51 protein-coding genes (1 of these 51 running past the window's edge) are annotated in these 57671 nt (G+C 33.5%); 38 read left to right on the top strand and 13 right to left on the bottom strand.

Annotation, left to right across the window (positions count from 1 at the left end):
* Positions 1 to 566: the end of a metallophosphoesterase gene (locus LS81_RS05640; protein ID WP_034346124.1), read on the top strand. 568 nt of this gene lie to the left of the window's left edge; the window shows 566 of its 1134 coding nt (coding positions 569-1134); its start codon lies off the left edge, out of view; it ends in the stop codon at positions 564 to 566.
* A gap of 715 nt (positions 567 to 1281) precedes the next feature.
* On the opposite strand, the gene LS81_RS05635 is transcribed toward LS81_RS05640, so the two are convergent.
* Positions 1282 to 1845 carry an LPP20 family lipoprotein gene (locus tag LS81_RS05635; protein ID WP_233715878.1) on the bottom strand — a complete coding sequence of 188 codons (564 nt, stop codon included), beginning with the start codon at positions 1843 to 1845 and terminating at the stop codon, positions 1282 to 1284.
* Positions 1846 to 1946: 101 nt separating this feature from the next.
* Between LS81_RS05635 and purU the strand changes: the two genes are divergently transcribed.
* Both purU and LS81_RS11930 read left to right on the top strand, forming a co-directional pair.
* Positions 1947 to 2780, top strand: coding sequence for a formyltetrahydrofolate deformylase (gene purU / locus LS81_RS05630; RefSeq protein ID WP_034346122.1), 834 nt, complete (start codon positions 1947 to 1949; stop codon positions 2778 to 2780).
* Positions 2781 to 2928: 148 nt separating this feature from the next.
* On the top strand, positions 2929 to 4143 hold the full coding sequence (locus tag LS81_RS11930) for an ATP-grasp fold amidoligase family protein (RefSeq protein ID WP_233715877.1): 1215 nt from the start codon (positions 2929 to 2931) through the stop codon (positions 4141 to 4143).
* Between the two features lie 341 nt (positions 4144 to 4484).
* On the opposite strand, the gene LS81_RS05615 is transcribed toward LS81_RS11930, so the two are convergent.
* Positions 4485 to 4988, bottom strand: coding sequence for an HP1233 family protein (locus LS81_RS05615; RefSeq protein ID WP_034345209.1), 504 nt, complete (start codon positions 4986 to 4988; stop codon positions 4485 to 4487).
* A gap of 159 nt (positions 4989 to 5147) precedes the next feature.
* Here LS81_RS05615 and LS81_RS11630 point away from each other — a divergent pair, with 159 nt between their 5' ends.
* The 4 genes from LS81_RS11630 to flgG all read left to right on the top strand — a co-directional run bounded on the left by LS81_RS11630 (position 5148) and on the right by flgG (position 8187).
* On the top strand, positions 5148 to 5306 hold the full coding sequence (locus LS81_RS11630; protein ID WP_162846243.1) for a hypothetical protein: 159 nt from the start codon (positions 5148 to 5150) through the stop codon (positions 5304 to 5306).
* Positions 5307 to 5468: 162 nt separating this feature from the next.
* Positions 5469 to 6290, top strand: a complete 822-nt coding sequence (locus LS81_RS05610) for a carbon-nitrogen hydrolase (RefSeq protein WP_104696465.1) — start codon at positions 5469 to 5471, stop codon at positions 6288 to 6290.
* Between the two features lie 285 nt (positions 6291 to 6575).
* Entirely contained in the window at positions 6576 to 7100 is a 525-nt protein-coding gene (locus LS81_RS05605) for a gamma carbonic anhydrase family protein (RefSeq protein WP_034345207.1), read from the top strand.
* A gap of 298 nt (positions 7101 to 7398) precedes the next feature.
* Positions 7399 to 8187: a flagellar basal-body rod protein FlgG gene (gene flgG / locus LS81_RS05600; RefSeq protein ID WP_034345204.1), complete on the top strand. Its 789-nt coding sequence runs from the start codon at positions 7399 to 7401 to the stop codon at positions 8185 to 8187.
* A 241-nt stretch (positions 8188 to 8428) separates the two neighbouring features.
* Here flgG and LS81_RS05595 read toward each other — a convergent pair whose 3' ends face one another.
* Positions 8429 to 8980: a hypothetical protein gene (locus LS81_RS05595; protein ID WP_034345202.1), complete on the bottom strand. Its 552-nt coding sequence runs from the start codon at positions 8978 to 8980 to the stop codon at positions 8429 to 8431.
* A 123-nt stretch (positions 8981 to 9103) separates the two neighbouring features.
* Between LS81_RS05595 and LS81_RS05590 the strand changes: the two genes are divergently transcribed.
* Both LS81_RS05590 and dnaG read left to right on the top strand, forming a co-directional pair.
* Entirely contained in the window at positions 9104 to 10363 is a 1260-nt protein-coding gene (locus tag LS81_RS05590) for an ArsS family sensor histidine kinase (protein WP_104696463.1), read from the top strand.
* A gap of 122 nt (positions 10364 to 10485) precedes the next feature.
* Entirely contained in the window at positions 10486 to 12141 is a 1656-nt protein-coding gene (gene dnaG, locus LS81_RS05585) for a DNA primase (RefSeq protein ID WP_034345199.1), read from the top strand.
* A 373-nt stretch (positions 12142 to 12514) separates the two neighbouring features.
* Here the strand turns inward: dnaG and purD are convergent, their stop codons facing one another.
* Entirely contained in the window at positions 12515 to 13840 is a 1326-nt protein-coding gene (purD, locus tag LS81_RS05580) for a phosphoribosylamine--glycine ligase (protein WP_052096483.1), read from the bottom strand.
* A gap of 318 nt (positions 13841 to 14158) precedes the next feature.
* Between purD and LS81_RS05575 the strand changes: the two genes are divergently transcribed.
* The 11 genes from LS81_RS05575 (at position 14159) to LS81_RS05525 (ending at position 26691) form a co-directional block, all read left to right on the top strand.
* Positions 14159 to 15148, top strand: coding sequence for an RluA family pseudouridine synthase (locus LS81_RS05575; RefSeq protein WP_052096482.1), 990 nt, complete (start codon positions 14159 to 14161; stop codon positions 15146 to 15148).
* Between the two features lie 29 nt (positions 15149 to 15177).
* Complete coding sequence (locus tag LS81_RS05570) at positions 15178 to 16506, top strand: fibronectin type III domain-containing protein (protein WP_052089266.1); 1329 nt, start codon at positions 15178 to 15180, stop codon at positions 16504 to 16506.
* Between the two features lie 10 nt (positions 16507 to 16516).
* Positions 16517 to 17719, top strand: coding sequence for a tRNA (guanosine(46)-N7)-methyltransferase TrmB (gene trmB / locus LS81_RS05565; RefSeq protein ID WP_034347023.1), 1203 nt, complete (start codon positions 16517 to 16519; stop codon positions 17717 to 17719).
* 10 nt (positions 17720 to 17729) lie between these two features.
* A complete protein-coding gene (locus tag LS81_RS05560) occupies positions 17730 to 18401 on the top strand; it encodes a cell division ATP-binding protein FtsE (RefSeq protein WP_034322589.1) in 672 nt (223 codons plus the stop codon).
* Positions 18388 to 19197, top strand: a complete 810-nt coding sequence (locus tag LS81_RS05555; RefSeq protein WP_034345196.1) for an FtsX-like permease family protein — start codon at positions 18388 to 18390, stop codon at positions 19195 to 19197. Before LS81_RS05560 ends, LS81_RS05555 begins: the two co-directional genes overlap by 14 nt.
* Complete coding sequence (locus LS81_RS05550) at positions 19194 to 20654, top strand: murein hydrolase activator EnvC family protein (RefSeq protein ID WP_034345193.1); 1461 nt, start codon at positions 19194 to 19196, stop codon at positions 20652 to 20654. Before LS81_RS05555 ends, LS81_RS05550 begins: the two co-directional genes overlap by 4 nt.
* Before the next feature lie 77 nt (positions 20655 to 20731).
* Complete coding sequence (gene nth, locus LS81_RS05545; protein ID WP_034345190.1) at positions 20732 to 21370, top strand: endonuclease III; 639 nt, start codon at positions 20732 to 20734, stop codon at positions 21368 to 21370.
* Positions 21371 to 21632: 262 nt separating this feature from the next.
* The gene (locus LS81_RS05540; protein ID WP_034345189.1) at positions 21633 to 23264 is read left to right on the top strand and encodes a SurA N-terminal domain-containing protein; all 1632 of its coding nucleotides are present in this window, start codon (positions 21633 to 21635) and stop codon (positions 23262 to 23264) included.
* Positions 23261 to 24646, top strand: a complete 1386-nt coding sequence (gene ftsA / locus LS81_RS05535; protein WP_034345187.1) for a cell division protein FtsA — start codon at positions 23261 to 23263, stop codon at positions 24644 to 24646. Before LS81_RS05540 ends, ftsA begins: the two co-directional genes overlap by 4 nt.
* 18 nt (positions 24647 to 24664) lie before the next feature.
* On the top strand, positions 24665 to 25867 hold the full coding sequence (gene ftsZ, locus LS81_RS05530; RefSeq protein ID WP_034322607.1) for a cell division protein FtsZ: 1203 nt from the start codon (positions 24665 to 24667) through the stop codon (positions 25865 to 25867).
* A gap of 47 nt (positions 25868 to 25914) precedes the next feature.
* Positions 25915 to 26691, top strand: coding sequence for an amino acid ABC transporter ATP-binding protein (locus tag LS81_RS05525; RefSeq protein WP_034345386.1), 777 nt, complete (start codon positions 25915 to 25917; stop codon positions 26689 to 26691).
* A 453-nt stretch (positions 26692 to 27144) separates the two neighbouring features.
* Here LS81_RS05525 and LS81_RS05520 read toward each other — a convergent pair whose 3' ends face one another.
* A complete protein-coding gene (locus LS81_RS05520; RefSeq protein WP_034322612.1) occupies positions 27145 to 27405 on the bottom strand; it encodes a hypothetical protein in 261 nt (86 codons plus the stop codon).
* A 391-nt stretch (positions 27406 to 27796) separates the two neighbouring features.
* Between LS81_RS05520 and LS81_RS11925 the strand changes: the two genes are divergently transcribed.
* The 3 genes from LS81_RS11925 (at position 27797) to argB (ending at position 29877) form a co-directional block, all read left to right on the top strand.
* Positions 27797 to 28147 carry a hypothetical protein gene (locus tag LS81_RS11925; RefSeq protein ID WP_034344556.1) on the top strand — a complete coding sequence of 117 codons (351 nt, stop codon included), beginning with the start codon at positions 27797 to 27799 and terminating at the stop codon, positions 28145 to 28147.
* Positions 28148 to 28164: 17 nt separating this feature from the next.
* Positions 28165 to 28680 (top strand): FkbM family methyltransferase, encoded by a 516-nt coding sequence (locus LS81_RS11920; protein ID WP_034344553.1) that lies wholly within the window; start codon positions 28165 to 28167, stop codon positions 28678 to 28680.
* A 336-nt stretch (positions 28681 to 29016) separates the two neighbouring features.
* Complete coding sequence (argB, locus tag LS81_RS05510; protein WP_034346944.1) at positions 29017 to 29877, top strand: acetylglutamate kinase; 861 nt, start codon at positions 29017 to 29019, stop codon at positions 29875 to 29877.
* A gap of 237 nt (positions 29878 to 30114) precedes the next feature.
* Here argB and rsmH read toward each other — a convergent pair whose 3' ends face one another.
* The 3 genes from rsmH to LS81_RS05495 form a co-directional block, all read right to left on the bottom strand.
* A complete protein-coding gene (gene rsmH, locus LS81_RS12420) occupies positions 30115 to 31809 on the bottom strand; it encodes a 16S rRNA (cytosine(1402)-N(4))-methyltransferase RsmH (RefSeq protein ID WP_104696461.1) in 1695 nt (564 codons plus the stop codon).
* Between the two features lie 9 nt (positions 31810 to 31818).
* Positions 31819 to 33126, bottom strand: a complete 1308-nt coding sequence (locus LS81_RS05500) for a MiaB/RimO family radical SAM methylthiotransferase (RefSeq protein WP_034344551.1) — start codon at positions 33124 to 33126, stop codon at positions 31819 to 31821.
* Between the two features lie 228 nt (positions 33127 to 33354).
* Positions 33355 to 33780, bottom strand: a complete 426-nt coding sequence (locus tag LS81_RS05495) for a universal stress protein (protein ID WP_034322439.1) — start codon at positions 33778 to 33780, stop codon at positions 33355 to 33357.
* 231 nt (positions 33781 to 34011) lie between these two features.
* Between LS81_RS05495 and LS81_RS05490 the strand changes: the two genes are divergently transcribed.
* Positions 34012 to 34860: an SPASM domain-containing protein gene (locus LS81_RS05490; protein ID WP_034344548.1), complete on the top strand. Its 849-nt coding sequence runs from the start codon at positions 34012 to 34014 to the stop codon at positions 34858 to 34860.
* Positions 34861 to 34936: 76 nt separating this feature from the next.
* A complete protein-coding gene (locus LS81_RS05485; RefSeq protein WP_034344546.1) occupies positions 34937 to 35386 on the top strand; it encodes a GNAT family N-acetyltransferase in 450 nt (149 codons plus the stop codon).
* A 538-nt stretch (positions 35387 to 35924) separates the two neighbouring features.
* Here LS81_RS05485 and mnmL read toward each other — a convergent pair.
* Both mnmL and purF read right to left on the bottom strand, forming a co-directional pair.
* Entirely contained in the window at positions 35925 to 36962 is a 1038-nt protein-coding gene (mnmL, locus tag LS81_RS05480) for a tRNA modification radical SAM protein MnmL/YtqA (RefSeq protein ID WP_199769748.1), read from the bottom strand.
* Positions 36963 to 36981: 19 nt separating this feature from the next.
* The gene (gene purF / locus LS81_RS05475; protein WP_034344541.1) at positions 36982 to 38376 is read right to left on the bottom strand and encodes an amidophosphoribosyltransferase; all 1395 of its coding nucleotides are present in this window, start codon (positions 38374 to 38376) and stop codon (positions 36982 to 36984) included.
* Between the two features lie 84 nt (positions 38377 to 38460).
* Between purF and LS81_RS05470 the strand changes: the two genes are divergently transcribed.
* The 6 genes from LS81_RS05470 (at position 38461) to LS81_RS05445 (ending at position 44976) form a co-directional block, all read left to right on the top strand.
* Positions 38461 to 38976 carry a hypothetical protein gene (locus LS81_RS05470; RefSeq protein ID WP_052096427.1) on the top strand — a complete coding sequence of 172 codons (516 nt, stop codon included), beginning with the start codon at positions 38461 to 38463 and terminating at the stop codon, positions 38974 to 38976.
* A gap of 242 nt (positions 38977 to 39218) precedes the next feature.
* Positions 39219 to 41054 (top strand): tetratricopeptide repeat protein, encoded by a 1836-nt coding sequence (locus LS81_RS05465; protein WP_034344535.1) that lies wholly within the window; start codon positions 39219 to 39221, stop codon positions 41052 to 41054.
* Positions 41055 to 41070: 16 nt separating this feature from the next.
* Positions 41071 to 41859 carry a biotin--[acetyl-CoA-carboxylase] ligase gene (locus LS81_RS05460; protein ID WP_104696460.1) on the top strand — a complete coding sequence of 263 codons (789 nt, stop codon included), beginning with the start codon at positions 41071 to 41073 and terminating at the stop codon, positions 41857 to 41859.
* A gap of 26 nt (positions 41860 to 41885) precedes the next feature.
* Positions 41886 to 42701 (top strand): ParA family protein, encoded by an 816-nt coding sequence (locus tag LS81_RS05455; protein WP_104696459.1) that lies wholly within the window; start codon positions 41886 to 41888, stop codon positions 42699 to 42701.
* The gene (locus LS81_RS05450) at positions 42679 to 43536 is read left to right on the top strand and encodes a ParB/RepB/Spo0J family partition protein (protein WP_034346608.1); all 858 of its coding nucleotides are present in this window, start codon (positions 42679 to 42681) and stop codon (positions 43534 to 43536) included. The genes LS81_RS05455 and LS81_RS05450 overlap by 23 nt, the downstream gene beginning before the upstream one ends.
* 270 nt (positions 43537 to 43806) lie before the next feature.
* Positions 43807 to 44976, top strand: a complete 1170-nt coding sequence (locus LS81_RS05445; RefSeq protein ID WP_034346609.1) for a pyridoxal phosphate-dependent aminotransferase — start codon at positions 43807 to 43809, stop codon at positions 44974 to 44976.
* Positions 44977 to 46057: 1081 nt separating this feature from the next.
* Here the strand turns inward: LS81_RS05445 and corA are convergent.
* Positions 46058 to 47029: a magnesium/cobalt transporter CorA gene (corA, locus tag LS81_RS05440; RefSeq protein ID WP_034346610.1), complete on the bottom strand. Its 972-nt coding sequence runs from the start codon at positions 47027 to 47029 to the stop codon at positions 46058 to 46060.
* 169 nt (positions 47030 to 47198) lie between these two features.
* A complete protein-coding gene (locus LS81_RS05435; RefSeq protein WP_034346611.1) occupies positions 47199 to 47804 on the bottom strand; it encodes an outer membrane beta-barrel protein in 606 nt (201 codons plus the stop codon).
* Between the two features lie 395 nt (positions 47805 to 48199).
* Here LS81_RS05435 and tyrS point away from each other — a divergent pair, with 395 nt between their 5' ends.
* The 3 genes from tyrS to LS81_RS05420 are packed head-to-tail and all read left to right on the top strand — an operon-like array spanning position 48200 to position 51773.
* The gene (gene tyrS / locus LS81_RS05430; protein WP_052096560.1) at positions 48200 to 49447 is read left to right on the top strand and encodes a tyrosine--tRNA ligase; all 1248 of its coding nucleotides are present in this window, start codon (positions 48200 to 48202) and stop codon (positions 49445 to 49447) included.
* Between the two features lie 9 nt (positions 49448 to 49456).
* Positions 49457 to 50548, top strand: coding sequence for a nitronate monooxygenase (locus tag LS81_RS05425; protein WP_034346612.1), 1092 nt, complete (start codon positions 49457 to 49459; stop codon positions 50546 to 50548).
* Positions 50549 to 50558: 10 nt separating this feature from the next.
* Complete coding sequence (locus LS81_RS05420) at positions 50559 to 51773, top strand: N-acetylmuramoyl-L-alanine amidase family protein (RefSeq protein ID WP_052096561.1); 1215 nt, start codon at positions 50559 to 50561, stop codon at positions 51771 to 51773.
* Between the two features lie 184 nt (positions 51774 to 51957).
* Here the strand turns inward: LS81_RS05420 and uvrB are convergent, their stop codons facing one another.
* The gene (gene uvrB, locus LS81_RS05415) at positions 51958 to 53940 is read right to left on the bottom strand and encodes an excinuclease ABC subunit UvrB (protein WP_034346613.1); all 1983 of its coding nucleotides are present in this window, start codon (positions 53938 to 53940) and stop codon (positions 51958 to 51960) included.
* 58 nt (positions 53941 to 53998) lie between these two features.
* On the opposite strand from uvrB, the gene LS81_RS05410 reads away from it, so the two are divergent.
* The 4 genes from LS81_RS05410 to LS81_RS11905 all read left to right on the top strand — a co-directional run.
* The gene (locus tag LS81_RS05410) at positions 53999 to 54346 is read left to right on the top strand and encodes a hypothetical protein (RefSeq protein WP_034346614.1); all 348 of its coding nucleotides are present in this window, start codon (positions 53999 to 54001) and stop codon (positions 54344 to 54346) included.
* A gap of 22 nt (positions 54347 to 54368) precedes the next feature.
* Positions 54369 to 54872 carry a hypothetical protein gene (locus tag LS81_RS05405; RefSeq protein WP_233715876.1) on the top strand — a complete coding sequence of 168 codons (504 nt, stop codon included), beginning with the start codon at positions 54369 to 54371 and terminating at the stop codon, positions 54870 to 54872.
* Between the two features lie 18 nt (positions 54873 to 54890).
* The gene (gene priA, locus LS81_RS05400) at positions 54891 to 56810 is read left to right on the top strand and encodes a replication restart helicase PriA (protein ID WP_034346615.1); all 1920 of its coding nucleotides are present in this window, start codon (positions 54891 to 54893) and stop codon (positions 56808 to 56810) included.
* A 423-nt stretch (positions 56811 to 57233) separates the two neighbouring features.
* On the top strand, positions 57234 to 57671 hold a 438-nt coding region (locus LS81_RS11905), incomplete at its 3' end, for a lipase family protein (RefSeq protein WP_419664285.1).

Below are 57671 nucleotides of genomic sequence, written 5' to 3'. Positions count from 1 at the left end.
ATTATTATCATATTGTAGAAGATTCTGTAAGAGAACTTGCAAACCTTAAGGCAAAATATGGAATCTATTATGTGTTAGGTAATCATGAATATTACTATGACACATACACGATCATTAAGGCACTCAATGATATTGGGATAACAACACTTATAAATCAAGCCATGGTGCTACGAAATCTCGGCTTAAATATTGCTGGCATTGCAGATTTAATGGGTAAACATGCAAAGTTTAAAGATAGTGTATTAGTCCCTGATTTGGAAAAAACACTTGCCTATACCGATAAACAATATCCAACCATACTGCTCGCACATCAGCCAAAAGTCTTAAAACTACTACAAGGTGAAGAGATAGATCTTGTCGTAAGTGGACATACACACGGCGGTCAAATATTTCCTTTCCATTTGTTTGTATTGCTAGATCAGCCATTCTTATCTGGATTGCACTCATGGAGACATAAAGATAAGACAACACAAGTTTATGTGAGTAGTGGTATAGGTTGGTGGGGTATGCCTATGCGTTTGTTTGAAAGAAGAGAGATTAGTGTATTGCAAATCATACCAGGCTAATTATGCAGACTATTGCCCATAGATCTTAAATCTCTACCTTTATCTATATTTATGTTGAACTTACTCCTTTCACCCTATTTTCCTAAATTGAAAATAGTTTTTATGTGTTTTACAAAGATGTGATAAGCACATAACCACAATCTATTATTTTTTATATATTGCGTATGCAATTCTTGGTGGAAATGGACATAATTACTAAGTTTTGCTTCTTACTAGCTATCTTTATAAGCATAAACTATTTGAACTATTATTTTGATAAAAGATTTTTTTATGTTCTAAGCATGTGATTAGGGGAGGGTATCCTGTATCTCTTTTTTGCACTCCTTGTCATATATGTTTTTAGTCTAAAAAACTTTGTCTAGCATAGTGTTAATATATCATATAGCTATGTTTTAGACATGCTGTTAAAATAAGTTGCCAAAGAGTGTTTGAAATATGATTCTATTGCATTGTATTTGTATATTTTTCTAAGTCACTGGGCATTATACTAGAGTTACAATCAGTATATTTCCTCAATAAATCATGCTAAAGCACATGATAAGTCTTTATTTTCAGATAGTATTAGGTTTTAAACGTCTCTAAACTTATATCTAAACACTAGTAGGAAAACCAAAGCATATAAGGTCGTTTAAAGCAGGTTGAAAGAACCCGCGAGTATGCCAACCAACTATCTAATATGTTGGCTATTATGAAAGAGAAAACATTATTAGGAGAATTAACGCAGCATTTCTTCCACAGTTGCAGAAAGTCTCTGGGCCTGCTCTGCGTTAATGTTTAGCACTTGTGCGCCACCCTTTAATGCTTGATCATAGGCATCTTTATCCATGCTAACAAGGACATATAATGTTGGCGGTGTTGTTTGCTTATCTGTCCATCTTACAACCATCTCACTTTTTTGCAAAGTAGCCTCTACTTTTTGTTTTGCTGCTTGTAGGCTATTCTCTGATATTTTTAAACCATCACTTTGTGCCATTTCTTTAATCGCTTGTTCAACTCTTGCACTAATTGTTTGTGCAATTTGCACACGCGCTTGCATTGTTGCCTGATTGGTTGCATAGTTTAGATTCCCATCTAAAAGCTTTGCAGAGCCAACCGCTACAACAGGTGATTTTGCATAATCTTTTGCAGCTTGTATATTATTTACCCATGCAGGCTCATCGCTGTTGGTTGTTATTTTATTTTTTGCATCATCGCCGCAAGCAACTAAAAATGCAGTTAAAGTTAAAGCACACAAGCTCTTACCAGCAATTGACACTACAGACATTATATTTGTTTTCATATTACATCTCCTTAGAAAAATAGTCCTAATTCTACAACAAAAATGATAAAATGGCAAATTTTGTTTTATATAAAATCGATCTTAAGGATTCCAATAAAGTTATGAGACGACATACTTTGCTTATAAAATGTCAAGATACTAAAGGTTTGGTGTTTAAGATTAGCTCAATTCTTTTACTCCATCAGTTAAATATTGAGCAGAATAATGAGTTTGTGGATAAAATACACAATACATTCTTCATGCGAACAGAAATTAGTGGCGAGTTAGATTCCAATGTGCTTCTTGCTGAAGTACGTGCGACATTGCCAAATGATGCAGAAGTTAAGCTTTGCACACAGGAAAAGAAGTCAATAATCATTTTTGCAACAAAAGAAAACCATTGCTTAGGTGATCTGCTTATAAGGCATAATAGTGGCGATCTACATGCAAATATTTTGGCAGTTATTAGCAACCATGCAAGTTTAGGGAATCTAGTAGAAAAATTTGAAATTCCATATCATCATATAGAATCAGAGGGTATATCAAGGCACGATCATGAACTAAAAATCATTGATCTTTGTAAGGCTTTGCACCCAGATTTTTTAATACTAGCAAAATATATGCGTATTTTATCTCCCCATTTTGTGCAAAACTTTCCAAATCAAATTATTAATATACATCATTCATTTTTACCTGCTTTTATTGGTGCAAATCCATACAAGCAAGCCTATGAACGTGGGGTAAAAATCATAGGTGCAACGGCACATTTTGTCAATAATCAACTTGATGAGGGGCCAATAATCTCACAAGATACCATACAAATTGATCATAGTTATACATGGCAGGATATGCAAAAAGCGGGGCGAGATGTAGAAAAAGTAGTGTTAGCTCGTGCTTTAAAATTGGCTCTTGAAGATAGAATCTTTTTGCACAACAACCGCACGATTATTTTTTAATAATGGTGTAGAACTTTCTGTGTAAATTGATTTTTTCCATTTAGTTTATTGGGCAATTGATAATAGCATCGATTTTGCAATATAGTAATTATAGAAGTCATTTTTATGTTATAATATCTCTATAATTACACCATGTAAAGGATATATAATGGGATTGCGAAGCCTTATAAGAAAGACTTCTCTCTATAAAAAATATCAAGCAAAGAGGGAAGCACAAATGAATGATGAGGAATATTTTATCTATAGACATAAGAAAATCTTTGGTTATACACCAAATTTTAGAAATCCTCAAACCTTTAATGAGAAAATTATTCATAGAATCCTATTTGATAGAAATCCAATATATACAGCCCTAGCCGATAAACTAAAAGCTAGAATCTATATTGCAGAAAAACTAAAAGATTTTCATGTGAAAAATACATTAGATTCTAAGCATGTTGTTGTAAGATCTCATGTAACAACTTCTTTTCATTCCAATGCGACAAATCATAATAACGATAATTGCAACAGTATGAATGTAGGGGGGGGGGGGGAGCAACCTGGCAGTTTGGAACAAGACAATAGCAACTATAAAGACACTAAGGAATTACACTTAAAACAAAATGTAGGCTCCATAGAATCTAAATGGAATAACCAAATTCCACTTCTTAACCAAGACTCATCGCTTTTTCAACCTATAGATACACTCACGCAAGAGCTATTTAATACAAATTCTTGTCCCTATTTGCCAAAACTTTATGGTATTTATAAAAGCATAGATGAGATTGATTTTACCAAGCTGCCGCAAAGTTTTGTCCTAAAAACAAATCATGATTCTGGTGGTGTAGTTTTGGTAAAGGATAAGGAATTATTTTTAAGTGATTCTAAAAGCTTTAATGAGGCTATGACTAAACTCACAACACATTTAAACACAAACTTTTATACGATGTATAGAGAGTGGCATTACAAAGATATAGAACCTAGAATCTTTGCAGAAGAAATGTTGTTTACAACTGGTTTAAACGGAGAAAGTAAAGTACCAGAGGATTATAAAATCCATTGTTTTGGTAAATTCCAATATATACAAGTGGATACTGATAGATTTGTAGAACATACAAGAAGTCTTTTTGATGCAGATTGGAATCTTATGCCTTTTTCCATCTGCTATCCACAATCGGCAACGCCACCTAATAAGCCACATAATTTTAATGCAATGATTGCAATAGCTATAAAACTTTCCATGTCATTTAAAATGTTACGAGTTGATTTATACAATATTGAGGGAAAAATTATCGTTGGCGAGCTTACTTTTACTCATGGTGGAGGAACAGAGCATTTTACTCCAAGTGAATGGGATAAAAAACTTGGTGATTTATGGCAATAGAAATTTTATAAAGATTTACAATCACAAAAAAGCATAATCACCCCTTTTTCCACGCAGATATGAAAAAAGAGATTAAGTAATATATTACATAGTTAATTACATCAAATTATTAGCATGTTAGGATTCATGCTCGTTTAATATAAACTTTACAAAGAAGGCTTTATCTGTGTGGGTTTGCTCTGCCTAATTGTTAGTTAAAAGTTTGATGTGCGATGTATCCAACATTTGCTTAGCACTGTATTCATGAGGTATTTTAATCCGCTAGGATTATATATGTAGATTCTACGTCCAAACACTATAAGTCTTAAGATGTAGTATTTATAATCTATTTACTTAGAACATTAACCATTCATATCAACATTGAGATGTAAATTTTCAAAAGCATTTTTATATCGTTGTATGAAATCTGTATGCGCGTTAAATACACGCATGCCATTAAGGCGATTTGCATTAATAATAAAAGGTTCAGCACTGATATTACTGCTTCTATCCTGCATGGAATCATCAAGTATCGTTCTTTCTTGCGAATGTAAATTTTTTGAATTTTTAAGCTTTTCAAGGTCTGCTAGTGGATAAAGTTTTTGCACGGCGAGCATTTTTTCTGTCTCTGTCATACCTGCAGTGGCTCTTAACCATGCTTGATATTCTTGATCACTCATTAATTCCAAAATAGCTAATCCATAAGTTTGCCTTTTTGTTTCAGATCCATTAGAATCTAGCAGTTGTTCCTCATTTTGCTTTGCTGCGATATTGTTTTGTGTGCTAACCTCTCGTTTGATATAATGTGTGCTAGCATTATACAAACCAAGATTATTATTTAGCGATGTATTTTTAGTATCAATCATTTTCTCGTCCTCTTTAGAAAAATATTGCACAAAATATGCTATGCATCACAAGCAAAAATAATTCCTAAATTTTTGGAATTTTTTAGCTTAATAAGACTTTTTGTTAATGCTTTAGGGGGTATAATGCACCTTCAGATTAATACCCAGAAAGGAAAATATATGGCAATATATGATGATGAGCTAGATGACTTTGATACAGAATCTGAAATGGATGAAGATTCACTGGATTATGATGATGATTATGATGTGGATATGGATTACACACAATATGACGATGATGATTATGAAAACCCTGATTTAGACTATGATGAAGAGTAAGACATTGTTCATAAAGGATGTAACATGCTGCAAATGAAGCAAGATGGAGTAAGAGTTGCATTGGTGCAACAAAGCTATGTATTCGATACTAAGAATTCTAGTGAAATGGAAATGGAGTGTAATGAAAAGTTAGAAGCATGGCAGAGGGAGCTCTCAAACAAAATGAGAGAAAAAACAAAACATGCAATTATTGAGGCAAGTAAAAACGCAGAATTAATCTTATTGCAAGAGCTTCACACAACGCAGTATTTTTGCCAAAGCGAGAAAACTAAATACCTCACATTTGCACAAGATTTTGAAGAAAATATTGCATTTTTTAGTGCTGTTGCAAAAGAGTGTAATGTTGTGCTTGTTACCTCATTATTTGAGCAAAGGGCTAGGGGGCTTTATCATAATACCGCAGTTGTGTTTGAGAAAGATGGTAGTATAGCGGGAAAATACAGAAAAATGCACATTCCAGACGATCCGCAATTTTATGAAAAATTCTATTTTACGCCAGGAGATTTAGGATTTAACCCCATAAAAACAAGTGTCGGGAATCTTGGTGTGCTTATTTGCTGGGATCAATGGTTTCCTGAAGCAGCAAGAATCATGGCGTTGAATGGTGCTGATATATTAATTTATCCCACTGCAATTGGGTGGTTTGATGCAGATAATGAGGCTGAGAAAAAGCGTCAACTTGAAGCATGGCAAACAATCCAACGAGGACATGCTATTGCAAATGGATTGCCACTTGCAAGTATTAATCGTGTAGGTTTTGAACCCGATTTTACATCAAAAAATGAAGGTATTCGCTTTTTTGGTAATAGCTTTGTGTGTGGTCCACAGGGTGAGATTCTAGCACAAGCAAGTAATGATAAAGAAGAGATTTTATATGCCTTTATCGATTATAATCGTACTAAGGCGGTGCGAGATATTTGGCCCTTTTTCCGCGATAGACGCATAGAACACTATCACTCGCTTTTACATCTTTATGGTAAGTAGTTATTGCATTATTTTATAAAAGTGAAAACCGCTTTCTAAGATTCTATATGTCTCATTCTATGCTTTTAATGCAAATAGCATTAAATATGAATTATAACTTAGCCTCCTTAGTGCAGGCTGTATGCTAGAAAATAAGCAGAACTTGTAATGCTAAATATTCATTGATTTCATATTAATTAAACTTTTCGCATAAGTATATTATTGTTTATGCCTGTATCTTATTGCGTATTATAATATTTTTCTAAAATGATGTTATAATGCAAAAAACGTGCGAAAGGATAAGGTATGTTGATAAAATTTAATGGGATTATGCCTAGTATTGGTAGAGATGTATTGCTGTGTGAAGGAGCAAAAGTTATTGGCGAAGTAAGTATTGGTGATAATGCGTCAATTTGGTTTAATTGTGTATTGCGTGGCGATGTCAATTATATTAAAATAGGAAAAAATACGAATGTACAAGATTTGACAATGATACATGTATGGCACAGAGAAGAAGGCAAAGCTGAGAGTGGCTATCCTACAATTATTGGTGATAATGTGACTATAGGGCATAGTTGCGTTATTCATGCATGTCATATCGAGGATAATTGCTTGATTGGCATGGGTAGTATTATTATGGATGGTGCAAGGATTGGCAGAGATTCGATTGTTGGAGCGGGTGCAGTCGTCACTAAGGGTAAAAAATTTCCACCAAAATCACTCATTCTTGGGAATCCTGCAAAGTTTATAAGAGAACTTAATGATACGGAGATAGAGGAAATTGCAAATTCTGCTATTCGCTATGTGGAATTTAAAAATCAATATATGTAACTTAATAATATTTACTCAACTATTGGGCTACAAAGACTTTGTTTATATATAATCTTTTAGGTGTCTTTTGAAATTGCCTAGTACAATAAGATAAACATATAGTGTATTAATTTCATACTTGAAAACATATATGCAAAGTTATTTTGCGTGTTTCTTATATATGCGAGATTCTTTGCTTGATACGTTTCTTTTATTAGAGTTAAGAATTTATCATTTTAGTGAAAAATAATAGTAAAAAACTAAGATTGGCATATATTTTGCTTTTATTGCCTTAAATTTTAGACTAAGGATAGTTAGCATGATGAGATCACTCTATACTGCAACAACAGGAATGTTAGGGCAGCAGTTGCAAATCGACACTACTTCAAACAATATAGCAAACGTAAATACCGTAGGGTTTAAACGACAGAGAGCAGAGTTTAATGACCTTTTTTATCAGACACTTCAATTTGCAGGTACGCAAACAAGCGAAACAACATTAACACCAACAGGCGTTGAAGTAGGTGTTGGTGTGAGAACTGGGGCAATTAATAGAATCTATTCTCAAGGGAGTCCAAAAGAGACAGAAAATCCTCTTGATGTGGCGATCATGGGTAAAGGATTTTTCCCAATACAGCTTCCAGATGGCAATATTGCTTATACACGTAGTGGAAATTTCAAACTCGATGATCAAGGAAATATTGTTACATCAGAAGGCTATTTGGTGCAACCCCAAATCACAGTGCCGCCAGAAGCACAGAGTATTAATATAGGTACGGATGGCACTGTAAGCGTGACATTGGGCAACAATGGACAAGCAGAAGTTTTAGGACAGATTCAGCTTGTAAATTTTGTAAATCCAGCAGGTTTGCATGGCTTAGGGGATAATCTCTATATGAATACAAATGCAAGTGGTGAGCCAATAGAAGGTATAGCTGGACAAGATGGTCTAGGACAAATTCGTGCGGGATTTTTAGAGTTGAGCAATGTGCGTTTGGTATCTGAAATGACAGATTTGATTACAGGTCAAAGAGCGTATGAGGCGAATTCAAAAAGTATTCAGACAGCAGATTCTATGCTGCAAACTGTTAATGGCTTAAAACGATAGTCTATTTCATCCTTCTTGCATGATTTTGATTTTTTTCCATATGTTATAAAAAAAGCTAAAGATGCAAGAAGTTGCTTTTGTGTGCTTTTTAATTGATGTGATAGTATCTAGACAATTCTTAGGTGTTTTTACATATAGTAAAATAAACTTAATGGCTATAAAGAGTTCTTAATACTTTCTAGATTAATATGTGCTAATAGTGTAGGGTGGATAAAAGTTTTATAAAGAAGATCCATCACAATCAAATTTTTTCTGCAATCTTTCGTCCAATGTATTCACCTAGATATGCACCCACAATGCCTCCAGCTAATACGCCAACACCAGGCATCACTGCACCACAAGCAAGAGAGAATCCACGTGCCACCACAAATCCACCTATAACACTTCCAGCATTCTTCTTTATAGATTGCAGACATTCTTTATTGTCTATTTCACCTTTATACCATTTGCGGATATCGTTTGCAGAATTGAATGCAATTTTTGCACTAAGCTTCAAAGTTGTCATACTAAAGCTTTTTAGAAAATGCAAAGCATTATTACCGCTATATTGTACCACCATGTTAATTTGAGCTTTATTTTTTGGCGTGGTGAAAATATATGTTGCCCCTTCCTTAAGAGCATTTAATGTGCCTTGCAAGACTGCGTGTTGCATAGCCTTATCTCTCCCTTTTGCCTTTTTGTCATCATAGTAAGTTAAAGCTGCAGTTACACTACCAGCTGCACATGCTATAATACTTGCATTTTTGTAAATACCTGTTTGTGTTATTTGTGTGGTTTTTGAAGGTTTTATCATCGTTGTGTTCCTTTTTTAGGGTTTTTAACATTATAATCATAAATTGTATTATCATGCACCATTTTATCATTTTATAGCATATTTATAAACGATATTACTCATTTTAGATTCTAAGGGTTAGATATGTGGAGAAGCACATCTATATTTATTCAAATTAGTATTTTATTTGCCATTGCGTTTGCAAGCTTTTTAGCAGTTGCACTTTTTTATGTGAAAGTACAACCACGTATCGAGAGCATAAAGCAATATAATATTATTGTTGCAGCCATTGGTAAAATCCGCCAATACAACGCAAGTATGGAAAGCATAAAAAATTTTCTTGAAGAAGAGAATTTTTATGAAGTGCCTATAACAGATTATATACAAGAACAAATAAAGCAAGAGCCAGCACCCCACCCAGGTAGCTTTAGTGTTAGTGTTATACAAGATGGTAATGATATATTTATCGTATTGCGAACTATGGATAATTTTGTAGTGTATCAAGATCCAATTGCCTTTAATTGGTCAAAATACCATATGTTAACTTTTATAGGGGCACTCATTTTAATCATTATTTATATTACACTTATGAAACGATTAATGCCACTTAGTCATATTAAAAATGAACTTGCAGTTATGGCAAATGAAAATGAAATTCAGCCTATTACTTGGGGAGCTAAAAATCACGATGAGATAGGAGAGCTAGTGCGTGAATTTAATCGTTCTGTTGAGAAACTAAATGCAGTGAGTGAAGCAAGAACTCTTTTTTTACGATCTATTATGCATGAGCTTAAGACACCCATTACAAAAGGGAGAATTGTGGCTGAAATGGTGGTAGATTCCAAGCAAAAACAAAGATTATGTGATGTGTTTGAGAGGCTTAACTCATTGATTGATGAATTTGCTAAAATCGAGCAATTGGCAAGTAAAAAATACATGATGAAGAAAACAGAGATTCCACTACAAGAGATTGTAAAAGAGGCTATGCAAATGCTACTTATTGATCCCAACAATAATGATAGTATTATATTTTTGCATAGTAATGACTTGGTAAAGGCAGATTTTCATCTATTTACATTATGCATTAAAAATTTGCTTGATAATGGCATAAAATATAGCATAGATTCTAAAGTGATTATAGAATCTAGTGGTAAAGATTTGATCGTAAAAAACAGGGGAGAAAAATTAAAACTTGATATAAATGAGTATTTTAAGCCATATTTTAAAGATATGAAAAATCCGCTCTCACAAGGTTTTGGTTTAGGTATGTATATCATAAAAACAACGCTAGATACCCAAAACTTTGAATTAGAGTATCTCTATGAAGATGGGTATAATCAATTTATAATAAAAAAATGTATTGTGGAGAATTTTTGTCGCTTAGACAATATGACAAAAGGTTAAACTACTTTAATCATCAATCAACACAAGATATGTTTTGCAATATATGCACATTCTTTCATTAAAAACTAGTTACAATATCATCTTATAAAAGCACTTGATAATACTAAGGCTAAGAGGATAAAATGGCAAGATTCACAGAAGCAAGTTTAGCACACTTATATGAAGCAATTGATATTGTGGATGTTGTTACACAATATATTGATGTGCGAAAAGTTGGTGCAAACTTTATGGCGTTGTGTCCTTTTCATGATGATAAAACTCCAAGTATGTCAATCAGTGCCATCAAAGGTTTGTATCATTGTCATGCGTGTGGTGCTAGTGGTAACGCGATACGCTTTGTTATGGAGTATGAGCGTTTATCCTTTCATGATGCGGTGCAAAAGATTGCTGCACTATTCAATGTAACATTGGCATACGAGAAAGGCTATACTGAAACCAAAAAAAGTCATTTATTGCCCTCTCTTGCTCTATTTTATCACAATAAACTTTTTAAACATGAAGAGATATTACAATACCTCTTTTCACGTGCTATTAGCGAAGATTCTATAAATGAGTTTGAAATAGGGTATAGTGGTAATAGTTATGATACCTTGCGTTTTCTTGATGAACAAAGGTTTAGTCGCAAAGAAGCTCTTGAGTGTGGTATTTTAACACAAGGTAACGACAAGGATTATGCACGTTTTGCAAACCGCATTATTTTTCCTATATATTCAAGCACTGGTGTTGTTGTGGGTTTTGGTGGAAGGACACTGAGTGCAGATAAGAATGTGGCAAAATATCTTAATTCTCCACAGAGCAAAATCTTTAATAAATCAAAAATTCTCTATGGATATCATTTGGCAAAACAAATGATATATAAGCAAAAAAGTATTATTGTGTGTGAGGGTTATCTTGATGTAATCATGTTGCATCAAGCAGGATTTAAAAATGTAGTAGCAACACTTGGAACAGCTTTAAATGAAGGGCATCTATATTTACTAAACAAGGATAATCCACGTATATATATATGCTATGATGGTGATAATGCTGGTATCAACGCGGCATTTAAAGCAGCAAAATTCTTATCACAAAATAATAAAGATGGTGGTGTTATTATATTAAAAGATGGATTAGACCCAGCCGACATGGTCGCACAAAATAAGGTTGAGCTTTTTAAAGAGGCACTCCATATGGCAACTCCTTTTGTAGAATTCGTGCTTAATCATATTGTCAAGGATTTTGATTTAAATAATCCCATGCAAAAACAAAATGCACTACAAGTTTGCAAAGAATATTTACATACACTTACACCATTTTTGCAAGATGAATATAAACAAAAATGTGCCTCATTGCTACATATTAGCCCCATTTATTTGGAAACAAAGAATAAAAAAACAAAAAGCACAGAAGTAAAAGTGGATACAACAAATAATTTTGCAGAAGAAAGTATTTTATATAATATGCTAGAGAATAAAGAGCATTTTTATTTCGCAATCAACTTCTTAAATGAGGAACATTTCCAAATATATCGTCATGAATTCCAGTTAATTTGTAGGCAAGATTATAATAATGACAGAATCTATGCGTTACGTTTTAGAACACAAGCAAAGATTTTAAGCAATGAGGAGTTTAGGGAACAATTGCGTATATTTCTATTACAATATGCACAAGATATGTTGCCAAAAATTGCGATTTCACCCATTGAATCTAATTTAAAATTTCAACAAATAAAGAATCTGCGTGAAGGTATAGCAAAATTAAGAAGTGGGGAGCTTGTATCTGTCAGTGTAATGCAATAGGTATATGTATTTATTGTGTAAGAAATTTGGTTAAAACATTTGAGAGAATGTAAAAAATCTTTAGAGATCAATGAGAATGTGGTTATTCAATATTATTTTGACTATATGGGTAAGAAGTATCCAATTATACACTAAGATAAATTCTTTATTATCAACTTAACTTTTTATTGCTGATCTATTGAAGAATGAAAGATAAATGCTAATAAAACTACAAGTTTTCATCAAGAATCTAAGGATATAGAATACGATATTGTTGTAAAAACATTTGAATATTTTTTTGAGACGATTGGAACTAAGGGCTTATTTAAGGGTAGGTATTAGATTGGATTCTAAAAATACACAATCTTATGTGCCAAACGAGAGCATTATTTTGCTATTGCAATGCTTGATATGCAATATCTCTTCTGTAATGCTTCCCTTTAAAATCTACTTTTTCCACCAATGCGTATGCGTTATCTCTAGCTTCTTTTAGGCTTTTACCCTTACCAACTGCAACAATGCTTCGTCCGCTATTTGCATATAATATGGAATCTTTTAAGCTTGTATTAGCAAATACGAGATGTCCATTGTCTGCTGTTATATTTTTTGGATCTATATTATCAAAGCTGATTTTTGCTGGGTAATCACTTGATTTAGAATCCTGTACGTAATCGCTACTACTCATCACAACACATACAACACAAATATCATTGAAGATTATAGATTCCAAACTCTCACCCTTAGCATAACTATACATAAGCTCCAATGCTGAAGTCTTTAAGAGTGGCATCAATACTTCACATTCTGGATCACCAAAACGCACATTGTATTCAAGCAAATAGGGCTCATTTTTTACCACCATAATACCCGCAAAAATTACACCCTTGTAAGGTGTACCCATCTTTTTTAATGCATCAAAAGTTGGAGTGAGGATCTTGTCTTTAATCTTTGTCTCCAGTTCTTTATTGTAAAGCTTTGCAGGGAGATTTGTATAAGCACCCATACCACCTGTATTTGGTCCTTTATCATCATCAAGCAAACGCTTATGATCCTGGCAAGCTGGTAAAACCACATAATCACTGCCATTGCTTAATGCAAACACAGAGAGTTCATAGCCATCTAAAAATTCTTCAATAACAACTTCTTTTCCTGCATCACCAAAGAGTTTGCCTTCCAACATGAGCAATAACTTGTTTTTTGCTTCCTCTTTAGAATCAAGTATAAGCACACCTTTACCGCCGCAAAGTCCACTTGCTTTAAGAACAATAGGCAAGGGTAGGGTGTCTATGAAGTCATATCCTTCTTCTATGCTCGCTTGAGTTATTTCCTTGTATTTTGCGGTTGGAATACCAAGATTATGAATAAAAGATTTCATATACGCTTTTGATCCCTCAAGCTTTGCATTCGCATAGCTTGGACCAAAAACAAGAATATTGTGATGTACCAAAAAGTCACTTATACCTTGCATAAGAGGAGCTTCTGGTCCGATAATAACAAAATCAATCTTATGTGTTTGTATATGTGCCAACAATTCATCATGGCTACTATAGCTGAAATGTCCAGCATTAAAAAATAATGTAGCAGCTGGATTTTCTGGACTAAAAAAAATTTGTTTTACTTTTTTATCTTGTTGTAGTGCAAGGGCAATGCTATATTCTCTTCCACCATTGCCAATAATTAAGACGCGAATAGATTGTAATGTATTATATGAATTATGCAAAATATGCCTTTATAATTAGAAATCTTTGTTGAAATACCCAAAGATTCGCTACTCCTGTGTATTGTGTAAGCCCAACTAAAGCTACAACAATAGGGTTTTGCGAGCTAATTAGGCGGCAGATCCTAAAACCAAAACAAAGTCCTTCACTATGTAAACATAGAGCAGAAATGCTGACACACATAACTCTAGGCTCAACCCAAAAATATATTTTAAATAGACTACCAATTATAAAAGAGAAACACGAAATCTCCAGGCAACGGAATTATAGCAAGTTTTCGCTAAAATTCGTTTATTAATTTTATAATCAAAGGATAACAAATGAAACTGCTTTATCATTTTTGCATTTTACATGGTTATTCAAGGCTTGATAGTGCATTGCAAGAGATTTTACATATTTCACGTTCACAAGCTAGTCAATGGATAGAATCTAAACTTGTAAAAATCGATGAACAAGTCGCAAAAAAAGGTAAAATTCTAAAAAAAGGGGCTTGTATTCAAATTTATACAACATACAATGCATCACAACAGCACGATGCTAATAAAGAAGAATTAATACAAAAACTAGAGATAGAAATTATACATGAAAACAATGATTATATTATTCTAAATAAACCTAGAAACTTAGTAGTTCATCATGCCCCAAGTGTCAAAGAGATTACATTGACTGATTATTTACAAGCAAACAACTATGAATTATCAACGATTAATGGCGAACTCCGATTTGGGATTGTGCATAGACTTGATAAGGATACAAGTGGAGCAATTCTAGTTGCAAAAAATAATGCTAGCCATTTGCGTTTTGCAGAAATGTTGCAAAATCGCACAATGGGCAGAATCTATATTTGTGTTATCAATAAGGCATTGCAACACAATACTTTTGTAGAATGTCATATGGGTAGAAACCCTAATAATCGTTTAAAAATGGCAAAACTTGATAAAGCAAAGTATCCTTATGCAAGAGATTCTAAAAGTGAATTTAGAAAAATTATGGAAAGTAGAAATGGAGTATTTGAGCTTATAGGTGTGCGACTTTTTAGTGGCAGGACACATCAAATACGCGTGCATTTAAGCACACTGCAACGCTATATTTATGGCGATATATTATATAGTCCAGAAAATCTTAAAAGCTCATATAAAACAAAAATGCTATTACACGCGCAACTACTTTATTTTGATGGAAATGTTTTTAGTGCAAAAATACCTAAAGATTTGCTAAAATTCCTAGAAGAGAATTTTATTGACTATGAGAGCAAATTAGAAGCATTTTTATTGCAATGGAAAATTGAATTGCAACAGACTAGATTCTAAGTAAAAGATAATTAAGGAGTATTAATATTATGATTTCTATGTATAGACAATGCCTTATTGTGTTGATCTTATTACTGCATTTAATTTTATTTTCCGCATGTTCTTCATCTAATATTTTTAATTTTATGGGTATAAAGGATGAGATAGATCCAAATTTACCCATTGTTAAAACTTTTCGTGCGTTGCCTGATGTAACCTCTGTTGGCTTTGAATGGAAAACGCCAGAAGATACGACAAATATTGATGGTTATGTGATTTATAGAGAGAATAAGAAGAAGGAATTTAAATCAATTGCTTTTATAAAAAATGCTTTTTCAACACACTATTATGATGATAAGCTAGAGCCACAAACTGAATATACATATGCCATTGCAGCTGTAGGAAAAGATTCTAAAGTCTCCAGGAAAAGTGCACCGCTAAAAGTAAAAACTTCTTTTATCGACCCTGTAAGTTTTGTATATGCCTCGCAAGATTATGCACAAAAGATTAAGATTTTTTGGAGTCCTAGCCCAAATCCTATTGTAAAAAATTACATTATTGAAAGGCAAGAAAAGCAAGGGAAATTTGTTGCTATTGGTTCTACTACAAATCGCATGTTGGTAGAGTTTTTTGATAGGAATGTAGAAAATGGTGTGGAACACACGTATAGAATCATAGCACAAAGTCACGAAGGAGCCAAGTCTGTACCAAGTCAGTTAGTAGTCGGCAGAACAAGAGCATTACCGCCCATTGTAGCAGGCATTAAAACTACACAAAATAAAATGCATGCAATCTGGTTGGAGTGGGATAAAAGCGAGTCTAAAGATGTTATTGGGTATAATATTTATGTGTCAGATACCCCAGATAATAATTACAGAAAATTAGCATTTGTAACAAGAGAATCATATATTGATAAAATTGATTCACATGGAGCTATAAGATATTATAAAATCAGTGCAATTGATAAGTATAAATTAGAGTCAAACTTACAAGAAAGTGGTGTTGGCGGACAGACATTGCCACCACCAATGCCACCCATTCTTACAAAAGGTGCAATCGAAAGCACAAGTGCAATAATCACATGGGAAAAAGCAAGTGATGGTCGTGCGCTCAACTGCATGGTATATCGTAGTGGTAGTGATGGTACAAGAGATAAATTTAATCAAGAGCAAAATACAAGTTTTATAGATAAAAGTATAAAAGAAGGTATAAGTTATACATATCATGTTACTTGTATGGATAAAAATGGTATAGAATCAAGTCGAAGTAGGCAGGTTGTGTTGCAGTTGGCTCCACAACCAGTAGCACCGAATATACCAAGTTTACAGCCAGTTCCACAAAGTTTGCCTACAGCAAAGCAAGATTCAATAAAAAAATAAGGCTTAGTATATGCCACACTTTATTAGCAAAAATATGTTTGTGTATGACAATGATATAAAGCATGATGATTTTGTAATAAAAGAAATGCTGATTAATAAGAGGTTTAATAATCTCATGTTAATTCCTATTTTTTATAATGAACAAGTGTTTTTTATAAGATGTATAAAAAGGACACACGATTTCTTATATAAAGTTGATAAAATCACTCGACCAAGTAATCTTTTGCTGATTAAAAAAGTATTGCAATTTATAGCTTCCAAGCTTGATGTGGTCGCACACAATCTAAATCAAACACAAAATAAACATACAAGAGGTATGCAGCTAGGCTATCTAATTAATATTGATCAATTAGCAACATTAAAACCAGATTATATTGAAATAGGCTTTGGTAGTGGGCGACATATACTTGATTTGGCAAAGAAAAATCCACAAAAGATTGTTTTGGGATTTGAGATACATACGCCATCAGTGAGACAGGTGATAAATGCAATAGAGCTATATAACCTAAAAAATCTATTTATTTGCAATTTTGATGCAAGGTTAGGTATTCAAGCTCTAAATACAAAAAGTGTTGAAACCCTATTTTTACATTTTCCAGTTCCTTGGAATAAAGCAAAACATAGAAGGGTATTTCATCGAGACTTTCTTGAAAATAGCTTTAGAATCTTAAAGAGTGATGGATATATTAATCTGCGTAGTGATGATTATGAATACGTGCTAGATGGTATCAAAGAAGCAATGAGCGCGGATTACACACATTTTGAGATTCTAAAAAATAAGCATATCGATATTGTGAGTAAATATGAAGCACGATGGAGTAACATGAAAAAAGATATTTATGAAATGCATATCTTTCAGCATGATTTTAAACAGCATATCCAAGATAATCTTGATAGTACATTTGCTTTACCTAAATTAGATAAAGGCTTAGAATCTTTGAGCAATAAAAAATGGATACAAGATTCTATTTTTATTAGCATTGGTGATGTATATTCTACGCAAACTAGTGCACATGAAAATATAAATATTGCCAATTTGACCTTTGGTAGTTTTTATATGCCTTTTAATACGTATTTAATCTTGGATCAAAACAAGGAGCTGCATTACTTGAAAAATCCTCTACGCATACATTCACATATACAAGCACATAATTTTTTATGTAAAATATTGCAGGACGCATACAAAGAACATGTGCAGATGACTAGCAACTAAAAGGTTATAAATGGATACAATTATTAAAGCAAAACAACTTTGTTTAGGCTACAAACGCACAGGCCTTGTAATAAAAAATGCAAATTTCAGTATATATCCTAAAGATTTTGTATTCATAACAGGTGCGAGTGGTAGTGGCAAAAGCACACTTTTACGCTCCATTTATGGTAACATAAGTGTGCAGGAAGGAGAGCTTAGTGTTTTGCGTTCTAACATGAAACGGATTAGCAATCATAAATTAATGCTTTTGCGACGTAGAATGGGAATTGTCTTTCAAGATTATAAGCTTATACAAGATTGGAATGTAGAAAAAAATATTGCATTACCCATGATTATCAATAAGTTTCCTAAAACAGAGATAAAAACTCAAGCAGAAAAACTACTCTCTCATATCAGCCTTTTGCATAAAGCCAATAAGTATCCGCAGGAATTAAGTGGTGGAGAGCAACAAAGGGTTGCATTAGCACGAGCAATAGCACACAGACCACGACTTATTCTCTGCGATGAGCCAACAGGGAATCTTGATGATTATTCTAGTGATATGATTTGGGGACTCTTAAAATCATCAAATGAGCAATTAAACATCACAGTAGTTGTTGTAACACATAGAGTCCCCAAACATCTTAATCTTAAATATAGAAAAATAGAAATTAAAGAGGGTTTGATTCATGAATACGCTTAAACAACATCTTTCATTGCTTATCCCACTTATCACTATGCTTTTTAGTTTGCAATGCCTGCTTATTTTAGAACGAATTGTAGCAAATCAGGAACGATTTATTACACAAAAATATGCGATTGGAATCACTGCAAAAAAACCGATTACATTTGATTCTGTGCGTAAAAAAATAGTCGAAGCAAAAGCCTTAATTGAAATTAATCCAAAAGATTCTATAGCAAAACTTACAAGAGATATCAATGAGGCAAATCTTACAAATTTAACAAGACAATTGCCTTATTTTTATAGCTTAAGTTTGGAGTATTTTCCGAGCACAGAAAGATTGAGTGCAATTGAAGCAGTTTTGAAAAAAAATCCTAATGTCCTATCTGTTGATACGTTTTCAAAAAGACATTTAGAAAACTACACTTTGCTGAGTTTTATTAAATTTAGCGTGATTACCTTTGCAGTGATTTTAGCAGTTGTTAGCTTTATGCTTATGCTAAAACAGATTGAAATCTGGCGTTATGTGAATAAGGATAAAATGGAAATTATGGATATTATGGGAGCAAACATTTGGATAAGAAATAGAAGCCTTTTTAAACTCGCTTTAATTGATTCCTTTTTAGCAAGCTTTTTTATCGTCATTCTTGTGTTTTATATAGCAAATCTACAAGTCACGCTTGATACATTGCAAACACTAAATATAGGTTTAAGTATTTTTCGTATTCCACCAGATTTTATAAAATTGTTTTTAGCTGCGTTTATAACATCTAGTTGTTGCGTTATATTTGTAGTATTATCAAAGGCACGTGTATGAGAAAAGGCCTTGCGCAATTTATCGTTTTTGGCATACTTTTATGTCGTGGTGTCGTGGCTGCAGATTTAAATGAAATTAATCAAAATATACAAAAAAATGAGGCACAAAAAAGCAATATTGATAAACAAAGAGCAAATCTCAATTTAAAATTAAGCACGTTGGGACAAAATATTAATAATAATATGCAGCAAATCAAAAAGCTTGATGCAGAGATTCAAAATCTTGCAAGGAATATCGAAAATAATAAGGATCAGAATAAAACTCAAGAAGCAAAATTGCAAACTCTTAAGGATAATCTTGCTGTACTTAATGAATCTCTTAGTCAATCTCAAACAAAACTCTCAAATTTAATCTTACAACATATGACCATTGCATATGTGCTTGATGATGAAGAAAGCTTGAATCTTGAAGATATGGTAACAAGAGAAGCTTTTAAGATTTTAAAAAAACAAACAACAAATGAAATTACACAAATTGAAAAACAGCAAAGAAATATACTTCGACAAATTAATGATATTAATAGTAGTATCAAAGAAGTAACTCAAATTATCACAACACAAGAAACAAGACATCAAGATCTGCAAACAATGATAGGTAAACAAAAAATTTTGGTAGATAATATGCGTAATGAGATGCAAGTATATAATCAGAGGTTAAAAGCTATTGAGATGCAAAAAAAAGAGCTTGACAAGCTTTTAGGGCAATTAAACATTTTAAAGAAAAATACACAAGAAGAGATCCGTAAAAAACAAGAAGCAGAGAGATTAGCCAAGCTTGAAAGGGAGAGATTAGCCAAGCTTGAGAGAGAACGCAAAAGAAAGATAGAAGAAGAAAAGAAAAAAGCAGCATTGGCAAAAGCAGAGGCAGAAAAGATTGCAAAAGCAGAGGCAGAAAAGATTGCAAAAACAGATAGTAAAAAGGCACAGCAGTTTTTAGGTGAACAAAATCAGGCAATACAAAGAAAATATGATGCAGCTTTGAGTTCTGCTGAGGCTTCAAACACGATTAATAGCTTTGAAGAATTAAAGCGTGTTGATAGTGTATATCAGCGTCCAGAAACTGCAAGATATACAGGCAAAAGAGCGGGTGCACCACTTGATTCTTATATTATAGAACAAGCATTTGGTGATTATATTGATCCAGCCTATAAAATTAAGATCTTTAATAATGGTGTGGTGCTAAAATCAAGAAAAAATGATGTGCAGGTATATAATATTATGGATGGAAAGGTCATTTACGCAGAGGAAATGCCTGGATTAAAAAAAGTGGTTGTTGTAGAACATGCAAATTCAATGCATACAATTTATTCCATGATTGATAAGATTGCTCCAACATTAAAGAAAGGTTTTATTGTAAAAAAAGGTTATGTCATTGGACGCATTAATGAAAAACTAAATCTTGAGATCGTGCAAAATGGTAAACATATTAATCCGGTAGAAGTTATGGCAAAAAATTAATTTTCATAGTTAGCCAACCTTTTAAGTGGAAGAAATATGAGTATTGTGAATTGATTATTAAGCAAAAGCGAGTATAAATGACAAAAAAAGAGCGCATTTTTAACATTAAAACTTTATTTTTAGAGCATTATAAAGATGCACAGACAGAGCTATGCTATACAAACCTTTATGAATTACTTATAGCGGTAATGTTGTCCGCACAATGCACGGATAAACGGATAAATATGGTAACACCTACTCTATTTAAAATATATCCAAGTACAAGGGAGCTAAGTAAGGCAGACGCAGCAAATGTCGCAGAAATTATAAAATCTGTTTCATTTTTTAATTCAAAGGCACATAATCTTGTTGCGATGGCTAAAAAAGTGGAATCTGAATTTAATGGAGAGATTCCCACAACTCAAAAAGACTTAATGTCTCTTAATGGTGTTGGACAAAAAAGTGCTAATGTTGTATTGGGTGAGTTTTTAGGTATGAACTATATGGCAGTTGATACACATGTATTTCGAGTTAGTCATCGGCTTGGTTTAAGTAATAGTAAAAAAGCAATTGATACAGAAAAAGATTTAACAAAGATATTTAAAGATAATCTTAATATTTTACATCAAGGTTTTGTATTGTTTGGTAGATATCAGTGTAAAGCGTTAAAACCTACTTGCAACAATTGCTTTGTAGCCGCATATTGCGTAAGCAAAGCAAATTTTAAACCGCAATAAATCATGCAACACAAAGAGTAAAGTTAGAGTATTCTTAGTTGTTTATTTTTTGCAAAAAACTACAATAATGTTAAATTGAGTCTCAAATATTTAGGCTATATTACTATAGCTTCAAATCATCTATAAAGCCTATTTAAAAACTAAAAAATAACATTCAACTTGCAAAATATTTTATTTTTTCTGCTATAATGGCGGCACTTTTCAGTCAAAAAACATGAGTTGTTATTGTTTTAAATTTTATTACTTTTAAAAGGAAGTTTATATGCTAGAATGGATGCAAAAGCACAAGAAGTATCTGGTTATTACCGTTTGGGTAAGTGCTTTAGCATTAGTATTTGCAAGCATGGTAGAGTGGGGTGGCGGTGGCTTTTCTGCTGTATCAAGTGATAGTGTTGCAAAAGTGGGTGATATATATGTGAGTCGCCAGGAATATCAAAGAAAATACGATCAAATTTATGACAATGTGGCGGAATATATGCGTCAAGCTGGATTGCTAGATGATGGTAAGCCTATACCAGAAATTGAACAAGAGGCATTTCGGATTTTGGTTCAAGAAAAGCTGTTAGAAATGGTTGCAAAGGATATTGGTGTAAATGCAACTTTAAATGAGATTCTAGAAACCTTGCTTAATACGCCTGAATTTCAGGATGCTACTCACACGTTCAACAGGGAACAATATGAAAATTTATTACAGGCAAATCGTTGGAATTCTGCAGATTACGAGGCGTTTGTAGCAAAAGCTTTATTGCAAGAGAAAATGCAGAATTTCCCGATAATGCCAGTTGCTACACTTGAAACAAATGCTTTTATAAGTGCAGGCAAGATAGAAGATTTTGTTGAACTAAAGCTATTAACAAAAGAATCTGTACTGAAAAATACTACTTTACAAACGACAGATACCCAGATACATTCATATTGGGAAAAAAATAAGAGCAAATATTATGAACCAGCGAAGTATGAGATAGTATACATAGCTCTTGATATGAGTCGAGTTAGTGCGGATGAGCATGTGCTTGAGAAATTTTATCAAGATAATAAAAGCAAATATAATAACTTATCTTTCGAACAGTCTTTGAATGAAGTGAAGGCAGATTACAACAAAGCAATTTTGAGTTTTGCAAGTGCCTATATGGTAACTATAAATAAAAAAATTGTTGAGAACGATAAAAGTTTACAAATTAAGGCAAGCGATGTTATCACTCCTTTAGACTATCAAAGTCTATCTTTGATGCAAAAGCACTTTGATGATGATTTGGATATTAAGGACGTGGCATTACGGGATATCCCACTATATACTTTAAAGCTTAACGATAATGAAAGTGAATATTCTTCGTTAGTTGCTGCTATTCGTAATGGCGAGGGTTTGTTAGCACCTTTAGAATATGCTGAAAACCTTTGGATTGTCCCATATGTTATTGAAAAGATTCCAAAGCAGCCTCTTACTTTTGAAAAAGCAAAGGAACTTGTCAATAGTGATTTAATAGAAGAAAAGCGAAATGAAGAGTTTAAAAAAATAATATATAATAGATTTGCACACGCAGATAAGAAGGGTGTGGGTGATATTATACCAATACATTTATCGTTATGGCAAGAACAAGATAGTAAGTCCTATAAACAGTTATTATCATTGGGTCTAAGTACCCAAGACATGCGACAAGCGCTAGACTATATTATGCGATATAATAAGCAGGAGGGTGTTGTATTTCTTGGTAGTGACAGGGCACTTCTTTTTAAAGTGACTAAGCAGAAGATGCCAAATTACGTAGATCTAACAAATATTACTAATGCAGAAGATGAAGCATTGCAAGAAGCAAAGGTGAAGGATCTTAGAAATGCTATGCTTGAATACGCCATGAAACATTATAAGGTTATCGACTACAGGAGGCAGAATTGAATAGGATTATTCTAGGTGTTGATGTTGGATCAACGAAAATCTGCTCTATTATTGCTGATGTGAGAGGTTCTGATGTCCAAATCATTGGAACTGGTACATGTAAAACGCAAGGTGTTAAGAAGGGTGCAATCGTCAATATAGAGCAGGCGGGTAGTGCCATCAGAAAAAGTATTCATGAAGCAAAGCTTATGGCTGGCGTAGATGTTTCAAAAGCTATAGTATCTCTTTCTGGTGCACACACAAAAAGCATAAATGTAAGTGGTAGTGCTAACGTCATGGACAGAGAAGTGAATATTGACACAATTAATGCTGCCTTGAGTTTTGCTGTACATAATGCTGGGATTCCAAAGGATTATTCAATCGTGCATGTGCTTCCCCACCATTTTAGGTTAAACGATAAGGAGCACGTAGAGGATCCAATAGGCATGACAGGTAGCCGTTTGGAGGTTGACACTCACATTGTTACTGTGCAAACTGCGAGCTTAGAAAATCTCAAAAAAGCAATTCGACTAGCTGGTGTTGAAATTGAAAATATTGTGCTTTCATCTTATGCGGCTTCTATCGCTGTTTTACATGAAGATGAGAAAGATTTAGGTGTTGCATGTATTGATATGGGAGCACAGACTTGTGAACTTATGATATATGATGGCAATTCTATGTGTTATAATGATTTTTTAGGTGTAGGCTCCAATCATATTTCAAGCGATATGGCACGATTTCTCAATACACCATTAAAGGTTGCAGAAGAAATTAAAATTAAATTTGGGAATTTATTGCCAAGTGCAGAGGAGCAAAATAGGGTGCTTGAAATACCTCGTATAGGCAACAATGAAGAAACTATTGATGTCCCTCTGCGTGATATATATTGTGTTATGGGCGATAGAGTAAAAGAAACGTTGCGAATATTGTCAGATTCTATTGGTACGAGTGGATTGAAGAAGCAGATTACAGGTGTGGTGCTCACAGGTGGAATGGCAAACTTGAAAGGCATGAGAGAATTCGCCTCCGCTGCTTTTAGTCCACTTTCTGTGCGGCTAGCACGTCCCACTGAAATAGATGGTTTATTTGATAATTTAAAGGATTCTAGTAGTTCTGTTGTTGTAGGACTTATACTTTATGGGGCTGGAAACTTTACCAACTATGAAAAAGATTCACAAAATAACATTAGGAGTAGGCATAATGCGTTAAATATGGTAGAATCTAATTACGAGACACAGACGCAAACAATGCAAACAAGTTCTGATTTTCAGATAGATTTGCGAGATTTAGATCAGCCAAGTGCTGATATTCCTGAAAATCAAGTTGGGAATGCGAGTGATTCACGAGATGAAAAACCCTCATTCTTACAACGCTTTAAAGCTTGGAGTAGGGATTTATTTTAAATGATTAAGGGTGAAAATATGAATAATAATGAAGTAGATTTACGAGAAATACCAAACGAAGAAATAGGACATGCCCCAGTTATAACAGTTGTCGGTGTAGGTGGTGGTGGTAATAACACTATTCGTCATTTAAAAAATAAAGGTACTTTTTCAAGCATTCGTCTCATGATTGCAAATACTGATGTGCAACATATGCACAATAGCCCTGTATCTAACCATATTGTTTTAGGTAAAAAACTTACAAAAGGTTTAGGTGCAGGTATGAAACCTGAAAAAGGTAAACAGGCTGCAGAAGAGAGTTATGATGATATCAAGCATGCACTTCAGGGTTCAGATCTTATTATCATTGCTGCTGGGCTAGGTGGAGGAACTGGAACTGGTGCCGCACCTGTTTTTGCAAAAGCAGCACAGGAAACTGGTGCACTTACAATTGGTGTTGTTACAAAACCTTTTGCTTATGAGGGTAGTCGTCGTGCGAAGTTGGCAGAGGAAGGATTAAAGGAACTGCATGAAGTATGCGATTCTATCGTTGTAATTCCTAATACAAAACTACTTAGTGTAATTGGTAAAAATACGGGTTACAAAGAGAGCATGAGTTATGTTGATGATGTTGTTGCACGTGCTGTGAATGGGATATCAAGCGTTATCCTAAATAATTCTGATGAGGGAATTAACGTTGATTTCGAGGATTTACGTACCGTTATGAGTCATAGAGGTTTAGCATTAATGGGTATAGGCGAAGGGCAGGGCGAAAATGCGGCTGATGACGCAATTACAAATGCTATACATTCACCGCTCTTTGACAATATGTCTATTAATGGCTCCATGGGCGTTATTGTAAATTATGAGTTTAATTCCAATTATCCATTTGTTGCTATTTCTGAATCTATGGCGATCATTCAGGAAGCTGCAAGAGATGATGCTGATATTATTTTTGGAACTATGCCGCGAGATGATTTTGAAGTCGATAAAGTACGTGTTTCTATTATTGCAACAGGTTTTGAAACAAATAAACAGCATGAGGTTCCAACAAAACCACAACCAGTAGCGCAGTCACAAATTCAGCAGGAAAATGTGCAGCAACCAGTACAGAATCAACCAAGTCTATTTACTTCTACAACCCCAGACATCTATATACATAGGTCAACACGAATTAGTAGCGGTGATTATGATGAAGATGATCTTGATACGCCAACATATATCAGAAATCAAAAAGATTAAGTGCTGCAGATATAAATACAAGCCTCTATCGTGCTATATTTAAAGGTATGGATTTGGTACATCATCATGATACTGGTGCAGTTTTGCTAGAAACTCGCAATCTACATAAATCATTTAATAGTAAAACACAAGGTAAAATACCAATCTTGAAAGGTATTGATTTTTATCTCCGAGAGAGTGAAGTTGTTTCAATTATAGGACCTAGTGGGTGCGGTAAAAGCACATTCTTGCGATGTCTTAATGGACTTGAGAATATTGATTCTGGTGAGATTATTTTTGATGGAAGAAATATAGGGGTAAATTCAAATTGGCGTGTTTTACGTCAGCAAATTGGTATGGTTTTTCAGAGTTACGAACTTTTTCCGCACTTAAATGTGCTTGACAACATCTTGTTGGCTCCATGTAAGATACTTAAAAAAACTAAAGAAAATGCCATAGAAGATGCTTTAAAGTGGCTAAGACGAGTTGGTTTAGAAGAAAAAATACACCATTATCCGCGAGATTTAAGTGGAGGGCAGAAACAGAGAGTAGCAATCGTTCGTAGTCTTTGCATGAATCCAAAAGTTATGCTTTTTGATGAAGTAACTGCGAGTTTAGATCCAGAAATGATTAAAGAAGTGCTTGAGGTGATAAAGTCCCTAGCACTTGATGGCATGAGTATGGTTATTGTAACACATCAAATGAAGTTTGCCGAAGCAATTAGTCATAGAGTTATGTTTTTTGATGGTGGTGTTGTAGCTGAGGAGGGTGAGGCTATGCAATTCTTTAAAGCACCAAAAACTAAAAGAGCAAAACAATTTTTAACAATTTTTGATTTTGAATAATATGGCTAGAATAATTTTGTAAAAAGTAGTTAAAGGTTATATTATGCGTATTGTCTATTTTCATATATATGAGTAGGGGGATGGGTTTAAATAAATAAAAGTTTGAAAATATAAGTTTTCATATATTTTTATATTGACCTTTGCACAATTACACATAAAAGTTCAAATGTAATAATCTATATTAATAAAGTCATTGATTAGCAACCACATAGCTATATAGCGTTAATGTTAAAATACTAATAGGAATATTTATCATTTTCTACCTATTATTCTAATATGAGTTAAACAAGAGATATTAGACTGCTTTTTACCCTGACCACACAAAGCTTAATATTAAATCATCAAGTATATCCATTTATCAGGTATAGGTAAAGGAAATATTTAATGAGGGAAACACACAATATATCAGTGCAAAGTTAAAAATTACAACAAGTAATACAAGGTTATTTTATCTTAAATATTCATGCCTCCATAAATTTGCGCCCTATCTTCTTCTCTATCATCAGCCTCTAGCTTATCCTCTATGATTGTTCTAATTTCGTCATATTTTTTTGCTTTTGCATAATTTGCAAGCCAACTATCTACCCATTCAGGTGTTGTGCCACGAGAATTCCAACCTACAACTCCAGTATATCCTGCATTTACCATTGCTGCAAATTCTTTTTTCTTTAACTTTAGCACCTTTAATTGATGCTCAAAATTTTCAATAGTCATTCTAACCTCACTTATATAGGATTACTTTTACAGGAACTCATCATTTTGTAACACTTTGATTTTTTATTCGTGTAAAAGATTAACATGCCATTTTATTTATTTTTTATCAATTAATTGCTAATAATTACGAACCTTTAATAAAAATATATAAAATATTTATTATATTGACCATAAAATTACCATATAAATAACTTTATAGATAAATTTCACATGTTTTTACCCCTTTTGATACATGTTAATGTCAATGTGAAATCCTTTTTATTCTGCTTGCAAATATTGTTAATTTTCTTATTAGCAGCATCTTTTTTGCAAATATTTAAATTTGCCACGAGACTTGAATTGTTTTTTTTTTTTGTAGAATAGCCAACACTACAAATAGAAGGATTTAGATATGGGCTTTATAACCAAAGAGGATAGTGCCAATAAGAAGGTAAGAAAAGTATTAGGCATTCCTGTATTTGCAATGCATAAGAAACAACTGAGAAATGCCCTAAGAACACGATATAAATTATTCGGTATCCCAATTTATCAACGCAAGAAAAAAACATGCGATAATGAAGATTTATTATTAAATATACAGGACAAATTAAACCGAGTCGGTTATCTTGTTGATTCTTTGTGGTTGTCAAATTTGCAAAACGAGAAGTTTTGTGGGCAGCTTGGACAGGATGCGCTTGCGTATTCCATCCTTTACAAAAAAAACATGGGTTTTTTGTTGATATTGGGGCACATGATGGAATAAATATTAACAATAGCTATTTGTTTGAGCGTTTGGGTTGGAATGGGTTTTGTATTGAATCTAATCCAATAACCTTTAAGGATTTAAAGAGAAATAGAAAATGTGATACCTATAATCTTGCTATATTTTCTGAGAATGTCGGCACAACAACACTTGTGGCTTCAGATTCCAATTGTTCTGCACTTGATACATTGGAAATAAATTTAACACAATCGCACAAAAAGCGTCTTGACGAGCTGGGTCAAACTAGAACTTTTTCTGTACAAACAGCAACTTTTAATGAAGTGAAGCAAAATTATCCAGATGTCTTTCATATTGATTTTATGACTTTGGATGTTGAGGGTGGAGAAATGGAGGTACTAAGGGGTATAGATTTTGATAAATATAGCTTTAGTGTTATGACAATAGAACACAACTATACAGAATCTAAGGAGCAAATTATAGCATTTCTACACACAAAAGGTTATCGAGTATTGTTGCAAAACGATTGGGATATTATGTTTGTAAAATCACTGCATGTTGAATGGGCGTATTAAAACTTTGTTGCATGTAGTGTTTGACTAAAATGAAATCTTCATTCCCAAAACTCATCTTGCAACCAATCCATATATTATCTATTTAAAATAAATAACTTTTTTGCCAATCATATTGGTAAATATTCCATATTTTGTTATCTTAGTATTGATAAAGTTATACAAATATTTCATATCAATTTAAGAAAATTGCAAGTTGAATAGATCAAAGCAATGTGATTTATAAAAGAATGCACAAAAATTACAAGGTGTAATAAATTGGTATTCACACAATAAATATGCTACAATAGGATTTATTTTTCAGCAAAAAAGGATATACAAATGGATAAAGAAGAGTCGATGAAGGAATGGCAGGATAAAGCAAAAATATTGATAGAATCTCTACCTTATATCCAGCTCTTTCGTGGCAAAACAATAGTAATAAAATATGGTGGAAGTGCTATGTTAAACGAGGAGCTACAAAAAAGCTTGATACGCGATGTAGCCCTACTCCATTCAATCGGATTTCAACCTATCATTGTGCATGGTGGTGGCAAGGATATTGATAAGTGGTTAGAAATTGTAAAAATCGAGAGAAAATTTAAAAATGGACTAAGAGTTACTGATAAAGATACGATGAAAATCGTTGAAATGGTGCTAAACAAAATCAGTAAAGATATTGTAGGTATGCTGTGTGAGTTTGGCGTACAAGCATGTGGTATAAGCGGTAAAGATGGTCGTATGTTGCAAGTACGACCAAAAGATAGTGAAAATCTTGGCTATGTTGGTGAAGTGGTGCATGTAGATACAACATTGGTAAATGCAATTCTGCAAGATGGGTTTGTCCCAGTGATTTGCCCTGTTGGTATAGGCAGTGATCATAGTAGCTACAATATAAACGCAGATGATGCTGCATGTGCAATCGCAGAAGCCTTGCACGCTGAAAAACTCGTGTTTTTGAGTGATATTGAAGGTGTATATGGGGATTATAATGACAAAGATTCCTTTATTTCTGAACTCAACTTACGTGAAGCACAAAACCTCATTGACACTGGAAAAGTAAGTGGGGGCATGATACCAAAACTACAAAGCTGTATACATGCAATTCATAATGGCGTTTCGCGTGTACATATACTTGATGGGCGTGTGCAACACTGTCTACTTTTAGAATTTTTTACGAATCAAGGCATAGGCACAGCAATATTAAAAAATAGATTCTAATTGAATTTAAGTTCCTGTTTAACTTACATGTATTAAAAAAAGATATTTTGTAGTAAACAAGGTTGTTAACCATTCTTTTTTGCTATTTCGCAAATATGAAGTAATAAGGTCTCTAATTTTTCAGCAAACCTTTGCTGAAAGTGTTGCAAGTCCAAAGCAAAAACATTTGGCACATAAAAATGTAGCTACCTATTTGCAACAGCAGGAAGTTCCCTCCCTCTACCCCCATCTCTTAAATTACATGAAGTAAAAAGCTCGCAGCTTTGCACTACGTGAGCGTTTATTATATAGAATCTCTTTATTGTCTGCTACAAGTGGTTTTTTATAGAGTGAAAAACCTTTGGCATGATTATTCCCACATGTACATTTAAAGCTCGTTGCATCACATATACACTTTTTTGCAAATTGTTTAAAAGTATCTTTAATTATTCTATCCTCAAGAGAATGAAAGGAAATAATGCATAATAAAACTTCATGCAAATCCGCACATGAGGCAAGTAGTTTTTGTAATTGTCCCAATTCATCATTTACAGCAATTCGCAATGCTTGATAAATGAGCGTAGCTGGATGGATTTTGCTTTTTGTATGCAGTTTTAATGCGATATTTTGCAGCTTATCAGCAGTTATCTTTCTTTGAGTGCGTTCTTGGATAATAAGATTTACTAGCTTTTTATATTCCCTTATTTCACCATAATTCTTAAAAATTTCTTCCAATTCATATTTACTATAAGTATTTACAATCATATCTGCATTTAAAGTTTGTGTTCTATCCATACGCATATCAAGTGTATTTGCATGAAAACTAAAACCACGCTCGATAGTATCAAGTTGATAGGAACTCACACCAATATCAGCCAACACTCCACAAAGTCTATTGCCACTTTGCTGTATCTCGTTAATAATATAGGGGAGCAATGTTCCAAAATCCCCGTGTCTTGTTTGAAACCTATCGCCAAATATAGCCATAGATTTCTGATTATATTCTAGCGCATAAGAATCCCTATCAATACCGATGATATACAGGTCTGGATATCGCTCCAATAAAGCCTTACTCATGCCACCAAAACCCAAAGTGCAATCTATAAGCACTTCTTTGTTTTTTATAGGCGACTTTTTTGCTATATAGTGTGTATGCGTGGGGATAAAGACTCTATCAAAAGTGTCAAGCACATGCTCTAACAATACTGGTATATGCGGTGTCTTATCTATTTGCGCCACGCCTCTATCACATATTACTTGTTGCTGCAAATCCTTACGTGTATCTCTAGTTGTTTGCGAATCTGTTTTACCCTGCCCTAAATCTTTTGAACCTGCATAAACAGATATACATTTCTGTGTATCTGTTTTATTAATAGGCTTTGTCTGTATGTGACTAATCTTATCTTGAGGTTCTATTATATGAGTTTTTATCCTATCAGTTTGCGTTATGCACCCTACCCCATTCTGCTTTTTTCCATCAAAAGAACTATATTCAAGTTTATTTATATGCGATATATTCTCTTGTTTTTCTAAGTATCTCTCCAGAATCACACACGCACTAATGCTATCTAGCATACCATTCTTTCTTGCTTTTTTTCTTGTATTATATCCTCTATCAAAAAGCCTTTCACTTGCCTCTTTGCTACTATATGATTCATCAATATAAACTATCTGTCCACAAAAGTCAATAAGATTGAGAAAATGGCTAATCCTTTTTTGCATGGTTTCATGTCGCCCTGCCCCATCCTCCTCCATACCTAAATCAGATAAAGGTATACCAACTACAAGAGTAATTTTGCTCATATCACTTTCATGCTCTATCAAAACCCTGCGTAGATCTTTACTTGCTTGATTGCGGTTTTTTCGCATGATGGGTGCTAGTGGTACAATGATATTTTGCACCACCTTAGCCATACCAAGTCGTTTTAGTCCAAAGTCAATACCAAAAATCATATACTAGCCCTACACTATGTTATATTCCAATCCAATATTGTATTGCCCTGCAATATCATATTTACTTACACTAATCCATTTACCCTTTAAATCCAAGCTATCGTCTGCAATAGGCAACAACATCTTATTAAAATATTCATCTAAGCCAACAAAATAGCTAGTAGATTTTGGAGAATCTACTCCATGTATAACCTTTTTGCCCTCTATTAGAACATGTAGAGGCGTCTTGATATTTTGTCTAAATGCTATATTTTTTTCTTGCACTATTTTGGTGATTTTACGCAAACGATCTTTTGCCACATCGCCTTTTACTTGTGCTAAGTTTAATTCATTTTTTGCTGATTTTGTGCCAAATCTAGGGCTATAAATAAAAGGGTGAAGATGTGTTAGAGGTAGCTTTTCCAAATTACATATAGCTTCTTTAAAAATCTCTTCACTTTCGCCATAATGCCCCACAATATAATCTGTACCTAGGCTAAATCCCTTACTTGCAATAGTATGAAAAAGCTCCAAATCACGCTCAAAAGTATTTTTGCGATTCATAATTGTAAGCATTGTTTGGCTTGTGTGCTGGAGGGCTATATGCAGATGTCGCTCTAACTTGTCTAACTCCAAAATCTCTAAAAATTGAGAATCTATTTGACTTGGTTCAAGACTTCCTAAACGTATGCGTAAAATACCAGAAATATCGTGTATTTTTTGTATCAAAGTTGCGATATGAGTTCGCGTATCAACTCCATAACTACCAATATTTGTTCCTGTGAGTATAACTTCTGTAACGCCACTTTGTTCTAAAAGCTTAATTTGGTCTAATATATGAGATTCGCTAAAACTTCTAGCACTCCCACGCACACTTGGAATAATGCAGTAACTACAAGAAAAATTGCACCCCTCTTGGATCTTAATAAAAGCTCGAACTTTTCCAACCACTCGAGGTAAAAGCGTGGTATCAACATGTTTACTTACTTTCTCTTTTGGTAAGAATACTCTATTTTCATTGGATAAAAAATCGTTAATACTTTCTTTATGGCTATGGGCAAACACACCATTAACAAGCCCATTTTTAAAAAGTTTCTCTCCAGAATGCTTCACTCCACAACCCGTAAAAAGAACCTTTTTTCCTTCGTTACTATACTTTCGTGCATACCCACGCACTTCCCTATCTGCCTTGTTTGTTACTGTGCAAGAGTTTATAATGATAGTATCTGCCTCTAGCTCACTTGCGACTACTTCATGACTTTTAAGGTTGCTAATCATTACTTGCGTGTCATAAAGATTGCTTCTGCAACCAAAAGTTTTAAAATATACTTTTGCCAAAATATTCCTTAGTTCTTAAGTTTTCTATATATGAGTTGGAATCTTACCATTTAAAATTGCATATTTGCATCTATACTGCTTGAAGTTTTATATCATTATTAATATAATTAATATACCTATTGGATAGCATTATAAACTAAATAGGACTTTACATGTTAGAATCTATCGCTCTGCCCTATTTATAAATACTAAATCAAATAAAAAATAAATCTTGCCTATAAACACAAATTATTTAGCAACTAAAACTGGTATAGGTGATGAATTAATAAAACCATTTTGATGAGAGTTAAAAATTCTATGCAGTATAGATGATTCACTAGCTCCAATAACAAGCAAGTCATATTGATCTGCGATTTCAAGTACAACATCAATTGGATTTCCATTTTTTAGAATCTTTTTGCACGCAATACCCTCATTATTAAAAACCTTTGCAAACTCTTGTAAGATTGCATGCGATTCCTCTTCTTGCACATGCTCTAGTGAGGCATAATCTACTATACCGCTCTCCGCCAAAACAATCGTTTCAGGTGTAACATGTAATAATGTGAGCTCAATTTCACTACGTCTTGCAAAAAGTTTGATGATGGTTGGGATAGCCTTTCGACATTCATCTGTATCACTCACACCAAATAGAATCTTGATTGCATCTACCATGGAAACTCCTTAACAATAGTTCAAAGTGACTACAATTATACACTTTTATAAGTAAGTTTTATACTTAAAATTTATGATAAAATCAAGTGCTTATATTTCTATATAATTTTTGATAATCAAGAATCTTCATAACATCAGGCAGAATTTGCTTTGTTATTCTTCATGAGTCTATCAGAATAATTGTATAATTTTATAAAGTCTTAATCATTCGCAAAGTATTTAGGTAGCCATATGAAGTTTCATAAAATTTATGTTGAAATCACTGATATTTGCAAACTCTCCTGTTCATTTTGCACACCAAAAAAGGCGGTAAGAGGCGTAATGCCCTTACCTCTATATGAAAAAATTATATCACAGATTACTCAACACACAAGGTTTATAAGTCCGCATGTCTTAGGCGATCCCCTTTGTGTTGATAATCTTTTTGCATATATAGATATTGGAGCTTACTATAATGTCAGATTTGACATTGTAAGTAGTGCTGCATTTTTAAAAGAGGAACATTTTTCTTTATTGACACAACCACACATACATCAAGTCAGTTTTTCACTTGATGCTTTATTTGATAATAAACATCTACAAAAGGATATTCATACATATTTTGATACCATTCTTACATTTTATAACTATGCAAAGATAAAATCACCAAACCTTTACATTAATTTACGACTTTTTGGGAATTATGATTACACATACTTTTTACAAAAATTCCCATATGCCATTTTGCAACCACAAAAGCGACGTTTCCGTTTAGAAAAAAACTTTTTTCTACGCTTCCATCAGGCTTTTAAGTGGCACACACAGCAAAAGACTCCTAAAGTTGAAAACACGATGACATGGCAAACATACCCCAATACACCTTATTGCCTTGGGACAATAAGGCAGCTAGCAATACTTGCCAATGGCATTGTTATTCCATGTTGTATTGACGCACATGCACAAATGCCACTTGGTGATTTTAATGTGCAAAATTTTTTGGAGATTCTACATTCAAAAAAAATGAAAGATATGCAAGAGTCGCTAAGAACACATAAAAATTTACCACAATTATGTCAGAATTGCTCCTTTCGTGGTGTGTGATGCAGAAGCAGCTTGATTATACATCACAAATTTGTGTTATAATTGGCGTTTATTTCTAAGTGAAAGAAAGTGTATTATGAAATTACGAATTATGACAATACAAGATTATGACTCAGTATTGAATCTATGGAAAAGTATCGAGGGGTTTTATATCCGCACTATTGATGATTCCTATGAGGGTATGCAAAAGTTTCTTGCAAAAAATCCAAATACAAATGTAGTAGCTATTTGTGATGATAAAATTATAGGCAGTATATTATGTGGTTATGATGGTAGATGTGCCTACCTCTATCATGTATGTGTGCAAAAAGAATATAGACATAAGCAGATAGGAAAAGGAATGGTAGCTTTTGTCAAAGAAAGATTAAAGGAAGAGGGAGCAACACATATTAATCTTGTTGCTTTTAAAAACAATTCTCTTGGGAATCTTTTTTGGCATGAGATCAATTGGTCTCTTAAAGACACATTGAATCTTTATGAGTGCGTTCTAGATTCTGCAAATACTAGAATTTTGAATAAACCTTAACAATTTGATTTCATTGTACATTAACCAAGCAGATAAAAACTAGTGATTTCATAATAATATGCTTGATGCTTGATTGGACACAAAATATGTTTTTTATTAGGCACTATCAAAGTACTACAAAACCAATAAACTTTATGATAAATACAAGGTAAAGCAATGAAATATGAAATTCAAAGTAATACTTAAAGAGTGATAAAAAATGCAAATAAATAGTAGTTAGAATCTATAAACTACAATCAATAGTTAGCCAAATAAGCTAAATATCAAAAAAGCTCATGACACTATATTGCAAAGGTTATAAATCGACTTTTCTATCTATAACAACAAACATGCAACAATGCTCCAAATGCCTTGATAAGGTTAATTGAATAACTACTTTGCTAAATCCATTTTAGATTATACTTAATCCATCACCCAATTTTATTTCACTTAATATAACTTAAGTATGCAAATAAGCAAAGCCTGGAAAAAGTCTTTAAGATATATCTTCTAACTCATATATAGCTTTAATTTAAATGACACGAGCATTATAATACAATCAATAATCTATCCCTTCCCTTTTTAATCTATCTCGCAAATAACGCATTTGAATATTTTTATCAAAACACCATTGCGGTGCAATCAGACTCTCATCATGCGCACCTGCACTTACTCGTTGCACAACAATATTTGGTGGGATAATTTTTAGTGAGCGTGCTATTGCTTCTCCATATTCTTCCAAGGTGATTGGCTTGTATTCTCCTTTTTTATACATACGCGCCAAAGCTGTACCTTCCACAACATATAAGGGATGGATTTTTAAAGAATCTATGCCATAACTCAAGATGGTCTCTAAAGAGTGTATCATCATATCCACACTCTCATTTGGTAAGCCATAGATTAAATGCGCACATACCTTAATCCCCCTTTTTCTTGTCTCTTGAAAAAGAGATTCTACGCCCTCCATCGTATGTCCTCTATTTGTCAGCTTCAATGTCTCTTCATAAATGGATTGGATTCCATACTCAAGCCATATCTCCTTACCATCTTTTACAAATTGCTCTAAAAAATCAAGTAGTTTAGAATCTACGCAATCCACTCGAGTACCTATACTCATCCCTACAACATCAGGCAGTTTTAAGGCCTTTGTATAGAGAGCTTTTAAGGTATCAAATGGTGCATACGTATTTGTAAAGCTTTGAAAATACACCATATATTTTTTTATGCCATATTTATTTTTATGGAAGTTTGCATGATAATAAAATTGCTCTTCAAGTTCCCGTAATTGCGTAGGTAATAATGGATTTTCTGTTAATGAAAAATTCATCTTTAATCTCATAAGATCTTTGACTTTATGCACCGAATCTATCTGTTGGGGATCCTTGTGTATAGAGTTTATAGTTGTTGCTTTATTATCTAAATCTTGCTTTTTTTTCATGACAAGCGATGGTGAAAAGGTTTCATTTTTGCAATAAATGCACCCGCCCTTTGCAACACTACCATCAATATTTGGGCAAGTAAAACCGCTAAGAGATATTGGAATCTTTCGCACTTTCTCGCCAAATCGTTGTTTAAAATATCGCCCAACCGTTAGCATTATCTTCACCTATGCCCCTTTATTTTGATTCTATATCATGCAAATAGTTGCCATCAAAACACGCTTGACAATAACTATAATTATGTGACTCAACTGCAAGTTTTAAACCCTCTAAAGACAAATATCCAAGATAGTCTGCACCTATGAATTTTCGAACCTCTTCATCACTTTTATTTGCAGAAATAAGCTCACTTTTACTCGGCGTATCTACACCATAATAGCATGGTGAAATAGTAGGTGGTGAAGAAATCAATAGATATACTTCTTTTGCCCCAGCTTTTTTTAGAAGTTGCACGATTGCCTTACTTGTTGTACCTCTTACAAGAGAATCATCAATCACTATAACGCGTTTATTCGCAATAACTTCTCTAATAGGATTAAGCTTTAAACGCACCTTTAATTCTCTTAACTCCTGCGTTGGTTCAATAAAAGTGCGCCCCACATAATGATTTCTAATAAGTCCTAGTTCAAATGGTATCTTGCTTTGTTCGCTATAACCTATCGCTGCAGCAAGACCACTATCTGGTACAGGCATGACAATATCAGCACTAATCTTATGTTCCAAGGCTAAGTGCTTACCTAGATTCTTTCTTACCATATAGACACTTTTACCAAATACAACGCTATCAGGACGTGCAAAATAGATGTATTCAAAAACACATGGTTTTAAATTTTCTTCAAAGACTTTTATGCTTATAATCTTTGTTTCATTGTTGCGATTTTTTTCAAAAACAATTAATTCCCCTGGCTCAATATCACGCACAAAACTTGCTCCAACAAGATCGAATGCACATGTTTCACTTGCTACAATATAGCCCTTTGTTCCATCTTTGTTTGTTACTTCTCCCAAACTTAATGGACGCAAACCAAATCTATCTCTTACTGCAAACATTTTTGAACGACTAAGAATCACAAGAGAGAATGCACCCTCGATTGCATGTAAAGATTCCATAATGCGTGGGGTTAAGTGCTTTTTTGTGCTCCTTGCTATCAAATGTATGATAACTTCTGTATCCAGATTGCTTTGAAATATCGCACCTTGCTGCGTTAATGACTGACGAATATTTTTTGCATTTGTTAGATTGCCATTATGCACAAGAGCAATTTCGCCTAGACCATAGCGTGCAAAAATAGGCTGACAATCACCATTGGAATCTGCACCAGCAGTTGCATAACGATTATGCCCCACCGCATTAGAACCTTTTAATTTCTCCAATCTAGATTTCGTGAAAACCTTTGTTACAAGTCCCTGCCCTTTTTGAGTTGTAATATTTTTGCCATTACTAACAGCTATACCACTTGCCTCTTGCCCCCTATGTTGCATTGCAAAAAGAGCATAATATGCCGTGAGTGCTGCTTCATCACAGTTAAACGCTCCGACAACAGCACACTCTTCATTCCAGTGTTTATCCATGCAAAAGCCTTGGTTAAAAGATAAATGCAGATTGTATCATAATGTTTTTTAAGCTACAATAACAAAAAGATAAAAAGGTGTTGCATGTGTCGTATATTGTTGTTACTTTTTTTCAGCCTCTTTCTACTTTATGCAAATGACAATATGCAGTCAAAGTATAATCATAATAAAACATGGAGGAATATAGAAGCAAGTGAAGTTTTACAAAAAAACACAAAGAAATTAGAGGGCTATTACAAGCAAGTTGATAAGCAATCACGCGAGAGAAATTTTGTTCGTTTTAATGGTAAAAAAATTATTTCGCATACAGCCTTTAGTCAAATGAATCTAGGACAAATGCATGGCTATCATACTTATGTCATCCTTTCCATGTTTTATATAGAATGGGTAAGTCCACATAATGACTTAGATGGTGTAAGTGTGGGTGGAATATTGGCTGATGAATTTGGGGACAAAAAAGCACAAGTGCGATATTTTAAATTTGCACAGCGGTATTACTCTGCACTGCATGAGATTGGTAAAGGTGGAAAAGTATTTTCATATTGTGCCGCACCATATCTTACAAGTTGCATTCTCATTGGAATTGATGAGGCGTGGTAATACGTCTAGAATCATAAAAACTATTTGTATTTTAATATAGAAGAGACAAATGTTCCCATCAAGCTATTAAACCCTAAGTATATGTCTTGTAAGATCATATGAGGCAAGATTATGACATTTTTGACATCATTGCATATGCATTGTTTTTCATAATCTTGAGTTCTTTATGTAGAATAGCAAAATAAAATTGTGACATGAATTTTGATTGCTTACATTGATTTTAAGGTATTTTAAGGTTGTGCATGAATATAGAGGATATTCGTCAGTTATTTAGTCATGGAAAGTGGCAAACATGTATTGAAGCGTGTTTGAAACTCATTATGCAACAACGCACAAATATTGAGGCGTGGAGCTTATGTGCGTTTTGTTATAATAATATCGGGCAATTGCAAGAGGCGATTAAATGCCTTGAAGATGCACTAAAAATTGCAAAAGAACATCATAAGGAGCATGTTTTTACACTATCACTTAATCTTGCTGAATTTTACAGACGCAACAATATGACTTTACAAGCTGTTGCACTTTTACAAAGCCTTTTGCCAAAAGAAGATGAGAATTTGCATTTCAACCTTGCAAAATGTTATGGTGATTTACAAGACTATGAACGCTCAATACAACATTACATGATGGCTATCAAGATTAACCCAAAAGATGTCCATGCAATCTTTAATCTAGCAAATCAACAAGCTGCCATAGGTAGCTTTAAACTCGCTTTAAAATATTATTCACTTGCATATGAAAATGGTATGGGAGATGCAGGTATAAATCTTGCACAAATTTATACAAACTTGGATGATTTAGAATCTGCCATCACACTTTATAAAGAGTTAGAGACTAATTATTCCCAAGATTCTAATTTTTATTTTAACTATGCCAATGCACTTCGTTATAACGATGATGTGGAATTAGCAAGAGAGGCTTATAGTAAAGCTATTAGTCTAAATCCTGATGTGCGATATGTGATTAATTTAGCACATTTACTCCTAAGTTTAGACGATCTGCAAACTGGCTTTGCACTCTATGAGTATAGAAGAGTGATGTTCCCAAAGACTATGACAAGACATTTCCTTGATTTTTCTTTGCAGGACCCTAGAGATATACTTAATTTTTTGAGTGACAAAAAAGTGGCACTTTATCATGAGCAAGGTTTTGGTGATAGCATTATGTTTGCAAGATTTATACCACTTCTTTCATGCAAAGAAAAGATGATTTTTGCACCAAAAGAGCTTTGCAGAATCTTTGAATGTTTTAATATTCCTTGCAGCGATGAGATCCATGATAATTATGATGTGGCATTACCTATTCCAAGTCTTGCGTTCTTATTTGCCAACAAAAAGACTTTACAAAATAGCTTAGAATCTTTTAGAAAGACATTGTCATCTTTTCTTATAAAAAAAGGAGGGCAAAATATAAAAGAGCATACACTACGCAATACCTTTGTGCATACAAACACCAAGAAAACACAAATTTCTGCAAAAAAAATCCTAAATTCCTATCAACATTATGCACAAAAAGAAAAACTCGAGGATGATATATTTTTAACTTCAAGCACACAAGCTAAGAATCATTTTATAACCCATACGCAAACACAGCAAACAACAGATAAGAAAAAACTAATAAGAGTTGCGTTGAATTTCAGCTCAAATCCAAACTTTCAAAACGCAAGAGACAAATCTATATATGCACAAAAGCTTTTAGAGTACCTGCCACGTAATGGGTTTGCATACTATAGTCTTCAGTATGAAGGTATTGATTCTGATCTAGCAAAAGAATTTAGCGTTATTGATATGTCAAGTGAGATTAATGACTTTTTTGATAGTGCAAACATTCTGCTCTCTATGGATTTTGTGATTAGTATAGATTCTGCCCTAGCACATTTAAGTGCCACATTAGGTATTCCTACCGCCTTGCTACTTCATAAACGTCATGACTGGCGTTGGGGAAGATTTTGCAAACATGATTCTACCATTTGGTATGATAATATCAAGCTTTTTATACAAGATGATTTGCATGAATGGCGTAGTGTCTTAGAGAATCTTAGCACCTATTTAATGCAAAAATTCACACAAAATACATAGACCAAAAGGGTACAATATGCGTTTTATCTGGACACAAAGTATGCCTTCCACACAAGTGTATTTAACTGATTATATTCGTAATAACACGATAGAATCTCCTCTTGTAGTGGCAACAAAGGAGCAAACAGATGGTATCGGAAGTCGTGCAAATACATGGGAGAAAGTCTCGTGCGGACTTTATCTATCATGTGCTTTACCCACTGCGTTATTGCCACATGATTTACCAAGACAATCTAGCTCGATTTATTTTGGGCAAGTTTTACTTGAGTTATTAAAAGAATTTCATGGTGATCTATGGTTAAAATGGCCTAATGATTTTTATTTGCAAGATGATAAAGTTGGTGGGCTCATTACGCAATATGTAAAAGATTTTGTTGTATTTGGTGTCGGACTAAATATTTTTAGTGAAAATAAAGCATCATTGCTTACAAGTGAGGCAAAAAATCCATTCAAACAATATGATCAATATAAACACAAAGATTCTATAGAATCGATAAGTGCAGAGATTTTATCTCAAATAATCAGAAAAATATTACATTTTTTAAGCTTTAACATTGTAGAATTTGCTTTACAAAAAAATATGGATAAAACATTTCATAGTATTATCTGTGATACCTTTTTACACAAACATATGACATGGCATGATGTTTTTCATCGATATAAACAAGATTTTTTTAAAAATCAGCGTTTTCATACGCACATTAATAGGGATGGAGATACCTATAAAGCATCATTGCAGGATGCACAACTACAAGATGATGGGAGCATAGTGTTGCATGATACAATTTTATATAGTTTGCGTTAAGAGATTAAGAAAAATAAGGAGCGTGTATGGGTGAAATCATTGGCATTGCCAATCAAAAGGGTGGCGTCGGAAAGACAACTACGGCTGTAAATCTTTCTGCATCACTTGCACTATGTAATAAAAAAGTTTTACTTATTGATTTTGATCCACAGGCAAATGCTACTCTTAGCTGCGGAATAAAGCGTAATGCCATAAAATCTACAATGTGTCATGTAATGTCTGGGCAAATATCTATGCAAGATATTATTCAAAATACAATGCTGAAAAATCTATTTATCGCACCCACTGATCAGAATCTAGTTGCCGTAGAATCTGAATTTTATGAAAAAGAGAAAAGTCAAAGGGAAATGTTACTTAGGCAATGTATAGAAAATGTTCGCATGGATTATGATTTTATCATTATAGATTCTCCACCTGCATTAGGACCACTTACAATGAATGTTTTGAGTGCGGCAAATTCTCTCATTGTGCCTGTGCAGTGTGAATTTTTGGCTCTTGATGGCTTAGCTCAACTTATGAACACAGTCAAACTTATAAAGCAATTTTATAATAAAAATCTAGTCATAAGAGGTTTTTTACCCACAATGTATAATGCAAGGACAAATTTATCAAAGCAAGTCTTAGACGACTTGTTACATCATGTGAAAACTGATTTTTTTAGTGATAAAGAAGGGTTTGTGGTAATACCACATAATGTAAAACTTGCAGAAGCTCCAAGCTATGGTAAACCCATTGCCTTATATGATAGCAAATCAGCTGGCAATGAGGCTTACATGCGTCTTGCAAAAGCATTATTAAAGAAACAAAAAAAGGATAGAGATGGCAAAAAGAGCGTTAGGTAGTGGGCTAAATAATCTTTTTGGCGATATTAATGCTGTATATGAAAAAAATTATACAGATTCAGATGATTCTATGCAAATGATTAAATGCGATCAGATTATACCAAACCCCATGCAACCGCGTCAAATTTTTAATGATGAAAGTTTAAGGGAGTTAGCAAATTCCATAAAGGAGAATGGACTTTTACAACCCATAGTTGTGCGTCAAAGTGAGAGTGAGGGGTATATACTTATTGCTGGTGAGAGAAGACTGCGTGCTACAAAATTATTACAAAAAGAGCATATACAAGCTATTGTCATTACAGCAGAAGATCATAAAATGCGCGAATTAGCGTTGATAGAAAATGTGCAGCGAGAAGATTTGAATCCAATCGATTTAGCTTTGTGCTACCAGTCACTTTTAAAAGAACATGATTTAACACAGGAGAAACTAGCACAAAAAATTCACAAATCCCGTACGCAAATCACAAATACACTACGCCTACTTGAATTAAGCAATAAAACACAAGAACTACTTCGAGATGGTAAGATAACGCAAGGACATGCAAAGATGCTCATTGGCCTAAACCCCAAAGATGAAGAGCTGGCATTGCAAAGTATCCTGGGACAAAAACTCAATGTAAGGGAAACAGAAAATCTCGCAAAAAATCTCAAAGCAAAAACAAAGAATATAGAAGATGACAAAAAAAATGTAGAAGCTCTGCATATAGAATCTTTACAAACCCTACAAGAGATTCTTAAGCATTATAACATCAGAAGTACGGTAAAAAATAATACAATCACTTTGCAATGCGATGAAAAAAGTAAGCTTGATGTTTTAATGCAAAAATTACAATAAATTGAAACTGGCTTAACATTCTACGTTATGTTCTTTCTCAATGTTGTATGATATGGATTGCAGTCTAATTCTATTTTTACTCTTTGTGATACATATATAACTTTCAGTACCTTGTTACTTATAACTCTTTTGTATTGTTTTGATCTTATTAAAACCAGCCTGTTGAAAATAATACATTTTTTCTTTTTTTATTGCATTTTCTGCGAAAATAGTGTATCATTGCAAACATGGAAACTGCATGATTATAACATGTTTTAAGGAGCTAATCTTATGAAAAGTGTTGAACAAACAATAAATAGACGCGATGTGTTAAAGGCTGGAACGATTGCTAGTGCGTTAGCTTTAGGTGGTTTTTTATCTCCTTTACAGGCTGCTAATACATCTTTCAAAATGCCTACTAGAGACAAGCCTTTATTGCTAAATAACAATGAAAGTGCGTATGGCTTTTCAAATCTCGCAAAAAAAGCATTAGAGAAAAAGATTGATGAATTATCACTTTATCCTTTTAAAGCTGAGGATGAGTTACGCACTAGTATTGCAAGATTTTACCAAGTAAGAGAAGATAATGTATGTGTAAGCAATGGTTCTTCTGCTGCACTACAAGCCGCAATCTATGCTGTTAGCAATCTCGCAAATGAACTCAATATGCCATTTAGAATCATAAATCCTAATCCTACTTTTGAATTCCCAGCTTTTTATGCAAAGCCGCTAGGCATCGAAGTTGTAAATTTTGATTTAGATTCACAATTTAATATGAACATTGATGCTATGAAAAAAAGTGAGAGAGAATTTGATGGTGTTTCATTGGTGTATATTTGCAATCCAAACAATCCAACTGGAAATATTGTATCTGCAAACGATCTTTACTCTTGGGTGAGAAATGCAAAGCAAAGCACAATATTCCTTATTGATGAAGCATATGCAGAGTATGTGATAGATCCTGCATTCAAAAGTGGTATTGATATCTTGAAGAATGGTGCAAAAAATGTTATTGTAACGCGTACGTTCTCAAAGATATATGGACTTGCAGGATTGCGTGTGGGATACACAATTACAACTCCAGAGCTACAACGAAGAATCAAGGATTTCTTACAACTTGCAGGTATCAATTTGTGCGGTGCTGTTGCGGCTAATGCGGCACTTGCAGATTTTAACTTTCGACAATATTGTGTGAATTCAAACGTAAAATCAAGACAAATTGTAACAAAAGCTCTTGATTCTTTAGGATTACGTTATGCGCCTTCACATGCCAACTTTATCTTCCATGAAATCACAGGTAGTTATGATGATTTTGCAAAAAATATGAGAAACCAAAATATTCTTGTTGGACGACAATTTGCCAAATTTGATAACTTCTGTCGAGTAACACTCGGTACACCACAACAAGCCGAATATTACGTAAAAGTGTTAAAGACTTTTAGACAAAAACGCTACATATAGCTATTCAATAAAACGTGGTGTTTGGACACACCACAGGCATTACCATTTCTATATGACTTACAACCTCTAAATTACACACAAAGGGTTGCCATTATATTATGAGATGGACTTTCAGATTTATATAAGACTGATATACATTGTATTAAATCCCGCCCAAACTTCTTTTGTTCTATTTTTAAGTTTTTATTTCATTATGATTTGATGCCATGAGTTACATTTGAGTTATACATCAGATTTATTAAAATCTTCTATATTATTGTAGCCTATATAAAATATAATAAACGTTTGCATATTGTTGAGTAAAAATTCAATATACATATAAAAAACACACAGGGAAAATAAAAAAAGTAATTCCAATTAATATTTTTAGATTCTTAAAGCATTGTGCTTTTTTTAATGACAAGATAGATAATTTAGCAAAAGCATTACTAGATCTTTCTATCTAAAATCTTGAAAACCTCTTGGCATTAACAAATACAATCATAAATATCAACAGCTAGATATACGCCTATAGTACTAAAAGAACCAATACATGCAAATCAAACGTAATAATTGATGTAAAATATTAAATAATATAGTAAATAACTTTATATATTGCTCGTATAAAAAATATTTAAATACTTAATTCTAAAAGTCTTATATGCCTAAAGCTTGAAATCTATTGTATTCTCACAATCAGATAATAACTTTCATAATTATTTCAAGGACTATTTGCATATCTTTAACCATACAGACATCTAAAGAATTATTCAAAGATAAAAATCTTAAGGCGTATTTTATTAAATGCTTTTTTACATGATTTATAAGAAGTATCAAAAAACATTAAACTATATTTATAAGCCAAAAATCTTACAAATATAGTTTAATGTGGTGCGTATTGCAGTGTATAGAACATTGATGGAATAATTACCTACAGCTATTTTAAAAGATAACTCATTTAATGTGGCTTATTTCAACTATCAAACTAACAATAATTCCAAAAGATTAGATTGAAAACTTCTATTGTAAGCTACAGTAGTAAGAATTGTACTTTTTAAGATCTCTAAACAATGATAATAAAGTCTCGCACCGCGTAAGACGCTTATAACCACCCCTTCTTTTTAAATGCAATAAGCGGTAGAATAGTGGAGATAATCATAACAAGCACAGCAAATGGGTAGCCATAATCCCATTTTAACTCTGGCATAATTTCAAAGTTCATACCATAAATTGTTCCTATAAGCGTTGGTGGCATCATAGCAACTGTAGCAACAGTAAAAAGCTTAATGATTTTATTTTGTTCAATATTAATCTGACTTGCCAGAATTGTTTGGATGTTATCAAGTACATTTAATTGTGATACATTAAATTCAACAAGAGAATTTAAGTCTTTTAGAACGATAGTGAGATTACGTTTAATATCGCTATCAATCTTATCACTTTTAATGAGTGAAGTAATTGCACGCCTCTTATCAAACAATGAATCTCGCACACGCATATTAAGTTCTTGCAAACCAGAGATACCTTTCAACATCTTATCATAAGTATATTCATTCTTTTCTTCCAAGACATTAATGCGCAATTTCCGTGCTTCTTTATCGATCCATTCCAAGATATCAGCATCTTTTTCCACCCGAATCTCAAACATCTTATCTAACACATCATAGCCATCTTCAAAGTTTTTTGGACTTGCAAGAATACGCGTTTGCATTTCTTCAAAAATCTTAAAATCATTAAATCTAATGGTAAATAAAATATTTTTGGTGGTCATAAACGTGATTGTTTCATTAATAAGGTTAAACTCCTTATTATCTGTCTGCATACGAATTAAAAAATGCGTATTAATTGTGATTGTAAGATTGTCCTCCCAATATCTCGCACTAAGCTCAATTTCCTCACGTTCTTCTTGTGTTGGAATATCAAGCTCATATTGTTTAGTGATATAACTCATTTCATCATTTGTTGGGTGGAGCAAATCAACCCATAAGATGTTATTAGGAAGAACATTATCTTCAATATTAAATTGTATTTTTTTTACAAGTCCATTATTTGTTTTAGTATAAATATTAAGCATAATCAATCCCCAAGCTTGTTTAGATACTCTGGCTGATTATAGCATATATAAGCTAAAAAATATAGGAGTAATTTAACACAAAATAGCTAGAATATTGCAATTTATGATAAATAGGACCTAAGGCTTTGCCAGAACTTTCAAGCACGATGGTATCGTCTGGGCGGCTTTGCTACATAAAACCAGTATAGCGATAGTTAATCTCAAACTTATGGTGTTGTTGCAAAGTATAATAAAATCCTAATGTGGGATAAACCCCATGAACAATAAGGTTACGTGCTTTAAGAATCGAAATCTCATTTAAAAAATCTGTTATTTGTCCATTACTAGAAAAATAGGCATTAACTCCATATCCTATACCAACCCCTAAACCAATCTTATGAGCTCCTTGATTATAAAAATTAAAAATATAAGAGAGATCTAGCCCAGTTTTAATCGGAGTATAATCTACCTCGTATGTATATAAAGTATTGGCTGATCCTGATAGTTTTTCTCCGCTACCACCATAAAGATGAAAAGAGACTTTTAGCCCATGAACTTTGTTTTGATCAAAAAAGTGTTGATATCCTAAAAGCAATCCTGCATCAAAGGATGTTTGTGTAGAATTTTTATAAAGGTACGTATTGATCGAGGGCATATTCGGCACACAATTATAACAAGTTTGCTGTTGGACATGAGTGCTACCTAACTGCATTTCAACACCAACAAAAAATCCATCATTTGCAAATAATAAACCTTGAGATAACATAAAGATTTGAGCAAATCGTTTTAGATGCATTGCATTTCCTTTCTAAGTAGTATCCCAATTATAACATACTTTAACCTGATGCTACATTAATGTATAATAAAAATTATTACTAGAAGATACATCAGTGTTTAAATAAATATTCTAAAACACATAAAAAATCTCTAGCATAAGTAATGCATAATAAGTTTATTTTTTTTTTTTGAAAAAGTGTAAAACGCTTAATTATACACATATTAATCAGCATAGTTTTACTTGCAAGATTATACCCCTACAAGAGCAAAACTTTAATATATTAATTACATCTAAAACTTGCATATGTTGAGTAAAAACTTAAAATAGCATTAATAGGCTATTGGAATCTTTATAATTTCATAGTATCATTACTTACTTGAAAGATTAAATTTGTGACAAAAGGAATACATCATATGCAAACAAGTCATACCAATTCCACATTGCGAGCAAAGGTGCAAGAAGCTATGCAAGAGATTGAGCGGGGATGTGTGGAGTTTATTGGTAAAGAGTATATAGAAACCTTAGTGGCACGATTCTATGAAAAAGGAGAAGAATTTGTTGTAAAGGCAGGTTTTGATCCTACTGCACCAGATTTACATTTAGGACATTCTGTGTTATTGCAAAAGCTTGCAACCTTTCAAAACCATGGTGGTAGAGTAAAATTTTTGATTGGAGATTTCACTGCGACAATAGGCGATCCTTCTGGAAAAAGTGAAACAAGAAAACCACTAACCTTTGAAGAAGTGGCACAAAATGCAAAAACCTATGAGGACCAGGTTTTTAAGATTCTAGATAAAACAAAGACGGATATTTGTTTTAATAGCAAATGGCTTGGTAGCCTTAGTAGTGCAAATATTATGCAATTGACTGCACAGTATTCTGTCGCAAGAATGATGGAACGTGACGATTTTACAAAACGTTTTAAGGAAAATCAGCCTATTTCCATTGTGGAATTTATGTATCCTTTGTTGCAAGGGTATGACTCTGTGGCGTTGAATTGTGATATCGAGCTTGGTGGTAATGACCAAAAGTTTAACCTCCTAGTAGGCAGAGCATTGCAAAGAGCATATAACTGCACTAAAGAGCAAAGCGTTATGACTATGCCTTTGCTTGAAGGATTAGATGGTATAAATAAAATGAGCAAAAGTCTCAAAAACTATATTGGAGTAACAGATTCTGCTAATGATATGTATGCGAAGATTCTTAGTATCGATGATACGTTGATGTGGCGTTATTATGAGCTTGTAAGTGCAAGAAGTCTTACGGAAATAGCGAATATAAAACGTGATGTAGAGACGGAAAAGTTACATCCCAAAGCAGCAAAAGAAATGCTTGCCCTAGAAATTACCACACGTTTTCATAATGAAAACTTAGCAATACAAGCCAAGGAAGCATTTTGTGCAATCTTTAGCAACAAGGAAATACCAAAAGATATTGAAACAAAAACAATAAAAAAGGGCGAGTGGGTATGTAAGGTGCTAGTAGAGCTAGGTTTTACCCCATCTACTTCACAGGCAAGAAGAGATATTAAAGCTGGTGCACTAAGCATAAATCAAATAAAACAAACAGATGAAAATTTTCATTTTTTACAAGAAGGTGAATTTATTATCAAGCTTGGTAAAAGAAAATTTGCTAAAATAGTAGTTGTAAATAATATATAAGGTAGGATAATGGGTGGTTTATTTAAAAGCTTAACGATAGGAAAACATACAATCAAATACCCCATTTTTCAAGGTGGTATGGGTGTTGGTATCAGCTGGGATGAACTAGCTGGTAATGTATCAAAAGAAGGTTGTTTGGGTATTATTTCTGCAGTTGGCACAGGGTATTATAAAAATATGAGTTTTGTTGATAAGATTCTATCAAGTAAACCATTTGAGGCAATCAATTTCTATAGTAAAAATGCGTTAAATGAGATTTTTAGGAATGCACGTAAAATATGTGGCGACAATCCTTTGGGTGCAAATATTTTACATGCAATTAATGATTATGGCAGAGTAGTGAGAGATGCTTGTGAGGCTGGGGCAAATGTTATTGTGACGGGAGCAGGATTACCTACAAATATGCCAGAGTTTACAAAGAATTTTCCAGAGGTAGCGTTAGTACCAATTGTCTCATCCGCAAAGGCTTTGCGTGTCATATGTAAGCGTTGGAGCGAACGATATAAGAGAGTGCCAGATGCTGTCGTTGTCGAAGGACCTTTAAGCGGTGGTCATCAAGGCTTTAAGTATGAGGATTGTTTTAAGCCAGAATATCAGCTTGAGAGCATTCTTCCGCAAGTCGTTGCAGAATCTACACAATGGGGATCTATGCCAATTATTGCCGCAGGTGGTATTTGGGATAGAAATGATATTGATACCATGCTTACATTAGGTGCAAGTGGTGTGCAAATGGGAACAAGGTTTTTGGGCACAAAAGAATGTGATGCAAAAGCATATCAACAGATTCTACCTCACATTACTAAAGATGACATTGAACTTGTGAAATCGCCTGTTGGCTACCCAGCAAGAGCTCTCAAAATCGGTGTGATGCAAAGATTAAAAGAGGGTAATGCCCCAAAAGTGCAATGTATTAGTAATTGTGTTAGCCCATGCCAAAGAGGTAAAGAGGCAAAAAAAGTGGGGTATTGCATAGCAGACAGCTTGGGTAAAGGACATTTGGGGAATCTCGAGGAGGGGCTATATTTTAGTGGTGCAAATGGCTATCGCGTAAAAGAAATTTTGAGCGTTAAAGCATTAGTTGATGAATTAACAAAACGCTAGATGGGTATATATGCGTTGTATTGTGCTTTTTTTCTTGCTTATAAGCAGTCTGCAAGCCGATACACTGCGGATTCTAAACACCATTCCGTTTGGTGCTTCAAGTCTTAGAATAGATGCAAATAGAGCGATTAAGAAAGATGAGATCAGTATTCATAAACTAAATGATACGAGCACTTTTATAGATATATATGGTGTATGGGTCCCAACTGGCAGAAGAGAGCATAACTTTCCAAATAATACTCAAATTACAATTGCACAAAACAATAAACAACGCTTACGTGTCCTCATTACCCTTACATCAAAAACAGAATTTGAATACAATCTTAAAGGCAATTACCTTTATATCTCGATTAAAGAAAAAAACTCTAAACAAAATCTAATCCCAATTAAAAGTTCCAAGAAGACTGAGCAAAAGCCCACACAGCATGCTAAACCAACACAACAAAAACCTGTAACGCAAAAACCACAAACATCAAAGCCAGCAGTTAAAACTACAGCAAACGCAAATCAACCAAAGCCAATACTTGTTTCTAGTGCAACACCATCTAGTAAAAATCGTAAAAAAATCATTATCTTAGACCCTGGTCATGGCGGTAAAGACTGCGGTACGCAAGGTATTTCTAAAACTTGTGAAAAACATATTGTCTTAAGCGTTGCCAAACTCACTGCCCAAGAGCTTTCTAAAAGAGGGTATGTTGTCTATATGACACGAAATACTGATGTGTTTATTGAATTGCAAAGACGAACAGAGATGGCAAATGAAATACATGCGGATTTATTTATATCTATTCATGCAAATTCAATACCAGTAGGTTCAAGTAGGCAGCCAAAGGGTGTAGAAACTTATTTCTTATCAACTGCAAGAACAGAGAGAGCCATAAACGCAGCTGCTATTGAGAATCAAGGTATGGCAGAATATTCACCAACGACCATTGCTTCATTTCTGACTTCACAAAGAATTATTGCTTCAAATAAACTTGGCATGGATGTGCAAGCAGGTATTCTCAAACAAATTCGAACAAAATACAATGAAAATCTTGATGGAGGTGTAAGAGAGGGTCCATTTTGGGTGCTTGTAGGTGCACTTATGCCTTCAATCCTTATTGAGATTGGATATAATTCTCACCCTATAGAATCTCAACGCTTAAAAGATACGAGTTATCAGAATCTAATTGCCAAAGGAATTGCAAATGGTGTTGATGGCTATATCACAAAGAATCCATAAATTACTCTAATCATTTTTATCATAAAATAAGCTTGTTAATAGATATTCTAAAACTCTAAATTACATAGCTCCCATCAAGACATATTTTTATAGTTCTTTCTACATTACTGCATATAGATGTATTTCATACTACAAAACAGAGCTTTGCAAAATATGCTACTTATAAGACAAAAAGTAATAAAAGTTATAAATTTCGCAATCTAGCAATCTCATCTCTTAACTGTATAGCTGCTTCAAAATCAAGTCGTTTGCTTGCTTCAAGCATTTTTGCTTTTAAGTCTTTAATAAGGTTTTCTTTTTCTTTTGCTGGAATCTTGTTTTTCTTATTCATTTTGTCATAAACTTTTGCACTATCTTCAAGTCTTAATTCTTCTTCTACATTACGACTAACTGAAGTTGGTGTAATATTGTGCTGCTTATTAAAAGCCTCTTGTTTTTGACGTCTATACGTGGTGATATCCATAGCCTTACGCATGGAATTTGTAATTTTCTCTGCATACAAAATCACTTTGCCATTTACGTTTCTAGCAGCTCGCCCCATTGTCTGTATAAGACTTGTTTCGCTTCGTAAAAAGCCCTCTTTATCTGCATCCATAATAGCTACAAGACTTACTTCTGGGAGATCAAGCCCTTCTCGCAATAAGTTTATACCTACCAATACATCAAATACTCCTAGTCGTAAGTTACGTATGAGATGATTTCTCTCTATCGCATCTATTTCACTGTGTAAATATTCAATTTTTATTCCCTCTTTGGCATAATATTTTGCAAGCTCTTCACTCATTTTTTTTGTTAAAGTTGTGATTAATACTCGCTCTTTTCTTGCCACACGCACGTGTATTTCCTGTAATAAATCTTTTACTTGAGTGTTAGAATCTCTGACTTCAAATTCAGGATCAAGTAGCCCAGTAGGACGGATAAGTTGCTCACATACGCTATCTTTACTTAAAGATAACTCCAGTTCTGCTGGTGTAGCAGATACAAAGAGAAAATTCGCGTTTTTATTAATAAACTCATCAAATTGCAATGGACGATTATCAAGTGCGCTAGGCAGACGAAAGCCATATTCTACCAATACCTCTTTTCGACTTCTATCACCCGCATACATACCACCAAATTGCGGTAAACTCACATGACTTTCATCAACGATCAATAGATAAGGCTTTTTTTTGTATTCAAAATAATCAAGTAAAGAAAAGGGAGTTTCACCTGGCTTTTTTCCTGTTAGATGTCGTGCATAATTTTCGATACCCTTGCAAATACCATTTTCTTTTATCATTTCAAGATCAAACTCTGTGCGTGATTTCAATCGTTCATATTCTACCATGCGGTTTTCACTTTCATAAAATCTTAATCTCTCTTGTAGTTCTTGTTCTATATCTACAAGAGCCTTTTTTAAGCGATTTTCCCCCACAATAAATTGGTTTGCTGCATAAAGCACGTATGATTCTAGCTCTTTTACAAAATTGTTATCTAATGACTCTAAAACTACAATCCGTTCAATCTCATCACCAAAAAATTCAATACGTATAAATTCAACTTCATTATAAGCAGGAAAAATATCAACCACTTCGCCCTTGACACGAAAACATCCACGTTCAAAACTTGCTTCATTACGCACATAGCCCATTTCGACAAGTTTTGTTAAAAGCTTTTTTTGCTGATAGGTTTTAGAAACTTCAAGTTTTTCGATCATGGTGAGATATTCACTAGGGTTTCCTAGTCCATAATTTGCAGACACACTGGCAATAATAATAACATCATCATAAGCGAGTAAGGAAGTTGTAGCTGATAGACGAAGTCGCTCTAATTCATCATTAATGGAGCTATCTTTTTCTATAAATAAGTCCCTACGAGGAATGTAGGCTTCTGGTTGGTAATAATCAAAATGGCTGATAAAATATTCCACGTGATTATGTGGAAAAAAACTTTTAAATTCACTATAGAGTTGTGCACATAGAGTTTTGTTGTGACTCATTATGAGTGTTGGCATATTTAATTTTTGTATAATATTTGCCATACTAAAGGTTTTTCCGCTACCTGTAACACCAATAAGTGTATTATACTTGTTGTGATTGTTAATTTGTTTGCACAAAAAGTTTATAGCCTGTGGTTGATCACCTGCTGGTTTATAGTTTGAGGTTAAATTAAAGAGATTTGTTTTCATGTTTATACCTTTTTTAGCTACAATTATACAAGAACTTTATCGCCCTTAAGGAGAAGTTATGCAAAATTACAATGAAATCACACACTATAATGCAACAAATACAGCTACACAAAACGTGGAACAATCATCTATAGCGCAACAAGAATCAAAAGGCGTAGGATTGCTTCCATTGGTCCATGAGGTAAAACAATTACTTGAAACAAAACATAATAAAAAAATAGAAGATTTAGAATTTAAGTTATTGGAAAAAGAAGAAAAAATTGCACAGATGGAGCTTGAGATTAGCACATTGAAAGCACAAGATGAAGAAAAAGATATAGAAATTTACAGAATGAGAGAAGAAATTAATGAAAGTAAGCGACTTTTAGAGCAATTTGTCACCACACTCAATAGAACACAAGAATAAATTCAGTTTATGGATTGGCTACATGAATGGCTTGAAGGCAGATGTAAATATGTTTGGTAATGCGGGTATAGAATCCCATGTAAACACAAACTCTATGTGCCACAATATCAGCACTACAGATTCTGTATTGCAGAATTCTGCAATACAGAATACCATGAGTGTGGATTCTGGAATCAACGATTCTAAAATGCAGTCTATACAACAACATGGCAAAACCTCACAAGATGCTATACGCTCTACCAACAATAGCAATATATGCGATACTTCTGCAAATAAAACACAGCTAAATCCACACAATGACACATCAGAGGCAATCCCAACTCATCTTACAATACAGATTGAAAATCGCAAATTTTGTTTAAGTCTAGAAAAACTGGATTTTATATGTCGTCAAAAAATTGTAGGCATATTTGCACAAAGACAATACACCCTAGAGGAGCTTTTGACACTTTTTGTAACGACACTTCGAGATCAAAGTGCTGCTGAACAAGAGCTTATGCGTATCGTGCATATCTTGAAGTCTTAATATTGCTTTCCGTCACATATGCGTTTTATCCTTGTTGCAATTATCGGGCGAAACCTTGCACCACTTACTTACTACACACACGATGAAGTTGTGTTGTATGACATTATGAAAGTAAGCGTACGAAATAGACTTGAGCTTGGCATTATTGTGCAAATACTTCCAAATCAAGATTTTACTTTTGAACCTCTTGAAGCTAAAAAATCACATTTTAGCTACACGCAAATACAACGCATTTTATTGCGTTTTATGAGTACTTATTATGTGCAAGGCGTGGGTGTCACAGCACAGGTTTTTACAGCATGGGATGCAAAGTTAGATTCCAAAGAAACACAGCAATCTGTGTTGAAAAATGATGTTGCATATAATTTAAAAAAATTATCAGAGGATCAAGAGAATGTCTTAAAAGAATGCAAACAAAAAGATTTAAGTCTAATATTTGGTACAACAGGTAGCGGTAAAACAGAGATATATTTTCACGCGATTGCAGAATGTTTAAATCAAGGGAAACAAGCTTTATTGCTCATGCCAGAAATCTCACTCACACCACAAATGCAGGCAAGATTAAATACGGCTTTCCCAAATCTTGCTGATACATGGCATAGCAAACGCACGATCGCTCAAAAGCAAAACATATTGCAATCCCTGCAAGATGGCAAGTTAAGTATTATTGCTGGGGCAAGAAGTGCCCTATTCTTGCCGTTTGAGAATCTAGGATTAATTATCGTAGATGAAGAGCATGATGATTCCTATAAATCACAAAATCAGCCAAAATACAATGCTAGAGATCTTGCCATATTTTTAAGCACAAAAGATATTCGCGTAATTTTAGGAAGTGCTACGCCAAGTCCAAAAAGCTATTATCTTGCCAAAAAGCATAATTACCTATTGCATTTGCACAATAAATTTCACAATAGCACACATACACTGCACTATGATGAAACAGATCAAATCAGTATAAGCCCTCATATACTTCATGCTATCACAAGTACATTGGAAAAAAAAGAGCAAATTATCATCTTTTTGCCAACTAGAGCTAATTTTAAGATTCTATTATGCAGACATTGTAAGCATAAGCTTTCATGTCCAAATTGCAGTATTACGCTAAGTTTACATGCAAAAAAGAATGCACTTGTATGTCATTACTGCGGCTTTACAAGTCAAATCCCACAAGTCTGTAACATATGTGGCAGTGATATGCTAAGCGGTATGCGTATGGGAACAGAAGAATTCAAAAAAGAGCTGGAATTCACCCTATTGACACTCAACCTCACACCAAACATTGCTATTTTTGATAGAGATAATATCACAACGCACAAGCAATTAACAAACCTATTGCATGATTTTGAAAAGCAAAAAATTGATATTTTAATTGGCACTCATATGATAGCAAAAGGACACGACTATCCTAATGTTACTTTAAGCATTATCGTTGGTATGGACTATATGCTACATATTCCAGATTATAGGGCATATGAGACAAGTCTTTCACTTTTATACCAAGTCGCAGGAAGAAGTGGAAGGAAGCAGCATGGAAATATTATTGTTCAAACAAAAGATTCTGAAGCAATAAATAGTTTGTGGGGTGATTACACAAAAGTACTACATTATATATTAAATGAGAGAAACCCACTATATCCACCTTTTTGTCGCCTCGCATTGCTTCGTTTTGGACATGATGATGAACAAAAGGCACACTATCTTGCAAACAAATTTGCAGAAATTTTATATAGCATTCAAGATGAAAATACATATAAATTTGAAGTTGTGGGCATAAGTGAAGCAAGTGTCTTTAAAGTAAAGAAAAAATATTATTATCAAGTTTTATTGCGCTCATATAGCAATTTTATGCTACAAAAAGCTATACAACACGCACTTTCCCATGCTACAAAAGATATGCAGCAATGTATTGATATAGACATAGATCCGCTTAGTTTTTAACTCAAAACCATATACCCAAAAACTAAGAAATAAAAATATAGCATACCGCCAGTTTATTACACTCTAGCAACCTTGCATACCAAAGAAATGCGGTAAAATAATCTCCTCCATGATTGTATTTTACTGACAATACAATAAAGTTGCAATATAAATCTCTATATCCTAACAATACCTCTCCAACGACATTGCTTGAATGTTGTTAGAATAAGATAACACAGAGATTCAAAAAAGATTGGTCAAATTGGAAAACGTAGAAATTATAGATGATAATGAAAGTTATGAGATTAGTTGAATGAAATTAAGATAATATCTAATACTCTAAATAATAAGCAAACAGCTTATAAAACTCCTAGTAAAACAAAAGAAAGCTATACAAGTGAATATGGTTATATCGATTATATACTAGCTATTGGAGGAATAAAAATGAGTTCTTCTAAAGATTTATTTGTAGCTGATGCTTCTTTAGCTATAGACTCTATACCCAAAGCCCAATATGATGATATGATAAACTTTTATGAAACTTGCGCTAGCAATTATCCACAAATCAAAGAAAAAGATTCTCTCACTCTCACAGGACACTCTTTAGGTGGTGCTCTAGCTCAAATGCTTGTTTTAAGTATCTGTGATGATAAGAATGAAGCAAATATCAATGAAGTCTATATAGAAGTTTATATATTATATAATAATATAGAATCTAAAATATATTTCTTGGGTATAGAGCTCACGGGCGGCAGTGAATCCCAAAGCCCAAATAACGAATGCTTCTTTGGCACATTAGATTCTAAAGATAGTAATCTAGGCTTAGATACTCTTAAACCCATCTATCACTTAATCGGTGAGATAGATTCTAACTCTATAGAA

Source organism: Helicobacter trogontum, assembly GCF_000765905.2.
Lineage (GTDB): Bacteria > Campylobacterota > Campylobacteria > Campylobacterales > Helicobacteraceae > Helicobacter_A > Helicobacter_A trogontum.
Note: the sequence above shows the minus strand (reverse complement) of the source record. Positions and strands in the feature narration are given on the sequence as shown.

Bases quoted from the DNA above. Each gene is read 5' to 3' on its own strand.
- flgG (WP_034345204.1), top strand. From the start codon at position 7,399: ATGATGAGATCACTCTATACTGCAACAACAGGAATGTTAGGGCAGCAG.
- LS81_RS05615 (WP_034345209.1), bottom strand. From the start codon at position 4,988: ATGATTGATACTAAAAATACATCGCTAAATAATAATCTTGGTTTGTAT.
- ftsZ (WP_034322607.1), top strand. From the start codon at position 24,665: ATGAATAATAATGAAGTAGATTTACGAGAAATACCAAACGAAGAAATA.
- rsmH (WP_104696461.1), bottom strand. From the start codon at position 31,809: ATGATTTTTGGTATTGACTTTGGACTAAAACGACTTGGTATGGCTAAG.
- LS81_RS05605 (WP_034345207.1), top strand. From the start codon at position 6,576: ATGTTGATAAAATTTAATGGGATTATGCCTAGTATTGGTAGAGATGTA.
- LS81_RS05420 (WP_052096561.1), top strand. From the start codon at position 50,559: ATGCGTTGTATTGTGCTTTTTTTCTTGCTTATAAGCAGTCTGCAAGCC.
- purF (WP_034344541.1), bottom strand. From the start codon at position 38,376: ATGGATAAACACTGGAATGAAGAGTGTGCTGTTGTCGGAGCGTTTAAC.
- argB (WP_034346944.1), top strand. From the start codon at position 29,017: ATGAAGGAATGGCAGGATAAAGCAAAAATATTGATAGAATCTCTACCT.
- LS81_RS05405 (WP_233715876.1), top strand. From the start codon at position 54,369: ATGAATGGCTTGAAGGCAGATGTAAATATGTTTGGTAATGCGGGTATA.
- LS81_RS05450 (WP_034346608.1), top strand. From the start codon at position 42,679: ATGGCAAAAAGAGCGTTAGGTAGTGGGCTAAATAATCTTTTTGGCGAT.
- LS81_RS05460 (WP_104696460.1), top strand. From the start codon at position 41,071: ATGCGTTTTATCTGGACACAAAGTATGCCTTCCACACAAGTGTATTTA.
- LS81_RS11630 (WP_162846243.1), top strand. From the start codon at position 5,148: ATGGCAATATATGATGATGAGCTAGATGACTTTGATACAGAATCTGAA.
- trmB (WP_034347023.1), top strand. From the start codon at position 16,517: ATGCCACACTTTATTAGCAAAAATATGTTTGTGTATGACAATGATATA.
- LS81_RS05540 (WP_034345189.1), top strand. From the start codon at position 21,633: ATGCTAGAATGGATGCAAAAGCACAAGAAGTATCTGGTTATTACCGTT.
- LS81_RS05595 (WP_034345202.1), bottom strand. From the start codon at position 8,980: ATGATAAAACCTTCAAAAACCACACAAATAACACAAACAGGTATTTAC.
- LS81_RS05435 (WP_034346611.1), bottom strand. From the start codon at position 47,804: ATGCATCTAAAACGATTTGCTCAAATCTTTATGTTATCTCAAGGTTTA.
- corA (WP_034346610.1), bottom strand. From the start codon at position 47,029: ATGCTTAATATTTATACTAAAACAAATAATGGACTTGTAAAAAAAATA.
- LS81_RS05560 (WP_034322589.1), top strand. From the start codon at position 17,730: ATGGATACAATTATTAAAGCAAAACAACTTTGTTTAGGCTACAAACGC.
- LS81_RS05555 (WP_034345196.1), top strand. From the start codon at position 18,388: ATGAATACGCTTAAACAACATCTTTCATTGCTTATCCCACTTATCACT.
- nth (WP_034345190.1), top strand. From the start codon at position 20,732: ATGACAAAAAAAGAGCGCATTTTTAACATTAAAACTTTATTTTTAGAG.
- LS81_RS05465 (WP_034344535.1), top strand. From the start codon at position 39,219: ATGAATATAGAGGATATTCGTCAGTTATTTAGTCATGGAAAGTGGCAA.
- LS81_RS05525 (WP_034345386.1), top strand. From the start codon at position 25,915: ATGGATTTGGTACATCATCATGATACTGGTGCAGTTTTGCTAGAAACT.
- LS81_RS11925 (WP_034344556.1), top strand. From the start codon at position 27,797: ATGGGCTTTATAACCAAAGAGGATAGTGCCAATAAGAAGGTAAGAAAA.
- dnaG (WP_034345199.1), top strand. From the start codon at position 10,486: ATGGCAAGATTCACAGAAGCAAGTTTAGCACACTTATATGAAGCAATT.
- LS81_RS05425 (WP_034346612.1), top strand. From the start codon at position 49,457: ATGGGTGGTTTATTTAAAAGCTTAACGATAGGAAAACATACAATCAAA.
- LS81_RS05590 (WP_104696463.1), top strand. From the start codon at position 9,104: ATGTGGAGAAGCACATCTATATTTATTCAAATTAGTATTTTATTTGCC.
- priA (WP_034346615.1), top strand. From the start codon at position 54,891: ATGCGTTTTATCCTTGTTGCAATTATCGGGCGAAACCTTGCACCACTT.
- LS81_RS05455 (WP_104696459.1), top strand. From the start codon at position 41,886: ATGGGTGAAATCATTGGCATTGCCAATCAAAAGGGTGGCGTCGGAAAG.
- LS81_RS05445 (WP_034346609.1), top strand. From the start codon at position 43,807: ATGAAAAGTGTTGAACAAACAATAAATAGACGCGATGTGTTAAAGGCT.
- LS81_RS05550 (WP_034345193.1), top strand. From the start codon at position 19,194: ATGAGAAAAGGCCTTGCGCAATTTATCGTTTTTGGCATACTTTTATGT.
- LS81_RS05635 (WP_233715878.1), bottom strand. From the start codon at position 1,845: ATGAAAACAAATATAATGTCTGTAGTGTCAATTGCTGGTAAGAGCTTG.
- LS81_RS05610 (WP_104696465.1), top strand. From the start codon at position 5,469: ATGAGAGAAAAAACAAAACATGCAATTATTGAGGCAAGTAAAAACGCA.
- uvrB (WP_034346613.1), bottom strand. From the start codon at position 53,940: ATGAAAACAAATCTCTTTAATTTAACCTCAAACTATAAACCAGCAGGT.
- LS81_RS05570 (WP_052089266.1), top strand. From the start codon at position 15,178: ATGATTTCTATGTATAGACAATGCCTTATTGTGTTGATCTTATTACTG.
- LS81_RS05495 (WP_034322439.1), bottom strand. From the start codon at position 33,780: ATGGTAGATGCAATCAAGATTCTATTTGGTGTGAGTGATACAGATGAA.
- LS81_RS05410 (WP_034346614.1), top strand. From the start codon at position 53,999: ATGCAAAATTACAATGAAATCACACACTATAATGCAACAAATACAGCT.
- tyrS (WP_052096560.1), top strand. From the start codon at position 48,200: ATGCAAACAAGTCATACCAATTCCACATTGCGAGCAAAGGTGCAAGAA.
- LS81_RS11930 (WP_233715877.1), top strand. From the start codon at position 2,929: ATGGGATTGCGAAGCCTTATAAGAAAGACTTCTCTCTATAAAAAATAT.
- LS81_RS05485 (WP_034344546.1), top strand. From the start codon at position 34,937: ATGAAATTACGAATTATGACAATACAAGATTATGACTCAGTATTGAAT.
- mnmL (WP_199769748.1), bottom strand. From the start codon at position 36,962: ATGCTAACGGTTGGGCGATATTTTAAACAACGATTTGGCGAGAAAGTG.
- purU (WP_034346122.1), top strand. From the start codon at position 1,947: ATGAGACGACATACTTTGCTTATAAAATGTCAAGATACTAAAGGTTTG.
- LS81_RS05470 (WP_052096427.1), top strand. From the start codon at position 38,461: ATGTGTCGTATATTGTTGTTACTTTTTTTCAGCCTCTTTCTACTTTAT.
- LS81_RS05490 (WP_034344548.1), top strand. From the start codon at position 34,012: ATGAAGTTTCATAAAATTTATGTTGAAATCACTGATATTTGCAAACTC.
- LS81_RS05520 (WP_034322612.1), bottom strand. From the start codon at position 27,405: ATGACTATTGAAAATTTTGAGCATCAATTAAAGGTGCTAAAGTTAAAG.
- LS81_RS05575 (WP_052096482.1), top strand. From the start codon at position 14,159: ATGAAACTGCTTTATCATTTTTGCATTTTACATGGTTATTCAAGGCTT.